Origin of the sequence: Flavobacterium sp. LS1R10 (genome assembly GCF_003968825.1) — a bacterium.
Lineage (GTDB): Bacteria > Bacteroidota > Bacteroidia > Flavobacteriales > Flavobacteriaceae > Flavobacterium.
Genome location: NZ_RYDH01000005.1, coordinates 1 through 57,671, shown reverse-complemented (window position 1 = coordinate 57,671; position 57,671 = coordinate 1). Strand labels below are relative to the sequence as shown.

The 57,671-nt window shown below is 35.4% G+C and carries 48 protein-coding genes and 3 pseudogenes (1 of these 51 running past the window's edge); 25 read left to right on the top strand and 26 right to left on the bottom strand.

The genetic code is table 11. The annotated features are described in order from the left end of the window. From ftsA to mraZ, 12 genes are all read right to left on the bottom strand, one after another. Positions 1–978: the 5' portion of a cell division protein FtsA gene (gene ftsA, locus EKL96_RS10160; RefSeq protein WP_126461738.1), read on the bottom strand. 411 nt of this gene lie to the left of the window's left edge; only the first 978 of its 1,389 coding nucleotides appear in the window; its start codon is at positions 976–978; its stop codon lies beyond the left edge, outside the window. Between the two features lie 6 nt (positions 979–984). Continuing rightward, on the bottom strand, positions 985–1,707 hold the full coding sequence (locus tag EKL96_RS10155) for a cell division protein FtsQ/DivIB (protein WP_126461735.1): 723 nt from the start codon (positions 1,705–1,707) through the stop codon (positions 985–987). After that, the gene (murC, locus tag EKL96_RS10150) at positions 1,694–3,043 is read right to left on the bottom strand and encodes a UDP-N-acetylmuramate--L-alanine ligase (RefSeq protein WP_126461732.1); all 1,350 of its coding nucleotides are present in this window, start codon (positions 3,041–3,043) and stop codon (positions 1,694–1,696) included. Before murC ends, EKL96_RS10155 begins: the two co-directional genes overlap by 14 nt. 51 nt (positions 3,044–3,094) lie before the next feature. Continuing rightward, the gene (gene murG, locus EKL96_RS10145) at positions 3,095–4,198 is read right to left on the bottom strand and encodes an undecaprenyldiphospho-muramoylpentapeptide beta-N-acetylglucosaminyltransferase (protein ID WP_126461729.1); all 1,104 of its coding nucleotides are present in this window, start codon (positions 4,196–4,198) and stop codon (positions 3,095–3,097) included. Between the two features lie 41 nt (positions 4,199–4,239). Beyond that, a complete protein-coding gene (locus EKL96_RS10140; protein WP_126461726.1) occupies positions 4,240–5,529 on the bottom strand; it encodes an FtsW/RodA/SpoVE family cell cycle protein in 1,290 nt (429 codons plus the stop codon). 72 nt (positions 5,530–5,601) lie between these two features. Beyond that, positions 5,602–6,933, bottom strand: coding sequence for a UDP-N-acetylmuramoyl-L-alanine--D-glutamate ligase (gene murD / locus EKL96_RS10135; protein ID WP_126461723.1), 1,332 nt, complete (start codon positions 6,931–6,933; stop codon positions 5,602–5,604). A gap of 1 nt (position 6,934) precedes the next feature. Continuing rightward, entirely contained in the window at positions 6,935–8,164 is a 1,230-nt protein-coding gene (gene mraY / locus EKL96_RS10130) for a phospho-N-acetylmuramoyl-pentapeptide-transferase (protein ID WP_126461720.1), read from the bottom strand. A gap of 98 nt (positions 8,165–8,262) precedes the next feature. After that, on the bottom strand, positions 8,263–9,726 hold the full coding sequence (locus EKL96_RS10125; protein ID WP_126461717.1) for a UDP-N-acetylmuramoyl-L-alanyl-D-glutamate--2,6-diaminopimelate ligase: 1,464 nt from the start codon (positions 9,724–9,726) through the stop codon (positions 8,263–8,265). After that, positions 9,723–11,726, bottom strand: coding sequence for a peptidoglycan D,D-transpeptidase FtsI family protein (locus tag EKL96_RS10120; protein WP_126461714.1), 2,004 nt, complete (start codon positions 11,724–11,726; stop codon positions 9,723–9,725). The genes EKL96_RS10125 and EKL96_RS10120 overlap by 4 nt, the downstream gene beginning before the upstream one ends. After that, complete coding sequence (locus EKL96_RS10115; protein WP_126452681.1) at positions 11,717–12,064, bottom strand: FtsL-like putative cell division protein; 348 nt, start codon at positions 12,062–12,064, stop codon at positions 11,717–11,719. The genes EKL96_RS10120 and EKL96_RS10115 overlap by 10 nt, the downstream gene beginning before the upstream one ends. 105 nt (positions 12,065–12,169) lie before the next feature. Then, positions 12,170–13,078, bottom strand: a complete 909-nt coding sequence (rsmH, locus tag EKL96_RS10110; RefSeq protein WP_199739603.1) for a 16S rRNA (cytosine(1402)-N(4))-methyltransferase RsmH — start codon at positions 13,076–13,078, stop codon at positions 12,170–12,172. Further along, the gene (gene mraZ / locus EKL96_RS10105) at positions 13,053–13,526 is read right to left on the bottom strand and encodes a division/cell wall cluster transcriptional repressor MraZ (RefSeq protein ID WP_126461708.1); all 474 of its coding nucleotides are present in this window, start codon (positions 13,524–13,526) and stop codon (positions 13,053–13,055) included. Before mraZ ends, rsmH begins: the two co-directional genes overlap by 26 nt. A 378-nt stretch (positions 13,527–13,904) precedes the next feature. Here mraZ and EKL96_RS10100 point away from each other — a divergent pair, with 378 nt between their 5' ends. Together EKL96_RS10100 and yihA are read left to right on the top strand one after the other, a co-directional pair. Next, entirely contained in the window at positions 13,905–14,684 is a 780-nt protein-coding gene (locus tag EKL96_RS10100) for an alpha/beta fold hydrolase (RefSeq protein WP_126461705.1), read from the top strand. Positions 14,685–14,709: 25 nt separating this feature from the next. Continuing rightward, positions 14,710–15,330, top strand: coding sequence for a ribosome biogenesis GTP-binding protein YihA/YsxC (gene yihA / locus EKL96_RS10095; protein ID WP_126461702.1), 621 nt, complete (start codon positions 14,710–14,712; stop codon positions 15,328–15,330). 80 nt (positions 15,331–15,410) lie between these two features. Here yihA and gldC read toward each other — a convergent pair whose 3' ends face one another. Both gldC and gldB read right to left on the bottom strand, forming a co-directional pair. After that, positions 15,411–15,746 (bottom strand): gliding motility protein GldC, encoded by a 336-nt coding sequence (gene gldC / locus EKL96_RS10090; protein ID WP_126452671.1) that lies wholly within the window; start codon positions 15,744–15,746, stop codon positions 15,411–15,413. Then, the gene (gene gldB, locus EKL96_RS10085) at positions 15,746–16,702 is read right to left on the bottom strand and encodes a gliding motility lipoprotein GldB (protein ID WP_126461699.1); all 957 of its coding nucleotides are present in this window, start codon (positions 16,700–16,702) and stop codon (positions 15,746–15,748) included. The genes gldC and gldB overlap by 1 nt, the downstream gene beginning before the upstream one ends. 100 nt (positions 16,703–16,802) lie before the next feature. Between gldB and nadE the strand changes: the two genes are divergently transcribed. Together nadE and EKL96_RS10075 are read left to right on the top strand one after the other, a co-directional pair. Beyond that, a complete protein-coding gene (nadE, locus tag EKL96_RS10080; protein WP_126461696.1) occupies positions 16,803–17,606 on the top strand; it encodes an NAD(+) synthase in 804 nt (267 codons plus the stop codon). 94 nt (positions 17,607–17,700) lie between these two features. Further along, the gene (locus EKL96_RS10075; protein ID WP_126461693.1) at positions 17,701–18,330 is read left to right on the top strand and encodes a response regulator transcription factor; all 630 of its coding nucleotides are present in this window, start codon (positions 17,701–17,703) and stop codon (positions 18,328–18,330) included. Positions 18,331–18,471: 141 nt separating this feature from the next. Here EKL96_RS10075 and dnaG read toward each other — a convergent pair whose 3' ends face one another. Then, on the bottom strand, positions 18,472–20,454 hold the full coding sequence (gene dnaG / locus EKL96_RS10070) for a DNA primase (RefSeq protein WP_126461690.1): 1,983 nt from the start codon (positions 20,452–20,454) through the stop codon (positions 18,472–18,474). A gap of 342 nt (positions 20,455–20,796) precedes the next feature. On the opposite strand from dnaG, the gene EKL96_RS10065 reads away from it, so the two are divergent. Both EKL96_RS10065 and EKL96_RS10060 read left to right on the top strand, forming a co-directional pair. Then, on the top strand, positions 20,797–22,440 hold the full coding sequence (locus EKL96_RS10065; protein ID WP_126461687.1) for a PAS domain S-box protein: 1,644 nt from the start codon (positions 20,797–20,799) through the stop codon (positions 22,438–22,440). After that, complete coding sequence (locus EKL96_RS10060; RefSeq protein WP_255416377.1) at positions 22,410–24,347, top strand: PAS domain S-box protein; 1,938 nt, start codon at positions 22,410–22,412, stop codon at positions 24,345–24,347. The genes EKL96_RS10065 and EKL96_RS10060 overlap by 31 nt, the downstream gene beginning before the upstream one ends. A gap of 71 nt (positions 24,348–24,418) precedes the next feature. Here EKL96_RS10060 and rsmG read toward each other — a convergent pair whose 3' ends face one another. Beyond that, positions 24,419–25,048, bottom strand: coding sequence for a 16S rRNA (guanine(527)-N(7))-methyltransferase RsmG (gene rsmG, locus EKL96_RS10055; RefSeq protein WP_126461679.1), 630 nt, complete (start codon positions 25,046–25,048; stop codon positions 24,419–24,421). Positions 25,049–25,154: 106 nt separating this feature from the next. Here rsmG and EKL96_RS10050 point away from each other — a divergent pair, with 106 nt between their 5' ends. The 5 genes from EKL96_RS10050 to EKL96_RS10030 all read left to right on the top strand — a co-directional run bounded on the left by EKL96_RS10050 (position 25,155) and on the right by EKL96_RS10030 (position 29,832). Continuing rightward, positions 25,155–26,249, top strand: a complete 1,095-nt coding sequence (locus EKL96_RS10050) for a fatty acid desaturase family protein (protein ID WP_126461676.1) — start codon at positions 25,155–25,157, stop codon at positions 26,247–26,249. 99 nt (positions 26,250–26,348) lie between these two features. Continuing rightward, a complete protein-coding gene (locus tag EKL96_RS10045; protein WP_126461673.1) occupies positions 26,349–27,551 on the top strand; it encodes a pyridoxal phosphate-dependent aminotransferase in 1,203 nt (400 codons plus the stop codon). 235 nt (positions 27,552–27,786) lie between these two features. After that, a complete protein-coding gene (purT, locus tag EKL96_RS10040) occupies positions 27,787–28,947 on the top strand; it encodes a formate-dependent phosphoribosylglycinamide formyltransferase (RefSeq protein ID WP_126461669.1) in 1,161 nt (386 codons plus the stop codon). A gap of 265 nt (positions 28,948–29,212) precedes the next feature. Then, positions 29,213–29,365, top strand: coding sequence for a hypothetical protein (locus EKL96_RS14455; protein ID WP_231507376.1), 153 nt, complete (start codon positions 29,213–29,215; stop codon positions 29,363–29,365). 143 nt (positions 29,366–29,508) lie between these two features. Next, complete coding sequence (locus EKL96_RS10030; protein WP_126461666.1) at positions 29,509–29,832, top strand: DUF6370 family protein; 324 nt, start codon at positions 29,509–29,511, stop codon at positions 29,830–29,832. 38 nt (positions 29,833–29,870) lie between these two features. Here EKL96_RS10030 and EKL96_RS10025 read toward each other — a convergent pair whose 3' ends face one another. After that, positions 29,871–31,514, bottom strand: coding sequence for a hypothetical protein (locus EKL96_RS10025; RefSeq protein ID WP_126461663.1), 1,644 nt, complete (start codon positions 31,512–31,514; stop codon positions 29,871–29,873). Between the two features lie 174 nt (positions 31,515–31,688). Here EKL96_RS10025 and fabD point away from each other — a divergent pair, with 174 nt between their 5' ends. The 3 genes from fabD (at position 31,689) to EKL96_RS14580 (ending at position 33,626) form a co-directional block, all read left to right on the top strand. Next, positions 31,689–32,564, top strand: coding sequence for an ACP S-malonyltransferase (gene fabD, locus EKL96_RS10020; protein WP_126456372.1), 876 nt, complete (start codon positions 31,689–31,691; stop codon positions 32,562–32,564). A gap of 117 nt (positions 32,565–32,681) precedes the next feature. Then, positions 32,682–32,933 carry a hypothetical protein gene (locus EKL96_RS10015; protein WP_197037213.1) on the top strand — a complete coding sequence of 84 codons (252 nt, stop codon included), beginning with the start codon at positions 32,682–32,684 and terminating at the stop codon, positions 32,931–32,933. 516 nt (positions 32,934–33,449) lie between these two features. Next, the gene (locus EKL96_RS14580) at positions 33,450–33,626 is read left to right on the top strand and encodes a chromate resistance protein ChrB domain-containing protein (RefSeq protein ID WP_126461656.1); all 177 of its coding nucleotides are present in this window, start codon (positions 33,450–33,452) and stop codon (positions 33,624–33,626) included. A gap of 28 nt (positions 33,627–33,654) precedes the next feature. Here EKL96_RS14580 and EKL96_RS10005 read toward each other — a convergent pair whose 3' ends face one another. Next, positions 33,655–34,410 carry an NUDIX hydrolase gene (locus EKL96_RS10005; RefSeq protein WP_126461653.1) on the bottom strand — a complete coding sequence of 252 codons (756 nt, stop codon included), beginning with the start codon at positions 34,408–34,410 and terminating at the stop codon, positions 33,655–33,657. A gap of 303 nt (positions 34,411–34,713) precedes the next feature. Between EKL96_RS10005 and EKL96_RS14310 the strand changes: the two genes are divergently transcribed. Together EKL96_RS14310 and EKL96_RS14305 are read left to right on the top strand one after the other, a co-directional pair. Further along, entirely contained in the window at positions 34,714–34,923 is a 210-nt protein-coding gene (locus EKL96_RS14310) for a hypothetical protein (protein ID WP_199739600.1), read from the top strand. A gap of 51 nt (positions 34,924–34,974) precedes the next feature. After that, a pseudogene (locus tag EKL96_RS14305) lies at positions 34,975–35,238 on the top strand (glycoside hydrolase family 3 N-terminal domain-containing protein); the annotation flags it as partial. A gap of 31 nt (positions 35,239–35,269) precedes the next feature. Here EKL96_RS14305 and EKL96_RS09995 read toward each other — a convergent pair. Together EKL96_RS09995 and gldJ are read right to left on the bottom strand one after the other, a co-directional pair. Beyond that, entirely contained in the window at positions 35,270–36,553 is a 1,284-nt protein-coding gene (locus EKL96_RS09995) for a UDP-N-acetylmuramoyl-tripeptide--D-alanyl-D-alanine ligase (protein ID WP_126461650.1), read from the bottom strand. A gap of 63 nt (positions 36,554–36,616) precedes the next feature. Further along, positions 36,617–38,305, bottom strand: coding sequence for a gliding motility lipoprotein GldJ (gldJ, locus tag EKL96_RS09990; protein WP_126461647.1), 1,689 nt, complete (start codon positions 38,303–38,305; stop codon positions 36,617–36,619). 208 nt (positions 38,306–38,513) lie between these two features. Here gldJ and porU point away from each other — a divergent pair, with 208 nt between their 5' ends. The 5 genes from porU (at position 38,514) to EKL96_RS09965 (ending at position 46,943) form a co-directional block, all read left to right on the top strand. Continuing rightward, entirely contained in the window at positions 38,514–42,341 is a 3,828-nt protein-coding gene (gene porU / locus EKL96_RS09985; protein ID WP_126461644.1) for a type IX secretion system sortase PorU, read from the top strand. A gap of 37 nt (positions 42,342–42,378) precedes the next feature. Continuing rightward, positions 42,379–43,551 (top strand): type IX secretion system outer membrane channel protein PorV, encoded by a 1,173-nt coding sequence (porV, locus tag EKL96_RS09980; protein WP_126461641.1) that lies wholly within the window; start codon positions 42,379–42,381, stop codon positions 43,549–43,551. Between the two features lie 85 nt (positions 43,552–43,636). Then, complete coding sequence (gene cdd, locus EKL96_RS09975) at positions 43,637–44,119, top strand: cytidine deaminase (protein ID WP_126461638.1); 483 nt, start codon at positions 43,637–43,639, stop codon at positions 44,117–44,119. A gap of 156 nt (positions 44,120–44,275) precedes the next feature. After that, positions 44,276–45,274 (top strand): pyruvate dehydrogenase (acetyl-transferring) E1 component subunit alpha, encoded by a 999-nt coding sequence (pdhA, locus tag EKL96_RS09970; protein WP_126461635.1) that lies wholly within the window; start codon positions 44,276–44,278, stop codon positions 45,272–45,274. 7 nt (positions 45,275–45,281) lie between these two features. Continuing rightward, entirely contained in the window at positions 45,282–46,943 is a 1,662-nt protein-coding gene (locus EKL96_RS09965; protein WP_126461632.1) for a pyruvate dehydrogenase complex dihydrolipoamide acetyltransferase, read from the top strand. A 56-nt stretch (positions 46,944–46,999) separates the two neighbouring features. Here EKL96_RS09965 and EKL96_RS09960 read toward each other — a convergent pair whose 3' ends face one another. Next, a complete protein-coding gene (locus EKL96_RS09960) occupies positions 47,000–48,241 on the bottom strand; it encodes a glycosyltransferase (RefSeq protein WP_126461629.1) in 1,242 nt (413 codons plus the stop codon). Between the two features lie 110 nt (positions 48,242–48,351). Here EKL96_RS09960 and EKL96_RS09955 point away from each other — a divergent pair, with 110 nt between their 5' ends. Next, entirely contained in the window at positions 48,352–48,933 is a 582-nt protein-coding gene (locus EKL96_RS09955; protein WP_126461626.1) for a tRNA-(ms[2]io[6]A)-hydroxylase, read from the top strand. 79 nt (positions 48,934–49,012) lie between these two features. Here the strand turns inward: EKL96_RS09955 and EKL96_RS09950 are convergent. Beyond that, a pseudogene (locus EKL96_RS09950) lies at positions 49,013–49,198 on the bottom strand (OmpA family protein); the annotation flags it as partial. A 248-nt stretch (positions 49,199–49,446) separates the two neighbouring features. Continuing rightward, positions 49,447–50,610 carry a helix-turn-helix domain-containing protein gene (locus EKL96_RS09945; RefSeq protein ID WP_126461623.1) on the bottom strand — a complete coding sequence of 388 codons (1,164 nt, stop codon included), beginning with the start codon at positions 50,608–50,610 and terminating at the stop codon, positions 49,447–49,449. 313 nt (positions 50,611–50,923) lie between these two features. Here EKL96_RS09945 and EKL96_RS09940 point away from each other — a divergent pair, with 313 nt between their 5' ends. The 3 genes from EKL96_RS09940 to EKL96_RS09930 are packed head-to-tail and all read left to right on the top strand — an operon-like array spanning position 50,924 to position 54,710. Next, complete coding sequence (locus EKL96_RS09940) at positions 50,924–51,406, top strand: T9SS type A sorting domain-containing protein (protein ID WP_126461620.1); 483 nt, start codon at positions 50,924–50,926, stop codon at positions 51,404–51,406. After that, on the top strand, positions 51,403–52,026 hold the full coding sequence (locus EKL96_RS09935; RefSeq protein WP_126461617.1) for a hypothetical protein: 624 nt from the start codon (positions 51,403–51,405) through the stop codon (positions 52,024–52,026). Before EKL96_RS09940 ends, EKL96_RS09935 begins: the two co-directional genes overlap by 4 nt. 8 nt (positions 52,027–52,034) lie before the next feature. Further along, a complete protein-coding gene (locus tag EKL96_RS09930) occupies positions 52,035–54,710 on the top strand; it encodes a beta strand repeat-containing protein (RefSeq protein WP_126461614.1) in 2,676 nt (891 codons plus the stop codon). Between the two features lie 592 nt (positions 54,711–55,302). Here the strand turns inward: EKL96_RS09930 and EKL96_RS09925 are convergent. The 3 genes and pseudogenes from EKL96_RS09925 to EKL96_RS09915 all read right to left on the bottom strand — a co-directional run bounded on the left by EKL96_RS09925 (position 55,303) and on the right by EKL96_RS09915 (position 57,449). Beyond that, a complete protein-coding gene (locus EKL96_RS09925) occupies positions 55,303–56,751 on the bottom strand; it encodes an IS1182 family transposase (RefSeq protein WP_126461611.1) in 1,449 nt (482 codons plus the stop codon). 200 nt (positions 56,752–56,951) lie between these two features. Further along, positions 56,952–57,160 (bottom strand): annotated as a pseudogene (locus tag EKL96_RS14690) (anti-sigma factor); the annotation flags it as partial. Then, positions 57,159–57,449 carry a hypothetical protein gene (locus tag EKL96_RS09915; RefSeq protein ID WP_126461608.1) on the bottom strand — a complete coding sequence of 97 codons (291 nt, stop codon included), beginning with the start codon at positions 57,447–57,449 and terminating at the stop codon, positions 57,159–57,161. The gene EKL96_RS09915 and the pseudogene EKL96_RS14690, both read right to left, overlap by 2 nt. Positions 57,450–57,671: the final 222 nt, after the last annotated feature.

Sequence of the window (57,671 nt, the reverse complement as noted above, 5' to 3'; positions counted from 1 at the left end):
CCCTGCAATTAGCTTTTTGCGAGGATCTTCATGACCGTATGCTTTTACCTCTGTAAATACTTGATCTACGATCTCAACAACACGCGCATGAATTATTTTGGAAAGATTCTTTAACGAAATTTCTTTTGGTTCTCTGCCTCTTAATCCCGGAATGGAAACAATTTCGTTGTCTCTATTTTCTCCTGGCCAAGCAGAACCAAATTTAACTTTCAACAATTCAGCTTGTTTTTCAATAATCGAGCATCCTTCTTTGATATCTTCCGTAATGACATTACCACCAAAAGGAATTACCGCTGTGTGACGAATAATACCATCTTTAAAAATAGCCAAATCTGTTGTTCCTCCACCAATATCGATCAATGCAACTCCAGCTTCTTTTTCTTCCTGACTCAAAACGGCATCTGCTGAAGCCAATGGTTCTAATGTTAAACCTGATAATTCGATTCCGGAACTTTGAATGCATCTGCCTACATTACGTATCGATGAAGCTTGCCCCACTACAACATGAAAACTAGACTCTAATCGTCCGCCATACATTCCTATAGGCTCTTTGATTTCGGATTGTCCGTCAATTTTAAATTCTTGCGGCAAAACATGTATGATTTCTTCCCCTGGCAACATGGCCAATTTATTTACTTGATCAATCAAAAGCTGAATGTCATTCCCTCCAATTACTTCTTCGGGATTGCTTCTACTGATATAATCAGTATGCTGAATACTGCGGATGTGTTGTCCCGCGATTCCTACCACTACATCTTTTATTTTATAACCTGAATTATTTTCGGCTTCTTGAATCGCTTGCTGTATTGACTGTATGGTTTGAGTAATATTATTTACCACGCCTCTTGCTACACCTAAACTTTTAGATTTTCCTACACCTAAAATTTCTAGTTTGCCATATTCATTCTTCTTGCCTATCATGGCAACTATTTTAGTTGTCCCAATATCTAGACCTACTGCAATATTCTCTTTTTCCATTATCTATTATTTAGTGCAAACTACTTGTTCCGTAAATCGGAGGTCAATTTTCTTATATTTATACAACGAACTGTCTAAAACCGCTTTTTGAAAAAAAGCTTTATAATTTTTAAATTTATGCGCTACATGTATCAATTTACCAAAATCTATTTGATAGTCAAAATTTCTGTTTAACATTTTTAAGCTTCCATTTGGCATAATTTGAACTCCAATGATGTTTTTTTTCAAAAAATCATCTTCATAAATCATGCGAAGTAAACTAGTTAAATCTTCGTTGTTGTTTTTATTTATTCTCCCTGAAACAAGCGGAACTCTTGCTGTAAAATTAGTTGATAACGGCATTCTATTCCCTTCGTAATCAATGTAAAAAGAACCTTCATCACCAAAAACTCTAGCAATAGGTTTTTTTTGTTTGACTACTGCTTTTAACACCCCGTCAATGGTTACAAATACGTGTGATTTTTCAATCATCGCATGTGCATCGAGAGTGGATTCCAACTTATTCAAATCTAAATTAACTTTTTGAATGCTTGATGCCTCTTTTTTATTTTCTATTAACAATTTATCAACCGTTTCTTGCCGCACAAAAGGAGCGTTATCCCCTACAAAAACAACGACAGATTTAGACAGTTTTCTATTTTTATTTCGATCTGATGTAAACGAAAAAAGAAAAATCACTACCACAACCATGAGCAATAATCTAATATTGGTCCAATTAAATACTTTCATGTATCGCTTTTTTTATGATTGGTACTAATTCTCCAATATCTCCTGCTCCAATTGTTACTATTACAGTAGCATTGCTTGCTAAAATTGTTGGAATTAAATCCTCTTTAGAAACTATTTTTTTATGGTTATTAGTCATTTTACTCATCAACCATTGTGCGTTAACACCCTCCATTGGCAATTCACGAGCCGGATAAATATCTAATAAAACAACCTCATCAAAGGCGGATAAACTTTTAGCAAAATCATCCACAAAATCTCTGGTTCTACTAAACAAATGAGGTTGAAAAACAGCCAATACTTTTTGATTTGGATACAATTCGCTGACTGCCTGATGCACGGCATTTATCTCTGTAGGATGATGCGCATAATCATCTATATATACTTTTCTATCCGTTTTTATTTGGTACGAAAACCTTCTTTTTATTCCTTTGAATGATGCAATGCCTTTTGCAATGGCATCGGTTGGGGTGCCGAATAAGTTAGCCATTGCAATAGCCATTAATGCATTCATTAAATTATGTCTTCCCGGTAAACCAAAATGTAAATCTCTAATTATTTCGGTAGGCGTTTGCACATCAAAAACGTAACTGCCGTTTCCTACTCTAACATTAAATGCCTTGTAAACAGCCGCTTCGTTTACTGCACAAGTGATGCCTTCTAATGGCAATTCTTTTGTTATGAAAAGATTGTTTTTATCTTCTATTTTAGAAGCAAATTCAATGAAAGAAGCTTCTATTGCTTCACTGGTTCCATAAATATCTAAATGATCCGCATCCATTGAGGTAATACATGCAATATTAGGATGCAAATGCAAAAAGGAACGGTCAAATTCATCCGCTTCAACTACAGTCACGGTTGAACCGCTTCCTATTAAATTTGAATTATAATTTTCGACTATTCCACCAATAAACGCGGTAACATCAGCACCACTTTCGTACAAAAGATGGCCTAAAATCCCTGATGTAGTTGTTTTACCATGTGTTCCGGCAACCGCAAAACAAAAGGTGTCTTTTGTAATTAACCCTAAAACTTCGGCTCTTTTTTTGATTTGGTAATTTCTTTCTACAAAAAAATTCCACTCAGAATGCGTCTTAGGAACAGCCGGAGTAATAATTACCAGTGTATTGTCTAGATAAAAATCTTTTGGAATCAAATCAATACTGTCTTCGAAATGAATTGAAATTCCACTTTCAATTAACTCCGTAGTAAGAACAGAAGGCGTTTTATCATAACCCGAAACTTGCTTTCCCAAATTGCGAAAATAACGAGCCAGATTACTCATCCCGATTCCTCCAATCCCTATAAAATAGACGTTATGTATTTGATTTAAGTTCATTTTTTTATGTCTTAAAGTCTTAAAGCCTTAAAGTTTTAAAGTCATTTGACTTTATGCCTTTCGGATTTGGACTAATTTAATTATTTCATCTACAATTTGTTTTGTTGCTTCTGGCAGAGCCAACTGTTTTATGTTTTCACTAAGTTCTTTCTGTTTTTCCGGATCATTGACCAAGGACTCAAAAACAACACTAAATTGTGTGTCCAGTTGATTTTCTTTAAGCAGAATTGCTCCATTTTTATCTACTACAGCTTGCGCATTTTTAGTTTGATGGTCCTCTGCAACATTAGGCGAAGGGATAAAAATCACCGGTTTACCAACAATGCATAATTCCGAAACAGAAGATGCTCCTGCCCGGGAAATCACAAAATCTGCTGCTGCATATACTAAATCCATCCGGTCAATAAAAGAATGAATTTGTATGTTTTCATTTTCTTGACAATATTTATACTCCTCAAAATACAATTTCCCACATTGCCAGATCACTTGTACATTATGGGCTGAAAAAGTTAGAATTTCTTTAGCAATCAACTGATTTACTCTTCTTGCACCAAGACTTCCTCCTAATACCAAAAGCGTTTTTTTATTGGGATCTAAATCAAAATAGCGAATTGCCTCCGCTCTTTTACTGTCAATATCAATTAAATCCTGACGCACTGGATTTCCAGTCAAAATCATTTTTTCTTTCGGAAAAAATCGCTGTAAATTCTCGTAAGCCACACAAATCTTATTGGCTCTTTTGCTTAACAATTTATTGGTAATTCCTGGAAAGGAATTTTGTTCCTGAATCAGTGTTGGAATTCCGCAAAGCGCTGCTATCTGTAACAACGGTCCACTGGCAAAACCACCTGTTCCTATTACTACATCTGGTTTAAATTGTTTGATTATAGTACGTGATTTCAATAAACTACTAATCAGTTTTATCGGAAAAAGAGTGTTATCAAAGGTGAATCGCCTTTGTAATCCTGCAATCCATAACCCTATTATTTTGTAGCCTGCCTGAGGTACTTTTTGCATTTCCATTTTATCTTTGGCCCCTACAAAAAGGAAATCAGCGTCCGGAAAACGAGTTTTCAATTCATTAGCAATAGCAATTGCCGGATAGATATGCCCACCCGTTCCACCTCCACTTAATATGAATTTATACTGTTTCATTTTCAATCAATTACTGCGTTATTGTGTTTTTATAAAACAACTTATTTATTTAAAACTGCCTGCAATGGATTTTTCGCTTTATCTTCAATAGAATAGGATTCCTCAACCACTGTTTCTTCTTCTAGTTCCCTATCGATTAATTTCTGAAGTGCTTCTTCCCTTTTGGCTGCTTCTTTCAATTCTTGTACGATCTCTTCTTCTTTTTTGGTCACACTAATAATGATTCCAAGGGCAAAACACGTCATCCAGATAGAACTTCCTCCGCTGCTAATCAAGGGTAATGTTTGTCCAGTGACCGGCAATAATTCTACAGCAACAGCCATGTTGACCATGGCCTGGAATATCATTGGGAAACCCAAACCTATGACGACTAATTTCCCAAAGAGCGTGGTGGCTTTGTGTGAGGCAATAACAAATCGGAACAACAACAATAAGTATAGTGTAAGCACGCCTAAACCTCCAATGAGCCCATATTCTTCTACAATAATTGCAAAAATAAAATCAGAAGAAGATTGTGGCAAAAAGTTCTTTTGAATGCTTTTCCCCGGACCTAATCCGTATATTTTTCCGGATGCAATTGCAATTTTCGCTTTTTCAATTTGGTAATCGTCTTCCTCTGGTTTATCTGTGGTAAAACTTTCAATTCTGTTTCCCCAAGTTCCTACCCTACTAAAAAATTTCGAATCAGGGAACGCTTTTGAAAGCAGAATAAAAAAGGCCAGAAATACAATTCCTGAACCCAGAATGACTGCAATGTATTTGATAGGATATTTTCCAATAAAAACCAACATCAATACCATCGAAAAAATCAATGCCGTTGTTGAGAAATTAGCTGGCAAAATAAACATTAAGGTAATGAATACCGGCGTCCAAAGCTCCCAAATAGAAGACTTAAAAGTAATAGGGACTTCCCTGGTTTTAGACAAGTACCGCGCTACAAAAATAAACAACACTATTGAGGCCAATGTTGACGTTTGGAACGTGACCCCAATAAACGGAACCTGAATCCATCGACTGGCATTAGCGCCGGCAATAACTGTTCCTTTGATTAATGTGTAGGCCAATAAAACCCAAACAACGGGCAATCCTACTTTAGAAATAGCCCGAAAATAATGATACGGTACTTTATGAACCCAGTAAATAATTAAAAAACCAATACAAATATGAGCCAAATGTTTGACTAAATAGCCCAATGTATTTCCGGTTCCCCGACCAAGATAGGCCAAGTTACTACTCGCACTAAAAACAGGCATAAAGGAAAACAAAGCCAATAAAGCCACGAATGACCAAATTACTCTATCTCCTTTCAAATTGTTTATTAGTTGCTTCATTTTTGGTTTTGGCTTTTTTTGGTTTTGGATTTTGGCGCTAAAACCTAGCACCTAGAACCTAAAACCTTTTTTCTATAAATTTCTAACGGCTAGTTTAAACTGATTTCCTCTGTCCTCATAATTTTCAAATAAATCAAAACTGGCACATGCCGGGGACAATAACACTACGTCTCCTTTTTCTGATACTCGTTGTGCCATTCTCACCGCATCATCCATACTGGACACTTCAATCATCATGTCAACCACATTCCCAAAAACATCAATTATCTTTTTATTATCCACACCAAGGCAGATAATCGCTTTAACTTTTTCACGCACTAAGGACATCAATTCATTGTAATCATTTCCTTTATCAACCCCGCCCACAATCCATACCGTAGGAGCATTCATACTGTCTAATGCAAAAAAAGTAGCGTTCACATTCGTTGCTTTAGAATCATTAATATACTGCACGTTTTGGATTTTAAAAACTTTTTCTAAACGGTGTTCTACTCCTTGAAAATTAGAAAGACTCTCCCGAATTGTAGCTTTTCTTATTTGCATTAATTTTGCCACAGAAGTTGCTGCCATTGCGTTTTTCATGTTATGTTTCCCTTCTAAAGCAATGTGTTCGGTGTCCATTGTAAACTCTTCCTGATTAATCTTTATTTCCATTTTGTTGTTTTGTATATAAGCTCCTTCGTTGAATGTTTTAGTCAATGAAAAAGGAATTAATTTCGCCTTTGTTGTGTGTGTTTTGAACCATTCATTGATGGCTTCGTCATCCGCATCATAAATGAGGTAATCCTCCTGAGTCTGATTCATCGTAATCCTGAATTTTGCGTCAATATAATTTTCATATTTATAATTATATCGATCCAGATGATCCGGGCTTATATTGGTAATTATGGCAATATGCGGTTTGAAATTTTCAATCCCGTCCAGCTGAAAACTACTCAATTCAAGCACATACAAATCATATTTATTATCAGCAACTTGCCAGGCAAAACTCTTTCCTATATTGCCCCCCAATCCTACATTTAGCCCCGCTGCTTTTAGCAAATGATGTGTCAGCATTGTAGTGGTGGTCTTTCCGTTACTCCCAGTTATCCCTATAATGGTAGCCTCAGTGTAAGGAGCAGCAAACTCAATTTCAGAAATTACCGAGATTCCTTTCTCCTTTAATTTTTTTACAATTGGAGAATTATCCGAAATTCCGGGACTTTTCATCACCACATCAGCATTCAAAATCAATTCTTCCGTATGCAGCTGCTCTTCCCAGGTTATTTCATTAATAAGAAGAACCTCTTTGTAATTCTCTTTTATCTTTCCAAAATCAGACACAAAAACATCATATCCTTTTTTCTTACCCAGAATAGCAGTGCCAACACCGCTTTCGCCTCCACCTAAAATTACTAGCCTCATGTTATCTTAATTTTAAAGTAACGATTGACAAAATGGCCAGCATGATGGCAACAATCCAAAACCGGGTCACAATTTTACTTTCGTGATAGCCCTTTTTCTGATAATGGTGATGCAAAGGCGACATTAAAAATATTCTTCGGCCTTCGCCAAAGCGTTTCTTGGTATACTTGAAATAACTGACCTGAAGAATCACAGATAAATTTTCGACAAGAAAAATTCCGCACAATAAAGGAATCAGCATTTCTTTGCGGACTGCAATTGCCAGAACTGCAATAATTCCGCCTATTGTTAAACTTCCTGTATCACCCATAAAAACAGATGCCGGATACGAATTGTACCAAAGAAACCCGATTAACGATCCAACAAAAGCCGCAATAAAGACTGTCATTTCCCCTGAATTAGGGATATACATGATGTTCAGATAATTAGAGAAAATAATGTTTCCCGAAACAAACGTAAATATTCCCAGTGCCAATACTGAAATCGCGGATGTTCCTGCTGCCAAACCATCTATTCCATCAGTCAAATTAGCTCCATTAGAAACAGCGGTGATAATAAAAATAACAACCGGAATAAAAATCAACCAAGCCCATTTTTCATATCCTTCCCCAGTCCATGCTAATAGTTCCGCATAATCGAATTCATTATTTTTAAAAAAAGGAATCGTTGTTGCAGTTGATTTTTCTTCGAGCGGCGCTTGAAAAACTACATTTTCAGTAGAAGCCTTGAAAACATTGGCTTTACCAATATCCGTTCTCACTGTAACCCCGGCATGAAAATACAAGACGGTTCCCACAATGAGACCTAAACCCACTTGACCAACAACCTTAAATATTCCTTTTAATCCTTGTTTGTCTCTTTTGAAAATTTTAATATAATCATCTATAAAACCAATAGTCCCCATCCAAAGCGTGGTAACAATCAATAACACAATGTAGATATTATGCAATTTTGCAAATAATAATACCGGTACCAGCGTAGCAAAAATAATGATTAATCCACCCATGGTCGGCGTTCCCGCTTTTTCGTTCTGACCAGCTAAACCAAGCTCTCGCACGGTTTCACCCACTTGCTGTCTTTGCAAAAAGCGAATTATAATTTTTCCGTAAATTGTTGATAACAACAACGAAAGCATCAATGCTAATGCAGATCTAAAAGTGATGTACTGAAAAACACCGGTTCCCGGAACGTCAAGTGTTTTGTCTAAATATTCAAATAAATAGTATAGCATATCTCTTTGTTTATTTGGTTTATCTTTTTTTGGTTATTTGGTTAATCGGTTATTTGGATATTCCCATAAACAAATAAACAGTTACTCCGGTTAAACTTTTATTTTCCCAGTTGGCCTAGTGTTTTTTTAACTATTTCCATGTCATCAAAATCAAGGCGAATTCCATTTATTTCCTGATACGTCTCATGCCCTTTCCCAGCAATTAAAATAATATCGTTGGGCTGTGCCAATTGACATGCGGTTTTTATGGCTTGCTTTCTATCGGTTATTGACAGCACTTTTTTATAGTTTTGAGCGGCTACACCGTGTTCCATTTCGGTGATAATCACTTCCGGATTTTCATTTCTTGGATTATCCGAAGTGAAAATTGCTGTATCACTCCATTCAGCGGCAATTCCGGCCATAATAGGGCGCTTGCTTTTGTCTCTATTACCACCGCACCCCACAACGGTGATCAACTGTTCATTTTTGGCGCGAATGTCATTGATGGTTTTTAGTACATTTTCTAAAGCATCCGGCGTATGGGCATAATCTACAATAGCGGTAATATTTGAAGCAGAAACAATAAATTGGAAACGTCCCGAAACACTTTCTAAATCCGACAATAAACGAAGTACTTCCAGACTTTCCATTCCTAATTCGACTGCCGCTCCATAAATAGCTACTAAATTATACGCATTAAATGTTCCTATCAGCTTAACCCAAACTTCATTTCCGTTTATTTTCAACAACAAACCGGACAATTGATTTTCCAGGATTTTCGCTTTATAATCCGCATACGATTTTAAGGCATACGTACATTTTTTGGCTGTTGTATTTTGTAACATTACTTGCCCATTTTTATCATCAATATTCGATAATGCGAAGGCAGTTTTAGGCAAATTATCAAAGAAGGCCTTTTTTACATCTCTGTATTCTGCAAACGTTGGATGATAATCCAAATGATCATGAGACAAATTAGTAAAAATACCCCCTACAAAATGCAAGGCTTCGGTTCTTTTTTGGTGAATACCATGAGAACTGACTTCCATAAAACAATAGTCGACTCCATTTTTGACCATTTCATTCAAATAGTAATTTATAGTAATCGAATCCGGAGTCGTGTGTGTGGCTTTATATTCAATATCATCAACTAAAATTTTAACTGTTGAGAGCAATCCCACTTTAAACCCTGCCTTTTTAAACAATTGATACAACAAAGAAGCAATTGTGGTTTTCCCGTTTGTTCCTGTAATTCCAACCAATTTCAGGTTCTTAGAAGGATCCCCAAAATAATTAGAGGCCATAAATGCCAAGGCTGAATTCGTATCTTTTACCTGAACGTACGTAATTCCTTTTTCAATAATTTCCGGAAATGTGTCACAAATCACCGCAACTGCTCCTAATGCGATTGCTTTTCCTATAAAATCATGACCGTCTGATATTGACCCACGAATTGCTACAAAAACATCGTTAGACTCAATTTTTCTAGAATCGAAATCTATTTTGTTTACAGCAATATCCGTCGAACCCATTACGGCTTCAATGGCTACTTTGTATAATATGTCTTTTAGTATACTCATGATAATTCCAATAGTATCGTTGTGTTTTTTAGAATATTTTGACCTGCTTCAAGCGACTGTTTTTTCACTTTTCCAACTCCTACGACCTTTACTTTGACTCCCAAATTTCCTAATAAAGCAACAGCATCCATTCCTGGCATTCCTTTTACATTGGGTATAAACTGTTGTTTGTTCTGAGATTTCACAAAATAAGAATCATAATTATTTTCTTGTTTTGGTATCTTTCTATCTAAATTTTTAATTTCATTTGTCGAAGGGGCATCGGTAAATATTTTTTGTGCGATTCTCTTAAAAACGGGCCCAGCCACATCCGCACCGTAATAATTATTTAGCGCTGTACTTGGTTTATGCACCACAACTATACAAGAATACATTGGTTTGTCTGCCGGGAAGTAGCCCACAAAAGACGACGCATAATATTTTCCAGTTCCTCCAGCCTTTCCGTAATTCACCGCCGCTGTTCCTGTTTTTCCTGCCATCGAAAAATCTTTTGAATATAATTTAGAAGCCGTTCCTTTTTTGACAACATTTGCCAGAACTGCCCTTAATTTGGAAATAGTTTGTGGGGAACAAATTCTTGGATTCAAAACTTCTTTCTCATATTTTTTGATGGTTCTGTTCCATTCTTTTATTTCAGAAACAAATTGAGGCTTTACCATTTCCCCATCATTGGCAACCGCATTATAAAATGCCAGTGTCTGCATGGGAGTTATGTGGACTCCATATCCAAAAGCCATCCAAGGAAGCGAAATGTTTGACCAGTTTTTATCGCCTGGCTGAGGGATATAAGGCACGCCCTCCCCTTTGATGGAGAGCCCTAAAGTTTTGTTTAATCCAAAATCATTAAGATGATTGACAAATTGCGACGGGTTATTTTTGTACGCTTCATACACCGCCTGAACCATGATGGTATTAGACGAAAGTTCAAAACCTCTTGCTAAAGAAATTTTTCCATAACCGCCTTTGTGGGAATCACGCACTTTTTTACCTGAATATACAACGACTCCTCCTTTGCTGTCATAAACAGAACTGGTATCCGCTTTTTTATCTTCCAGAAGTGCCATCAAATCCGCTAATTTATAGGTAGAACCCGGTTCATGAGACTCCGCTACTGCGTAATTAGTGGTTTCGTAGTACGTTCCGTCTTTTGCTCTTCCTAAATTAGAAATTGCTTTCACATGACCCGTTTTAGTTTCCATAACCACTACAGAACCATGATCTGCCTGATACAATTCCAACTGTTTAAGCAAAGCATGATGTGCGATATCCTGAATATAAACATCAATTGTTGATATAACATCATAGCCGTCCTGAGGGTCTACTTCATTAACATCACGTATGGGTTTCCACTGTCCCTTGGCTATTTTCTGTTTTAATATTTTACCGTCTTTACCATTTAGATAGTTCCTAAAAGCCCATTCGATTCCTTTTCCATCCAGCGATTGCCCGTTTGATGTTCGCTCATACCCTACAGTACGTTCTGCAATTTTCCCAATAGGATGCTCTCTTATGGTTTCCTGTTCTACAATAATTCCTCCTTTATAAGCACCAAGATTAAATAAAGGAAACCCTTTGATTCTAACATATTCTGTATAACTTAAATCTCGGGCCACTAAATAATATCTGTTTTTATTGCCCCGGGCTTTTCTTAATTCATTTTCAAAATAATTTGCTGATTTCCCTAACAATAGAGCCAAAGAGTCTGATAATGGTTTCACATTCTTCTCAAATAATTCTGTTTTTGAAGCAAGTGCATCAAAGCGTATTTCATAATTTGGAATTGATGTAGCCAAAAGACTTCCATCAGCAGAATAAATATTCCCCTTATTGGCCGGAATAATAAAATTTTTAACGGTTCTTTGTTTGGCTAATTTTCTATAATAATCACCCTCTACCCATTGAATATTTGTTAATTTTACGGCTATCGCGATCGCCATCAGGAAAATTCCAAATGCGACCAGATAAATTCTGTAGGATATGTATTTATCTTCTACTGCCATAATTTTTTAAAGAAGCTTTTATCTTCCTCTTTTTTAACTTTTATTTTAATTGGCGGAACTGTTGAAGGAAAGATTTCTTTTTCTATCATTTTTTCAGAAACCGTTGATTCCATTTTTAATTTCATTAACTCAGACCGCCGATCTACAAATTCGGAACGCAACTCTTTAACCCGTCCGGTGAGCTCCGTAATTTTAAATACTTTTTGCTCAAATCGCTGAGTATTTGCAATCATAACAATAGCTAACAAAAGGATAAAAACAATGAACCGCCAGTTTTTGACAGCATCATCATCAATAAGAAACTTCGCTTTCAATATGCTATACACTCCGTTTTTCATTTGTCCTCTCCCCGACCCCCTCCAAAGGAGAGGGAGCCGAGATATTAAAAGTTAATATTTATTTTTCCTGTTTGGCTCCTCCCTTTTGGGGAGGCCGGGTGGGGATTATATTTTTTCAGCAATTCTTAATTTTGCACTTCGCGCTCTGTTATTTGCTTTTATTTCTTCGGCATTCGGAACTGTTAGTTTACCAATGGTTTTAAAAGGAACAGAAAAGTTACCAAAAAAATCTCTTTCCGGCTCTCCTTCGAACATTCCGTTTTTGATAAATCTTTTTACCAATCTATCTTCTAAGGAATGATAGGATATTACACTTAATCTCCCTGCTGGATTTAATATTTCCAGAGATTGCTCTAAAAACTCTTTCAAAACATCCATTTCCTGATTTACCTCAATTCGAATGGCCTGATATATTTGGGCTAATATTTTATTTCGAACTCTTTCCGGTAAATATCGCGCCAAAACGGCTTTCAACTCATCTGTTGTTTTGATTGGTTGCAGCTCTCTCGCCTCAACAATTGTTCTTGCCAAAGCAGGAGCATTTTTCAATTCGCCATAATCCAAAAACACTCTTTTTAGATTTGCTTCATCATATTCATTGACCACTTTATAGGCATTCAAATCATTTTTTTGACTCATTCGCATATCCAGATCGGCATCAAAACGAGTCGAAAACCCTCTTTCCGGAACATCAAACTGATGCGATGAAACACCTAAATCTGCTAAGATACCATCCACACTTTTCACACCGTAAAAACGCAAGAACCGCTTTACAAAACGAAAATTCTCGTTAATCAGCGTAAATCTTTCGTCCGGCAAAGCATTTGCTAATGCATCTTCGTCCTGATCAAAAGCAAACAACTTTCCATCCGGCCCTAGCCTTTTCAAAATTTCTTTTGAATGACCGCCACCCCCAAAAGTGACATCAACATAAATGCCATCTGGCTTAATATTTAAACCATCTACTGATGCCTGAAGCAAAACCGGATTATGATATTCCATCGTCGTTGTCATTTATATTTCCCATTACTTCCTCTGCTAAATCTGCAAAATCAACATCTTCCCCATTTATTGATTTTTCATACCATTCTTTATCCCAAATTTCCACAATGTTTACGGCTGACGAAAACACCACCTCTTTTGTAATACTGGCAAAAACTACTAAATCTTTAGGCACCAATAATCGTCCTAATGCATCGATCTCAACCACTTTTACGCCTGCAGTAAACCTGCGGATGAAGTCATTGTTTTTCTTTACAAATCGATTGAGTTTATTGATTTTTCGCATCATTACATTCCACTCCTCCATGGGATATAACTCCAGACAGGGCTGAAAAACGGAACGCTTCAAAACAAATCCGTTTTGAAGTGAAGGTGCCAATTGCTTTTTCAAAGGCGCCGGCAACAGCACCCTTCCTTTAGCATCAACTTTACATTCATATGTTCCAATAATTGTATCCAAGAAAAAATATTAAATGATGTTGAGCAAAAATATAAAAAATATTACCACTATCTACCACTATACCCCACTTTGTTAATAAGTTTAACCACTTTCAAACAAAAACCCTTACTTTTTGGACAATCAGGCCATTAACCCATTCTGCTTAATTTGTAAGAAAGAGATCGTTATAGAAAAAAGACTGCCAAAACCAATGAAATTTGATTTTTTTAATGTAAAAATAAAAGGCATTTACATAGAAATTTGTTGCTAAATCCTAAAAAAAAACAACTAAATTTTATCTAAAGTGGGATAATTTTACAATTAAAAATTGTTCTAAAAATCCATTTTTATTTATTAAATCCTATATTTGTCAAAATTGAAAATCCGCATTTACAAAAAATGGAAAAACACTACAAAAAAGAAGGCAGATACAGCTATTATGAAGCTGGTGAAGGAACTCCAATCGTAATCTTACACGGACTTATGGGGGGACTTAGCAACTTTGATACCGTTGCCAGCTACTTTTCTACAAGAGGATATAAAATAATTATTCCAGATTTACCGATATATACTCAAAATATTTTAAAAACTAACGTGAAAAGTTTTGCGAAATATGTCAAGGATTTCATCACTTTTAAAGGATTAGATCGTGTTATCCTTTTAGGAAATTCACTTGGTGGCCATATTGCATTGTACCACACTAAAATGTATCCTGAAAAAGTAGCCGGTCTTGTAATAACCGGAAGTTCAGGTCTTTATGAAAGTGCCATGGGCGATAGCTACCCAAAAAGGGGGGACTATGAATACATTAAGAAAAAAGCAGAAGATGTATTTTATGATCCAAAAGTTGCGACTAAAGAACTTATAGACGAAGTGTACGAGTCTGTTAACGACCGCATGAAATTGATCAAAACACTGACTATTGCAAAAAGTGCCATTCGCCATAATATGGCAAAAGATTTACCTAAAATGCATGTTCAAACCTGTCTTATTTGGGGGAAAAATGACAAAGTCACCCCTCCAGATGTAGCAGAAGAGTTCAATAAATTATTACCTAATTCTACTTTATATTGGATCGATAACTGCGGTCATGCGGCCATGATGGAACATCCGGAGGAATTCAATCGCTTACTTGAGGAGTGGCTTACAAACACTCATTTATCCGTACACAAATCGTAAAAGGAGAATTTTATACCTAGCAAAAATGAAAATTAATACCGCCGAATTTGTTATTAGCAACTCTGATGTGGCAAAATGTCCAAAAGACTTTTTACCGGAATATGCTTTTATAGGTCGATCAAATGTAGGAAAATCCTCTTTGATAAATATGCTGACCAACCAAAAAAAATTAGCTAAAACATCCGGCAGACCAGGAAAAACCCAATTGATTAATCATTTTTTAATTAACAGCAATTGGTTTCTTGTCGATCTACCCGGTTATGGATATGCTAAAGTTTCTAAAAAAACAAAATCTATTTTTCAAGAATTCATCACTGATTATTTTGAGACCAGAGAGCAACTTGTTTGTGCTTTTGTTTTGATTGATATTCGTCACGAAGCACAAACTATCGACATTGAATTCATGTCGTATATGGGTGAAAGCGAAATTCCTTTTTGTATAGTTTTCACGAAAGCGGACAAAATCAGCAAGGTAAAAATAGACTCTCACGTAGCCGCTTATAAAAAGAAAATGTTTGCGAATAACTGGGCCGAAATGCCGCATTACTTTGTCACATCAGCGACTGAATCTACCGGAAAAGAGGACGTATTAAATTACATTGAAGAAGTAAATCAGGAAGTTTTTAAAAACAACAGCCAGTTTTAGAAAACAATCTAAGAGCATTGCAATAAAATCCCAAAACTACACTTTAGTTTTGGGATTTTTTTGCAAAACAACACAAAAATTTACTTTGTGAGTTCCAATTTTTCAGCAAAATAATCGCAAAAATCTTTCATCGTATCCGCCATTTTTTCATCATCAGTAGCACGCTTGAAAGTTTCAGACATTGCTACTAAAGTCTGGTGAAAGAAAATTTTCATTTCATCTACCGGCATTTCCTTCGTCCACAAATCAATGCGCATACTTTCTTTTGCTTTGCTATCCCAAATAGACAACATTATTGCTTTGGCTTCCTCCAGCTCTACTCCGCCATCTTTAGCGGTCCACATTAATTTTTCCGGAACCTTATTTTCATCTAATTCGATTAGAAACTTAATTTCTGAGGTGTGTGTATTTGACATTACTTTTTAGGTTTGTATTTTGATTGTTTAAATATTTCTTTCGCATCTTTTTTTAACAGATCTGCAATACCTGCATCCTTATTATTCATATAGGATCGCACTATTTGCCAACCGATCCAGGCACCAACCCGACCTGGAGATTCATTGTCTATTTCCAGATAAAACTTAGAAAATGGTGCTGGATTTATAAATCGTGGAATTAACTTTTGATCATTACTGTAAAGTAATTCTTTCTCAATAAAATAACGCCACATGTAACTTTCATTTTCTTGACACCATAATAATTGCTCTGGCGTATACCCTATTTTTTCGGCTTCTGTATACTTTGGCAAAAGCAAGTCTTTTAAATACAATTGTTTTCCACAATAAATCATCTGACTCAGCAAATCCTTATCTAAAACAGGAGGAATTTTACGTGTTGAAAAACTCGAAACTACATCTGGTGCAATCTGTCTTTGTTCAAAATTTTGTTTTAAATAATTGGGAAACTGATAAAATTTATGGTCTTTCCCTAAATACAATTCAAGTGAGATAATAACCAGACTGTCTGCATAAATGGCTTTATTATTATAGTCCATCTCAGCAATTACGGTAATCACTTTTGGTATTTTTGTTTCAGGAAAATAGTATTTAATATGCTTAAGCACACCTTCTAATTCTTCTTTTACCGGTTCAATATCAGCATATTTTTTTTGTACTTCCGTATATAATTCTCTCCAGATTGGATCCTGCATTTTATTCAGCCAAACGCTGTTGTCATTTCCTGGAGGAAAAAAGAAAGGAAACTCTTTTTTTATTTTCTCTAAGTCTTTTGGTGGCGTTTCAAAAAATATTATATCAAATCGTTCTAATTTTACTTGTACAGGAATTGCAGCAATAGTATTCTCTACTTTACTTTTCTTATCACATGACAAAAAAAAGAGGCAAAAGACGAGGGACAACAGATCTATTTTCATAATTATTAATTAAATTTGTTACCACAGAATTTAAGGAAACCCATCTGCAACTAATTTAGTGTGCAAATATACATTCCTACTTTTTAAAACGTAAACTATTATGACTAAAAAAAGGGCACTACCCGTCGAAAAAATAAATACTCTTATTGTAAATTGGTTAAAAACATATGCTGAAAATGCTAAAGTGAACGGATTTGTTATTGGGATTTCAGGGGGAGTTGATTCAGCGGTAACCTCTACACTATGCGCCCAGACCGGACTGCAGGTTTTATGTATTGAAATGCCCATCCATCAAGCGCAAAGCCATGTAACAAGAGGCCGGGAACATATCGAACAATTAAAAAAAAGATTCCCTAACGTAACTAGCGTGGAAGCTGATTTGACATCTGTTTTTGAGAGTTTCAAAAAAATAGTGCCCGGTAATCATTCAGATATTTCTAAAGTAAACCTATCCCTGGCTAACACCCGAGCTCGCTTAAGAATGACCACATTGTATTATTTTGCAGGCATTCATTGTTTATTAGTTGCCGGAACGGGAAATAAAGTAGAGGATTTTGGCGTTGGTTTTTATACTAAATATGGCGATGGAGGTGTTGATTTAAGCCCTATTGCCGACTTAATGAAGTCAGAAGTCTATCTTTTAGGCAACTATTTAAAAATTCCAGATTCTATTTTGAAAGCACCGCCCACCGACGGATTATTTGGAGATGAAAGAACCGATGAAGATCAATTAGGCGCCAGCTATAATGAGCTAGAGTGGGCAATGGCAGAAGATCACGCTGGAAAATCAATCGAAAATTTTACCGGAAGAGACAAAATTGTTTTTGAAATCTACAAACGATTAAACACTAATAATCAACATAAAATGACCGCAATACCAGTTTGTTTTATCCCAAAAGATTAAAGAAATGATATTTTATATTGATTTACAATTAATTACAGAATTTATTTATTAATTTTACATTTCCAATAATAAATAATTCTAAAAAACTAAAATCATGATTAAAGTATGTATAGCCGATAATTACCCCGTTGTGCATTTTGGAGTAAAATCTTACTTTAAAGACAATGCCGAGATATCAATAGTAGCCAATGTTGGTAACTTTTTGATGGTACGGGATATACTTTTAACAAAAGACATTGATGTATTGATATTAGACTTGGAACTGGAAGGTCTTTCCAGTATTTTTGAAGTGAAAGCACTTTTGAAAAATTTTCCAAAAACTAAAATCATTATCTTCAGTGGTCTTTCAGAACAGATTTATGCGCCAAATGCCATTAAAGCCGGAGTATCTGGCTTTGTGCACAAATCTGAAAAACTAGAAACCTTAGGTCAGTCGATTGTTAAAGTCCACCAAGGAAAAATAATCATGAATGAGACTGTAAAGAAAAATTTAGCCTTAATTGCAAAACAAAGCAAGAGTGAAAGATTGTATCGTAAGCTTTCCAACCGGGAAGTGGAGGTTTTGCGTTATCTAAGTGATGGAAAGAAAAACCACGAGATCGCGACTATTCTTAAACTAAATGAAAAAACGATTAGTACGTACAAATTGCGATTGTTAACAAAACTAAATGTTACTAATCTAGTAGATTTAGTAAACAAAGCAAAAACGTTAGAAATCGTTTAATACCATTGAGGCCTAACCACGTCTAGGCAATTTAAAAAAAAGAATGGATTACATGTGATTCATTACAATTAATAAAAGCGCTGTATCTCTGTATCAAATTTCAGAGATACAGCGCTTTTTGATTTATAGATTGTGTAGCCTTTAATGGTATCGTACCACAACTCGCCCTAATTTTTTTGAAAACTTACCTCGCAACTCTATATAACTCATTGCTAAAGACAATGACTCCATATTATCTGATTCCGGATCGTTAGAAACGGAGTTTTTCAACTCTTCAATAATCTCACTAAGCAGAAACCATCGTAAAGTAAGCAATGTGTCCGAAACATCCTGATTTAACATTTCTTCTTTACTTTTAGGGAAAATATTTTGACCAGTCCAATTGTGCAAAACATTTTTTTCCTCTTCCATTATAATATTAGTTACTTCATCAGGAACACCTGACTGGTAGTGATTTATATATTTATCAAGCCCAGAGTCCTCATTTTGCAAATAATAATCGATTAAATTTTTGTATATATCTCTAAATATAGGACTTGCAAATTCTACTTCATCATCTTGTAAACTCAAATATATTTTCTGAAAAACTTTTAATTCTTTTATTTCGGTAACGTCCACAATTTCTCCGTCGCTATTTGACTTTAATAAAACTTCTTCAAATTTTTCCGTCTTGTTACCATAAAGCAATAGGATTTCAATTATTTTACGTTCAAATCGATACAGTGAATCTACTTTGTCAGTCTGGACAGTATCGTCATTTTTAACATAGTCAAAGGCATTCTGCAATTGCTTTTGTTTGTGTTTTTTTTCAATTTCGATACCGTCTTTTTGGACTAATTGCGCCAAAGTGCTTAGTAAAACCTGCTCTGAAATATCCATTATTCTGGAACATTCCTGGATATAAATTTCTCGTTGAATCCTGTCCGGAATTTTCGAAATGCTGACGACCATGTCCCGTATAAGATCTGCTTTTTTGACGGGATCATTCTTCGCTTCATTCATCAAAAGAGAGGCTTTGAACTGAATAAAATCTTTTGCGTTATTCTCTAAGTATAAAACTAACGCTTCATAAGATGTTTTTTTTGCAAAACTGTCCGGATCTTCCCCATCAGGAAACGTACACACTTTTACATTCATTCCTTCCTCTAAAATTAGATCAATTCCACGCACAGAAGCCCGTAAACCTGCGGCATCACCATCAAAAAGCACTGTGATATTTTTTGTCAATCTGTTTATTAAACGGATTTGATCTGGTGTAAGCGCCGTGCCTGAGGAAGCAACCACATTTTCAATTCCGGATTGGTTGAACTGAATTACATCAGTATATCCTTCGACTAAATAACAATTATTTAATTTGGCTATTGATTGTTTGGCCTGAAAAATACCATACAGCACTTTACTTTTATGGTAAATTTCACTTTCCGGTGAATTCAAGTATTTTGCCGCTTTTTTATCGTTGGTAAGAATTCTGCCTCCAAAACCAAGTACTCGACCTGACATACTTTCTATAGGAAACATAACGCGACCTTTGAACCTGTCAAAAGGCCTGTCATCTCTGGGAATTGTGAGTCCGGTATTTTCTAGAAACTCTAATTTATAACCTTTCCCTAAGGCTTCTTTGGTAAAGGCATCCCAACTTTCAGGGGAATATCCCAAACTAAATTTCTTAATTGTATCCGCAGTAAATCCTCTTTCTTTAAAATAAGAATACCCTATTGCTTTGCCTTCTTCAGAATTGAACAGGGTGTTATGAAAATAACTTTTTGCAAACTCCGATACCAAATACATACTTTCCCGTACATCCGTAATGGCTTTTTCTTGATCCGTTTGCTCGGTTTCCTCAATTTCTATATTGTATTTTTTGGCTAAATACCGTATGGCTTCCGGGTAAGTGAAATGGGAGTGTTCCATTAAGAAAGCAACTGAATTCCCTCCTTTTCCAGAACTAAAATCTTTCCAGATTCCCTTTGCTGGGGAAACCATAAACGATGGAGAACGCTCTTCCGAAAAAGGACTAAGCCCTTTGAAGTTACTCCCTGCGCGTTTTAATTGCACAAAATCACCGATAACCTCCTCTACCCGAGCAGTTTCGAAAACAGTATCTATAGTAGCTTTTGTGATCAAATCTATTATTTTTTGAAATCCAAAGTTACAAAGTTTAACCTGAAAAATTATTGTTAGTACAAATAAAATCAACTCCTAGTTAAACTCATAAATCATTCCATTTGATAATTTAAGAAGTTATTAATGTTTTACAAATCAAAGAAACGCGCTAAATCATCATTTTAAATCAGTTAAAAAAGTTATTAGTTTTTAACATTCTTTTATATTTAATAAATTAGACGTTATTTTGTAATTGATCCCCCCAATCTACATTACAACTTATTGATAAAGAAACAATTACTTTAAAAAACCTATATCTATGATGCAAAATAATTGTTAATTAATCAATTACACCAAGAACCTATGCCTGTATTTGACAAGAAAAAAATAAGCGAATTATTTGAAAACAGAACTATTCAAGAGGAATTCAATACGGTTTTATTATTTGCATCCGAGGTATGCGAGATGCCTCTTGCATTTATTTCATTAACAGACTCTATTAGTCCCATAATAGTTACAAAAATAGGTTTTGATTATATTCCCATCTCTCCTACTATTATTGCACTTAATGAGAATACCATCCAGCAAAATAAAATTAAAATTATCTCAGACATTAATAAAGACATTGATGCTCCTCCCGAAAATTTAAATTTAATAGCTTTTTTTGCGGGTTTCCCTATATGTTTTAATGAAAATCTAGTCATTGGAACTCTTTGTATTATGGATACTAGCCCTAGAGAGCTTTCTGTAATGCAGTTAAAACATCTAAAATATACTGTGCTACAAATCCAATCTTTATTAAAATTACATATTGAAAACCAGAGCTTACAAAAAACAATCAAAGAACAGGACACTCAATTTCAATTATTTATTGACAATTCAAAAGAAATTACTTACGAGCTTAACCTAGAAGGAATAATCACCTATGCTTCAGACAACTGGACTAAATACCTAGGCTATGAGAATAAAGATATTTTAGACAAAAGCAATACTTCTTTTTTACATCCTGACGATTTAGAAAATTGTAAAACTTATTTAAGTGAAGCAATTGAAACCGGAAAAAACGAAAGTGAATTTACCTATAGAATTCTTCATCAAGAAGGTTATTATGTTTGGCATTCCACACGTTTAAAATTATCTCAAAAAAATGGTCTGCCAATTTTTATAGGAAACTGTAGAGACATTACGGAGTATATTGAAATTCAACAAAAGCTAGTATTACAAAAAGAATTTTATGAAAAAATATTGGACAGGCTCCCAACGGATGTCGCCGTTTTTGACAGCAGTCATACCTACACGTATTTAAATCCAGCCGCTATAAAAAAAGAGGAGCTACGAAAATTCATTATAGGAAAAAACGATTTTGAATATGCAAAACATACTGGCAGAGATGATACCTTTGCAAAAACAAGACGCATCCATTTTCTAGAAGCCATAGAATCCAGGAATACAATTGAGTGGGAGGATACTATAGAACATCTTGATGGCACAAAAACCTATCATACCCGAAAACTAACTCCTGTTTTTCATGAAGATGAAACCCTAGAAATGATGATAGGATTTGGTGTAGATATCACTGAAAGTAAAAAAACCCAGCAAGAAATTATTAAAAGCAGACAGCTTACTAAAAGTATAATCTACAATATAGCTGTGGGAATTATAGTCCAAGGCCCTGACTCAGAAATATTAGAAAACAACAAAGCAGCCTGCGAAATGCTAGGACTCACAGAAGACCAATTACTTGGAAAAACATCCTACGACGAGCACTGGAAGACAATTCATCTTGACGGTACTTTATTTAAAGTGGAGGATCATGCAGTCCCTCAAGCAATCCAGACACTAAAGCCAATAAACAATGTCATTATGGGAGTCTATAATCCCACACTTAAAAATTTAGTATGGTTGTTGGTTGATGCCGTACCCGTACTTGGAAAACACAATGAATTACTTTTCGTAATATGTTCCTTTATTGACATATCGGCACAGAAAAAGCAGAAGATGCTTTAAAAGAAAGTAACGAGCGCTTTTCTTATTTTAGCAAGGCTACTTTTGATGCCATTTGGGATTGGGATTTGACCACTGACAAAATTTATGTCGGAGATGGGTTTAAAACGCTTTTTGGTTATACATTTAAGAAAAATGTACTAGCAGCTAGTTTGCTTAATAATTTTTTACATCCGGATGAGAAAAAAGCTGTTTTTGAAAGTCTAGATGTGGCTGTTAAAAGTCAAAATAATGTATGGTCCCATGAGTATCGTTATAAAAAAACAGATACTTCCTATGGATTCGTAAATGACAAGGCCATAATCATTCGAAACAATGAAGGTAAAGCCATACGGATGATTGGTGCAATGCAAGAGATCACTAAGGAGAAGATACTCAAAGATGAATTACAACAAAGCCAAGAACAGTTTAAAGATGCTTTTGAATATTCGGCAGCAGGAATGGCGTTAATAGACATTGATGATAATTTTGTAGAAGTCAATGAAAAACTTTGTGAAATATTAGGCTATTCTAAAAAGGAATTTGCGTCCTTAACCTCTCAAGAAATAACTTATCCAAAAGATTTAAAAAATGATTTTATTTTGAAAGAGCAATTAAATTCCGGAAAAATCTCTAATTTCAATTTAGAAAAAAGATTTATTCATAAAAATAAATCTGTCATTTGGATGTATATATCTGCTTCAATAATTAAAAGCAGTCGAAACAAAACGAAGCGTCATATTTTCCAGATGATCAATATAACAGATCGGAAAAGGATTGAAAAACAAAACAAAATATTATCCGAAGAAAATAACAGGATCAAAACCATTCAGCTCAACAAAGCTAAAAATTTATACCGTCTTTTAGCTGATAACACCGTTGATTTAGTTTGCTTGCATAATACAGACACCTCTTTCAAATACGTTTCTCCTTCTATTGAAAAACTATTAGGATACACCCCACAATCTTTAATAGGGAAATTTCCTGTAGATTATGCCCATCCTGACGATATTGAGGAACTTCAAAGTCACATCATAGGCTTTCTAACAGAAATGGAAGACATAGCAATTCAGATCCGATTTAGAAACATAAGCGGCGATTATATTTGGTTTGAAATTAAGGCCAATTTAGTTAAAGAAAATGGTGTTACAATTAGCTTTCATTCCTCAAACAGAGAAATTACCACCCAAAAAGAAGCCGAAGAAAAAATTGAAAAAGCATTACTGAAAGAACGCGATTTAAATGATCTTCGCACGAATTTAGTATCCACAATTTCACATGAGTTCAGAACGCCTATGACAACCATCAGAACTAGTGCTGAACTAATAAGTCTTTACTTAGAACATGAAAAAATAGAAAATGCTCCCCGTTTGCAAAAAAGAATTGATTGTATTATTGAAGAAATTGATCGCATTGTTCAATTGATGAATGCCGTGCTAACGATCTCAAAAGAGGACTCCGGAAAAACGAATTTCGATCCTACCGAATTTGATTTAAAACAAATTTGCCTAGATGTGATCGAAATAAGTTATCCCGATCAATTAATTGGAAGAAAAGTTCAAACCTCCATCAAAGGCGATAATTTTCGAGTTATGGCAGATCAAAAACTGATGGAATATACTATTTTCAACTTATTAAACAATGCCTTTAAATATTCAGAAGGCTTTGGTGATATTGAGCTAAATTTATGTGTCATCGAAAAAACTATTTGTTTAGAGATTATTGATTTAGGTATTGGAATTCCAGCCGAAGATCAACCAAAATTATTCAATACTTTTTTTAGGGCCAGTAATACCGATGGAATCCAAGGAACTGGATTAGGCCTCTATATCGTAAAAACATTTACAGAAAAAAACTCAGGAACAATTCAACTTGAAAGTAAATTAGGAAAAGGAACTAAGGTAACCCTTGAATTTCCAGTACACAATTAGAAGGAATCTCAACCAGCAGAGATTCCTATTTCCTGAAAAAAAGCCGTTTGAGACAAAATTATTCTATGTTTCTAAACCACAAACTTCAACGGCACGTGGACTACTTTCTTTGTTTCAAAGAATTCATCTTCAAAAAAATCAGCTAAATTATATTCCGTCGCTTTAGGAAAATCTTTTAATTCTTCAGTTAAATCGCCTCCTTTTAAGTACAAAATTCCGTTTTTCAATTCGTGTTTGTTGTTCTTTTTGATTTTGGTTTTCACCCAAGAAACAAAATCCGGCATATTGGTCACGGCACGACTCACAATAAAATCAAAATCTCCTTTTACATTCTCTGCTCGCATTTGCTCAGCTTTAACATTTTTTAATTCCAATCCCTCGGCAACAGCCTGAACCACTTTTATTTTTTTTGCAATAATATCTATCAAATAAAAACGCGTTTCCGGAAAAAGAATCGCCAATGGAATTCCAGGGAATCCACCTCCTGTTCCCACATCAAGGACATACGTTCCCGGTTCAAATTGTATGATTTTGGCAATCCCCAACGAATGCAAGATATGTTTGGTGTATAAGGCATCAATATCTTTTCTGGAAATAACATTTATTTTTTCGTTCCAATCATGGTATAAAAAATCCAATTTTTCAAACTGTTCTTTTTGAATATCCGTTAAATTAGGAAAATGCTTCAGAATCTCATTCATCTTTTAATTTTTTAACAAAAGTAATACTTTAGAGTTAAAATATTTATCTCAATTTTGTATATCCAAAAATTTATAATAATTACCTTTGACCTTTATTGATTTTTTTATGACAGATACGCTACCAACATTTGCAAAACAAGATAGCCTGAAATTTTTCAGAACACTTAACTCACGGGTAAATACTTACTTTAAAGAAAACAACATCCAAAAGACTGGAAACTGGAAACTTTATTTAAAAACTATCATTTTGATTACGGTTTTCCTGGCGCCTTATTTTTTAATTCTGACATTAGGTATGCCTTTTTGGGCACATCTTCTATTAACAATTGTTATGGGAATTGGAATGGCTGGAGTGGGAATGAATGTCATGCATGATGGAAATCATGGCTCCTATTCCAATAAACACTGGGTCAATAAATTTATGGGAGGAACTATTTATGTTCTGGCAGGAAATGTCTACAACTGGCAAGTTCAACATAATGTTTTGCACCATACGTACACAAACATTCCAGGTCACGATGAGGATTTAGATGCCGGGCGAGTAATCCGTTTTACAAAAGAAGCAACATGGTATAATTTTCACCGTTTTCAGCAATATTATTCGGTATTTTTATATGGATTATTAACGTTCAACTGGGCTATTACAACTGATTTCAAGCAGATGAAAAGCTATTTAAAGCGAAAATTATCTTACGGAGAAGCAAAAAGCCCAAAAATACTTTGGACCACTTTAATTATCACTAAAATAATTTACGTTTCTATTTGGATCGTGTTACCAATCGTTATTGGAATCACATGGTGGAAAGTTCTTATTGGATTCTTCCTCATGCATTATACCGCAGGACTCATATTAAGTGTTGTATTCCAATTAGCACACGTTGTCGAAGAAACGACCAATCCTTCTCCTAATGAATTAGGAGAAATGGATAACACTTGGGCGATTCACCAATTGTTTACCACCACCAATTTTGCACCAAAAAATGCCATTGTCAACTGGTACACCGGTGGATTAAACCACCAAATAGAGCACCATATTTTCCCAAATATCAGTCACGTGCATTATGGGAAAATTGCGAGTATCGTAAAGCAAACCGCCCAAGAATGCAACTTGCCGTATTACGAATACAAAACGATGCGAAGTGCTGTTATTGCTCATTTTAAGCATTTGAAAGAATTGGGAATGAAACCAGAACTTACATAATCATTCAAAATCACAACATCTAGAGATGCTCTGCAGTGCATCTCTACATTGCATCTTTACAGTGTATATATACTAATAAACTAACTACAACCTATTACAATGAATCCATTATCCGATAGAATAAACAATTTATCTACATCTCAAACATTAGCAATGGCAGCTTTGGCCAGAGAATTAAAAGCACAAGGAAGAGACATTATCAGTTTAAGCTTAGGCGAACCAGATTTCAATACGCCAGACTTCATCAAAGAAGCGGCGAAAAAAGCGATTGACGAAAATTACAGCACCTACTCTCCAGTAGAAGGATATGCTGAATTAAAAGAAGCCATTTGCAGAAAATTCAAAAGAGACAATAATTTAGAGTACAAACCCTCTCAAATTGTAGTGTCAACCGGAGCAAAACAATCCTTATACAACATTGCTCAAGTAATGCTAAACGACGGTGACGAAGTAATTTTACCGGCTCCTTACTGGGTTTCGTATTTCGAAATCGTAAAATTATCAGGCGGAATTCCTGTAGAAGTACCCACTTCTGTAGATACGGATTTCAAAATCACACCAGAACAATTAGAAGCAGCAATTACACCAAAAACAAAAATGATGTGGTTTAGTTCCCCTTGTAACCCAAGCGGATCGGTGTACAACAGAGACGAATTAACGGCTCTTGCCAAAGTGTTGGAAAAACACCCACATGTATATGTTGTTGCTGACGAAATCTACGAGCACATTAATTTCTCCGGAACTTTTTGCAGCATCGCATCCATCCCGGGAATGCTAGAACGAACAATTACCGTAAATGGAGTAGCCAAAGCTTTCGCCATGACAGGTTGGAGAATTGGATATATTGGCGCACCAGAATTCATTGCAAAAGCGTGTACAAAAATTCAAGGTCAAGTAACAAGCGGTGCGAATAGTATTGCACAACGTGCTACTATTACCGCAGTAGATGCTGATCCAAGTGTTCTAAAACACATGGTGGACGCTTTCCATAGCCGTAGAGATTTAGTCGTTGGATTATTAAAAGACATTCCAGGAGTAAAAATCAACGTTCCCGAAGGTGCTTTTTATGTATTCCCAGACGTTTCTTCTTTTTTCGGAAAAACATTAAAAGGAACGTTTATCAAAGACGCCAATGATTTCTCTATGTACCTTTTGGGCGAAGCAAATGTAGCAACCGTAACCGGTGACGCTTTTGGAAACCCAAACTGTATCCGTTTTTCTTACGCAACAAGCGAAGAATTACTAATTGAAGCCTTACGCCGAATCAAAGAAGCTGTAGCTCTTACTGAGGTTCCTGCATAATATAAAATTTGTTTCAAGTTTAAAATAGTTTAAGGTTTAAAGTTTTAACGCTTTAAATTTTAAACTATTTTTTTTTGAGGCATGCCCCGCAGAAAAGGCGGGTCGGGCTATCCGTTGCAATCTTTTTTATTACCTTCGCTATCGCTGCGGGAATACAAAGGATTTCCACTACTATCCCTCATGCAGTAAGAACAGCTCGCGAGATGTCCCTAGCTATACCTAACACAATAAAAACATGAAAATACTACTTCTCGGCTCAGGCGAATTAGGAAAAGAATTTACAATCGCTGCACAACGCATAGGGCAAATCGTAATTGCGGTGGACAGTTACGAAAATGCACCCGCCATGCAAGTTGCCCATGATTTTGAAGTCATCAATATGCTCGACGGAGAAGCCCTAGACCGCGTCGTCGCCAAACATAAACCTGATTTTATTGTTCCAGAAATAGAAGCTATCAGAACCGAGCGTTTTTATGACTATGAAAACCAAGGAATTACCGTAGTTCCTTCTGCGAAAGCGGCAAACTTCACGATGAACCGTAAAGCGATTCGAGATTTAGCATCTAAAGAATTAGGATTAAAAACCGCAAACTACCGCTACGCCACTACTGCCGAGGAATTACAAAAAGGCGTTGAAGCCGTTGGAATGCCGTGTGTCGTCAAACCATTAATGTCTTCGTCCGGAAAAGGACAATCCACCATAAAAACCGAAGCCGATATTGAAAAAGCATGGAAGTATGCCGTGGAAGGTTCCCGTGGCGATGTCGTAGAAGTGATTGTAGAAGCATTTGTCAAATTCAATTCGGAGATTACTTTATTAACGGTGGTACAAAACAATAATCCGACACTTTTTTGTGCGCCAATTGGCCATAGACAAGAACGTGGCGATTATCAGGAAAGCTGGCAACCCGCCAGAATTTCCGACAAGGATTTGTACGAAGCGCAAGACATGGCCGAAAAAGTAACCGAAGCTTTGGGCGGCGCAGGACTTTTTGGAGTCGAATTTTTCTTGACTGATGACGGCGTTTATTTCTCAGAATTATCGCCTCGTCCGCATGATACCGGAATGGTAACATTAGCTGGAACACAAAACTTCAATGAATTTGAATTGCATTTACGCGCTATTTTAAGTTTGCCTATTTTTGAAATCACATTAGAAAAAGCGGGAGCCAGTGCAGTCATTTTAGCTTCGGAAAACTCTACAAACCCAACGTACTCCGGTATCGAAAAAATTGCGGCTTTACCTAAAACGGATTTCAGAATATTTCGTAAACCAACTTCAAGACCCTACCGCAGAATGGCAGTGGCTTTAGTAAATGATACCGTAGAAACTCCAATTGAAGAAGTGGTAGAAAAAGCAAAAAATGCAGCAAGGTTGATTACCGTGCATTCGTAATTACATTTAATAAACTTCCAATATTATACCGAAAACAAGATGAAAAAAAATTCGCTAAATCAGTGTTATCAGCGTTCCTTTTTATCATCTTGTGAATTATCACCTAACCATTCGAAAGTTCTTCTGGAACCTTTAAATACCTTTGATAAAAAAATACCGATGTCTAATTCTATCGTAGACATCCTGAATAATGATTACCCACACTGCCTTCAAGGGAAAGTTTTCAAAGAAAAAAAATATTTGCTTACACATAGGGTTTCCAAAAATGAATGAATATTGCCTCCATGGTCACAATAAATTCGAGAAAGAACCGGGTTATTTTCATGGTGCAATGTATGTTAATTATGGTCTGACGGTAGCACAAGGTATTGCCACATTTGGCCTTGCTCAATTCTTTTTTGCCGAAAGTTTTGATTGACGAATCATTCCAATTATTGCAGTTGTCATTATTGAAATGGCTTCTATTAACATTCCTCTTTCCAGATTAATATGAATTTACATGTTTAAAAATTATTCGATGTAAAAAACGAGTATCTTAGCTAAAGCAAAAAATAATCAATTATGAAAAAGTTATTATACTTAACCCTTTTGTTCGTTGTAACATTAGCAAGTGCTCAGGATAAAGATAAAAAAGAAGAACCAAAACCACAAATTGTTGAGGCTGCTTGTGGTCAATGCCAGTTTGGAATGGAAGGACACGGTTGTGAATTAGCCGTTCGTGTGGATGGAAAATCTTATTTTGTTGACGGTAGTTCAATCGATTCGCACGGAGATGCACACGCCAATGACGGTTTTTGTACAACAATACGAAAAGCCGAAATTGTTGGTAAAATTGTAGATAATCGGTTCAAAGTAACTTCTTTTAAATTACTGCCAAAAAAATAAAAAAAGGGCTAAAAGAAAATTCTTTAGCCCTTTTTTTATTACTTCGATTTCATACTCGCTTCCAAATTGATATTCTCAAAACTTGAAACATCAATAACTTCTTCCATGTCTACATCAAAAGAAATTTTCACACTGTCACCCACAATTGTTACTGGCAATTGATTGGATATTTGTGACGAACCCACAAAAATATTAGGGTAATCTTTCACCTTAAAATAATAAAAGCTATTCCCGTTTTTCACATCATTCTGAATTCTCGTTACTACTGATTTTACTGATTTTTTATTAGAAACACTATTTGGGTTTATTTTATTATCCGACATATTGTAGACATTTTTAAACGAAGTCAAGGTTTCTCGCATTGTATTGCCGACGCCCACAATCGTATAATCTGAAATGGCCACCATCGCAAACATTTTAACTAATCCGCCGTTATCTTTGAGCGTCATCGCATACGTGGGAATGTTATTGATATTATACGGAATAGGCAAAGATGCTTTATATCCTTTTTCCTGAACTTTCCCTTGTGCCGAACTTTGAGCCGCATATTCCGTCGCGCCACTTTGTTTGTAAAAAGTAGTTTCTTTGGTTCTGGTATCTACCAATACAAAACCTACAGCAGATTCTTCTTTCCCGACCGAAGTTAATCCGGTGTACCAATAGGATTTATTGTCTTTTCCATATACCAATGTCATTCCTTCTGTAATTTGCAGTTTATCCTGATTAGAAAAATTCCAATAGCCGTGAACATATTCACCCCAATCATTCAACTGATTTTCTATAAAATCCAAAGGCTGAATTCGATCCACCCATTTTGGCGTTTTAGCAATTGAATATTCATTTATTGCTCCAGATTGTGCATCAACCACAATAACTCCCGTAGCTTCTTTTCCTGAAAAACCAATTTTTTTCACATATTTAGTGACAATCCAAAACGGATTTCCAGCATCATCAATTTCAAAACTAAAATCAGCCAGACCAACAGTAGCATTTCCATTAAAATAAACGTGTCTGTGAATGTCACTTTGGAAGTAAGCGCCTTGCTGGTATTTAATCTTAATGTTCTTCCCTCCTACACTCTGAACTAATTTCACATCACGTTCATTGGTTGCAGAAACCATAACATATCCCGCAGTTCCCTCTTGGTTGTTAAACCATTTCAAAAAACCAGAATGTAATAATGGAGCAACCCAGTACAAGTTATTGTTCACCTTTTGGATACAAAAATCCCCCAATTCTACCTGACTTCCCAAAGCGGGTTGAGAACCTAGAATTTTCTCTCCCAGAAGATGGGCTAGTTCCTCATCGACCACACGGATTTTATCAATAGAAATTGGAGCAATGTGATTGGTTATTTTTTGGCCGTTTTTAACCTCGCCTATTAATTTTTGATACGAATCGCTTCGGAACATTTTTAGGCTGGTTATAAAAGGAAGCGCAACACAATACGCTAAAAGCAATCCTACCAAAACAAACAAAATCTTGTTAGGTTTGGAAACAATCTTGACTTGCTTTGTTTGCTGAGAAATAGTCAAACCAACAGAAAATAAGATCCCTATTACTAACAACAGTAATAAAATAAAAGCAAAACCAGTAAATCCATAATTGATTACCGGAAGGTTGCCATAAAACAATAAAAAACCAAAAAGGAGTAAGAAAGCTATTGATAAAATCTTTTTCATAAAACTAAGTTTTAAATATTAGTCTTTAATACTCCTAAATGTTACACTAATAAAAGTGTCAATTTTAAAGAAAACAATAACCCTATTTACAATACCGCAAAAAACAGTATTTTTGCATTCTGATTGGAATTCATTTTTCAGTCTTTAATTTTTTTCAATCTTTAAAATAAAAACATGAAAGCATACGTATTTCCAGGTCAAGGCGCGCAATTCACAGGAATGGGTAAAGACTTGTATGAAAATTCTGCTCTCGCAAAAGAATTATTCGAAAAAGCCAATGCAATTTTAGGTTTCCGCATCACAGACATCATGTTTGAAGGAACAGCCGAGGAATTGAAAGAAACCAAAGTGACACAACCAGCCGTTTTCCTGCATTCGGTGATTTTAGCAAAAACATTAGGAGAGGATTTCAAACCAGAAATGGTAGCGGGACATTCATTGGGTGAGTTTTCAGCTTTAGTAGCTAATGGTACTTTATCTTTTGAAGACGGCTTGAAACTGGTTTCTCAAAGAGCTTTAGCTATGCAAAAAGCCTGCGAAATAAAACCATCGACTATGGCGGCCGTTTTAGGATTGGCTGACAACATTGTAGAAGAAGTTTGTGCTTCGATTGACGGAATTGTAGTCCCTGCAAATTACAACTGCCCAGGACAATTAGTGATTTCAGGAGAAACATCAGCAGTGGAAAAAGCGTGTGAAGCGATGAAAGGCGCTGGTGCAAAACGTGCATTATTGTTGCCTGTTGGAGGTGCTTTTCACTCTCCAATGATGGAACCGGCTCGTGAAGAACTGGCCGCAGCTATTGAAGCAACAACGTTCTCAACTCCTATTTGTCCGGTATATCAAAATACAACAGCCAGTGCAGTATCAGACCCCGCAGAAATTAAGAAAAACCTAATCATTCAATTGACAGCTCCCGTAAAGTGGACACAATCAGTACAGCAAATGATCCAAGACGGAGCAACCTCATTTACTGAGGTAGGCCCTGGAAAAGTATTAGCAGGATTGATCGGGAAAATTGACAGAGACGCTGTTACCGCTAATGTATAAAATAGTGGTAATTGGTGTCCAATAAACGAAATTTCCCCAAACTTATGTTTGTAGCGATTTTGTTTATCTTTATACGATGAATGTACTCAATTATCAATTTTTTAAAATGAAAATATAATGAAAAAAGCACTTTTAGGATTAGTATTTGTTGCCACTTTAATGACTTCTTGTAAAGAAGAAACAAAAGAGGAAGTGAAAGAAGCTAGAGAGGCCATTAGTAATGAAATGGAAGGAGCTATCGATACTGCAGCGGTAAAAGTTGATGCTGCCGCTGATTCTACCAGAATAAAAGCAGGAGAAATTCTTAAAAAAGGAGCTGACAAGATAAATCAGGCTGCTGAAAAACTGAAGGAATCCGGAAAAGAATAATTCAAAAACAAGGCTGCCCAGAAAGTAATTCCCAGACAGCCTTGTTTCTAAATTGAGTATACAACCCGTCATCGAGTGGCATACTGTAAATTAATAAAGAGGTACAACGTTAAATCTTGGAAAATCGGGTTAAAATTCAAGAATTAATTTCAAATAAAAATAAGCTCAAATGGTTCATAACATTACGATTCTACCCGAAGTTATCGGGAGTTCAAATCCTCTATCGCGCACAAAATTCAAATAACCAAGTCATTTAATTTTAGAGGTTAGTTTGGTTATACAATTGATAACCCCTAAATTTATTAAGATTATTGATTCGAATATCCTAAAGTCATATTAAAGAGACTGATATTTATTTGTTTTATCTTTTTTTGTATAAAGATCCATTGTCGAAATAATCAATCTCTAATCTTAGCTCTTGAACAATTGATTCGTAAGTGTTTTTTTGAAACCTAGATAAATAAATGTAGATTAGCTTACTATTTAAGGAGCAAAATTTCCTTTATATTATTTCAAATGAAATGGATTACTAGAGAACGCCCTAAAATTGATAGAATAGCCAGTCCTTGGTTGATCAAAACTTTTATAGACAAAAACGCTGAAATAATTTATAAATTGTTATTTCTTCAAATCCTGCATAAAATGGTTAGAAAACAGTTCCTAATCGCCCACAAAAAACTTCATTATTTCTAATGAAGTTTTTTTATGCCTTTTCTTTAATTTACCACCCCTGCGTCAACCCGTTTTTAACAACCTCTTCGTATTTTTCTTTATCAAAACGGTATAAATTAGGGGCTTTGTGGGCTACATTACTTTTCTTCTCGTCCAGCTTATTTAATATCCCAATTGCCATTATCTTACGTAAAAAATTTCTACGGTCGAGTTTTCTGCCTAAGATGGTTTCATATAATTTCTGCAACTCAGGAATCGTGAATTTTTCGGGTAATAAATTATAGCCTACCGGCATTAAATTCAATTCCATGCGGAGTGTTTCTAATGCTTTATCTAAAATTTCCTTGTGATCTAAAACTAATTCCGGCACCGCATTATGGTCAATCCATTCCACCGTTTCATTGTTACCCTCGGGTTGCGGAATCGTTTTTAAAAAATCAACCAAGGCATAATACCCAACGGTTACAAAACGACTGGCAAACCATTTGCCTTCCGCTAAAGGTATTCCGTAAAAATCTAAAACAGTATTACTGACATCAACATTACACCTTCTGGCTGCTCCAAAAGTTGAAAATTGTCTCAGAAAAATCCCCCTTAGTCCCGTTCTACTATTCAAAACAGTGACAGCAGCCTGATCAATATCCTCATTTATAGGCACAAAACCACCGGGCAAAGCCCATTTATCACTGTACTTTGTTTTTATCAATAACACTTTTAGCTGATTGTCATGAAATCCAAAAATCACACAATCTATTGATAAACCGGGCTGATAGTTTTCCTTATTGTCTAAAATATTTTTTAACATGTACTTATTTTCTGATAATTAAAATATAATTTATTAGTGTTGCAATTTAGCTCATTTTTATAAGAAAATTAAAGAACATCACTTTTTCAAAACTCTCAATGCAGTGTTTTTCTATTGAAAAGAAAAAACACTGCAATAATAGTACAAATCGATTGTGTAAAAACACATCTGTACTAAAAATAGTCTAAAAAAATTATACAAAATGCATTACGAATCAAATAAATATGCGCAATGCGTCAAAATAATAAATTTAATTAACGAACTCAATAATTCAAAAACAACCCAGTAAAAGACGAAAAAAAAATGTTTTTATTACTTTTTGGACTGATATCAATCTCCCAATCGCATGCTCAAGATGTAGATTATCGAGCTAAGGCAAAAAAACTAGTAGCTCAAATGAGTTTAGAAGAAAAGCTTTTTTATGTTCCGGCGAAACCGATTAGTCCACAAAAGCTGTTCAATACTGGATATTCCTACTATTTTTATGACGGATGGACCGTTTGGTTTGCGTAAAGCAGAAGGTTTCGACTTTACTAATAGTGTCCCTTCCATTGTTTTCCGACTGCATCGGCACTTGCTTCGTCCTGGAATCCAGCATTGGTACAAAAAATGGGTGAAACCCTAGAAATCGAATCTCAGACTAACGATCTTCAAATAGTATTAGACCCCGGAGTAAATATGAAGCGATCGCCTCTTCTCGGAAGAAACTTCGAATATTTTTCTGAAGATCCAGTTTTAGCCGGAAAAGTTGCTGTTAGTTTTATCAATGGTCTTCAAAGTCAAGGCGTGGGAACTTCCATGAAAAATGCCATCATAACTTTAATATGATGGCATTTTTATTAAAAAAAATATTTTTTAATTACAAAAAATCTAACGTTCGTTCCAATGCCATTCCTCTCGATCCTTTTATCAAAATAGTACTATTGTTGAATGTTATCATTGGTAAATCATTAGAAAATTCCTCAAATGTACTATAGAACCAAAAGTTACTTTTCTCCTGTTTATTGGTATAAAATGCTGCACCTATAAAATAACATTTCACTTTATCTTCGTTCAAAAGAAGGTCAACTATTGCTTTATGTTCTTGCTGACTTTCCTGTCCCAACTCAAACATATCGCCCAAAATCATAACCTTATTTAAATCCTCTAGCTGTAGAAAATTCTCAATAGCTACAGCCATACTACTCGGATTTGCATTATAGGCATCTAGAATTACTTGATTAGTTCCTTTTGTCAACAACTGTGATCTGTTGTTTTCAGGCACATAGCTTTCTAAAGCTTCTTTTATTGCGATATCATCGATACTAAAATACTTACCAATAGTGAGCGCTGCATTGATGTTATTGGCATTATACAACCCAATTAGGTGGGATTTTATTTCCAATCCGAAATAACATATTTCTACAAAAGGATTTGCCTTAATCGAAGTAATATTAACATCCGCATTTGTTTTATTTATACCAAAAGTAAATGAGTGTAACCTTTTTGATTTTTCAACTTGAATTGTATCTTCCAAATTAACAAAAGCAAGCTTGTCTTTTTTTGAAAGGTATTGATACATTTCGCTTTTGCCTTCAATAACGCCCTCTACACCACCAAAACCTTCTAAATGGGCTTTGCCAAAATTAGTGATATACCCATAATCCGGTGTTGCTAATTCACATAGAAATTCAATTTCTTTTTTGTGATTTGCTCCCATTTCAACTATTCCTATTTCAGTTTCTGAAGTAAAAGAAAGCAGTGTCAATGGAACCCCAATATGGTTGTTTAAATTGCCAACGGTTGCTTTGGTTTTAAATTTTTTCGAAAGTACAACCTGAATAAGTTCCTTAGTGGTTGTTTTTCCATTACTTCCCGTAAGCGCAATTATAGGTAATTTTAAATATTCACGATGGTATTTTGCTAATTCCTGCAGCGCGACCAGACTATCTTCAACTAAGATAGTCCTTTGATCAATAAAATAAGATTCATCATCAATTATAACATACGCAGCTGCTTTTTCTAATGCTTCTTTTGCAAAAGTGTTAGCATCAAAACGCTCTCCTTTTATGGCAACAAATAAGGAGTTTGGCTCAATCTTGCGGGTGTCAATTGAAACTGAGTTGCATTGCAAAAACAAACTATGAATGTAATTAATATCCATTTGAAACGATTTAAAAAAACAAAAGCCCTAATCAAAGGGCTTTTGTTTGTATTTATATAAAAATTAATTTCTGGCTGATCTTTTTTTATCTGCTTTTGCTCCTACTCTAGACATCGCACATCTAAAGCCAATGTAATCTGTGGCCATGTCCTGAGGAAAATACCTTCTTTGAGCCGGATCTAACCAATAGGCTCTATCCCTCCAGGATCCTCCTTTGTAAACTCTGACATTGTCATTTATCAAAGTTGTTCTTTTGCTTGATTTATCATATTTCCTAACCATGTTCCCTAAACTGTCCGTAGTCACATTGTGTATTGGGGAGTTATACATGTTTTTTTCTTCTTTCGTTTTCTCGTCATCTGATTCTGAATCTCCAAAATTATAATATCTAGTAGATTGTTTATCTCCATCTCTGTAGTTAATATTATCACTTTTATTAAAATTTTGTCTCAGATAAGTCTCTTGTTCGTCAACGGGTACCTGAGCGATTTGACCTGGAAAGTTTCTGGCAATGATTCTTCCGTTGCTTAAAGTGTCAAATTTCATATTGTCTTTAGTGACAATTTCTACTTTGCCATCTTCACCAATTTTATTTTTAGTGTATTGATTCCCTCTGAAATAATTAAAGTCATTTGCTTCATTATCGATAATAGGTCGGTAAACATCTTGAACCCATTCAGCTACGTTTCCGGCCATATCGTACAATCCAAAATCATTTGCAGGGTATTTTTTTACTTCATTTGTAATATCAGCCCCATCATCAGACCAACCTGCGATTCCACCGTAATCACCATTTCCTTGCTTAAAATTAGCCAATTGATCCCCTTTACTTTGTCTTTTGCCGGAACGCGTGTACCCGCCTGACCAAGGATATTTTTTTTGCCCTTTGTATATGTTATATTCTCTTTGTCCCACATCGGCTGCAGCTGCATATTCCCATTCCGCCTCTGTAGGAAGCCTGTATTCCGGAAGAAGAATTCCGGAAGAACGCTGCGCATAAACATTCTTTGGTTCTACAACCGTCCCGTTTTTTCCAGCTTTAGGAGTTTTTCTGGCTCCTTTTCTTCCTTTTAACACAATATCTTCATTTCCTCCATAAGCCAAGGTCGGTGAATTTAAATAGGTTTCAGTATCAAAATTGCTGTCTGCAGTCACATCTAGTGTTTTTGCATTCTTTTTAAGGTATCCGTTTTTTTCCAGAAGCGCTTCATTTACACGTTGGGTTCTCCAATTGCTAAATTCGACTGCTTGAATCCAATTTACACCTACTACAGGATATTCTGCATAAGAAGGGTGTCTTAAGTAATTATTGGTCATTGTTTCATTATAGCCCAATCGATTTCTCCAAACTAAAGTGTCTGGCGAGGCACCTTCATATATATTTTTATAATTTTCTTCCGTTGGTGGATACACATTTTTCAACCAGTCTAAATAATCCAAATACATTGAATTCGTTACCTCCGTTTCATCCATATAAAAAGATTGAACATGTTGTTGTGTTGGGGTGTTATTCCAGTCATGCATAACATCATCCTGCACTTTACCCATGGTAAATGTACCTCCTTCCACAAAAACCAATCCCGGACCTGCTACTTGTTTCTTATTATTTGAACCTGCCTTTTTACTGTCCATATTCCAACCAGTCGCTCTTGAAGTATTCTTTGAGCTAGATTTTTTACTGCAACTGGAAAAACCAATAATAAACAGGATTGATATTAACAATCGTAAGCTCATAATTCTGTTTGCTTTCATACTCTTTAGTGGGTAATAATTTTAGTGGCGCAATATAATAATTATCAATTAATCAACATCGATCTTTCTTACTATTTTCAAAAAACCAATTTTAACAACAAATTATATATACGAACGCAAATTTATAATATTTATTATTTACTATAACATGAAATGATTTATTTTTACTGATTAATAATAACTGTCTATTAATCCCGTTAAAAAAATAATGAGAAAAATTATTTTGGCTTATTTAGTCCTATTTCCGTTCATTTCTTTTGCCCAAATCAAAGGCGATGCAACCATCGATTGGTTAGAAAAAAAAGAAATGTCCTATGGTGATTTCAAAGTTACGATCCCTTTTTTTTTAGGAAATAGTTTCCATTATAATGCTACTGCCAAAACGCTCCTTTTTACTTTAAAAATAAATGAACCAGTCTCTTTTGACGAAGGGAAAATTCAAGTTACAAATATAATTTACGAATCGATTACTGCTGCTGAACTCGGAGATTTAGATATTGCAAACCTTCCTAAAACAGTAAGTTCGTCTTTGCAAATACGTAATTCCAGAGAGCTAAAGAATGCCTTTATTGAGCTTACACCAATAATTAAAGATAATTTCGGATTCAAACGAATCAAATCCTTTTCGTATGAAATAGAGCGTAACGCTTCTAGAATTTCACCCTCCGAAAAAACGTTTAATGGCATTTCTAATTCGGTTTTATCGAGCGGTACTTGGTTTCGATTTTATATTGAAAAATCGGGCGTGTATAAAATCTCTAAAAGCTTTCTGCAACAACTCGGACTTGATGTTACCGCTGACCCCCGAAAAATAAAAATATACGGCAATGGTGGACGAATGGCACCACTGTCCAACAACATTTACTATCCAAATGACTTGATCGAAAATGCAATTCAAATAAATGGCGAAGGGGACGGCATTTTCAACAATGAAGATTACATTCTTTTTTATGGTGAAGGCGTTGATACTTGGAATGAGGAAAGCAAAACACACCTTAACTTATATGACACAAAATCGTATTACTACATTACAACGCAAGGTGCTGACGGGAAAAGAATGGCTCCTTTAAGTCAACCTGCCGGAAACAGCACGTTGACTTTAACCTCCTTTGATGATCACCAACACCATGAAGTAGATCTGGCAAACATTGCCCGATTGGGCCGTCAATGGCTTGGCGAATCATTTGAGGTTAAAAACGAACAGGAATTTGACTTTACCTTTCCTAATTTTGACGCCACATCACCCGTTAAAATCATGCTGACAGCAGCCTCAGCCGCCTTTACACCTACTTCATTTACTGTGACTGCAAACGGAATTTCAGTTGGAAACATCTCGTTTCCTGCGCTGAATAAAAATTCAGAAACTGAATTTGTTTTGGGATTTTTACCCATTAACGCCTCATTCAATGGGGCCGAAACGGTCAAAATAAAGCTCAAATACAACAACAATGGCGTTCCGGGCTCTAAAGGCTTTCTGGATAATATTAGGCTAATTGCCAAGAGAAAACTTCAAGGATACGGAAAACAGTTTCATTTTCAATACGATCAATCCGGCGCAAAGACCGGAATTGTCAATTATCTTATTTCAAATGCAGCGGGAATCTCTCAAATATGGGATGTTACGGATAGCTACAATACAACTAAAATCGAAAATGTAGATCAAAATACAGTCAATTTCAAAGCAGGTTTGGGAGAACTCAGAAAGTACATTGCAGTAGAGGCCTTGGATTATTATACTCCTTTAAAAGAAAGCAGATCAACGGTCCAGAATCAAAACCTAAAAGGAACCTTATTCAAAAATAGTCTGGGTCAATTTCAAGATATCGATTATGTAATTATTTCGCCTTCATTTTTAGTTTCTCAAGCTGAAAAACTAGCCGGTTTTCACCGCAATTATTCTAATTTGAATGTAAAAGTAATCCCTTTAGAATCGATATATCAAGAATTTTCTTCGGGCAAACAGGATGTCGCTGCTATAAGAAACTGCATTAAATACATCTATAAAAATGCTTCAACACCACAAAAAAGAATACAATTCATTAACCTTTTTGGCGATGCTTCCTACGATTTCAAAAACAGAATCATCAACAATACCAATGTTGTCCCTATTTATCACTCTTTAAATAGCAATACATCGGGAGAATCCTCTTTTGCCTCTGATGATTTTTTTGGACTAATGGATCCTTCAGAAGGAAATGTTATTTCCTATTTTGGGGGAATCGATATTGCAGTAGGCCGAATGCTGGTGAACGACTCCAAACAGGCGGATGAAATGGTGAATAAAGTAATTGAATATCACGACATAAAATCTTACGGAAGCTGGAGAAATAATTTTGTTTTAATTTCTGATGATTCAGATATTGCCTCCGATGCCACTTTGCAAAAAAGACAAAATACGCTTGCAAATACCATTGCTACCGAAAAACCTTTTTTGAATGTCAATAAAATCCTCTTGGATTCCTACATTCAGGAAGCCGCTGCAGGAGGATCCAGATACCCTAAAGCACGAGCCGATTTCTTTAATGCTTTCGAAAAAGGCGCTTTAGTATTTAATTATTTAGGTCATGGTGGCGAAGACGGTTTATCAAGCGAGCGGATTTGGGAAAAATCAGACGGACAAAATTTAAGCAATCAATTCAAATATCCATTATTCATCACTATTACCTGTGAATTTTCCCGCTTTGACAATCCCTTTAGACCTACAGCTGGGGAATATACGTACTGGAACCCAAAAGGCGGGGCAATAGCCATGATTACAACGATTCGTTCCATTGGTCAGTTTAGTGCCGAAAACTTTAATGATGTTTTTACTAAAAATTTATTATCATACGGCTCAAACCAATATTTATCTATTGCAGAAGCACTGAGAATTTCGAAAAACAGCAATCCCAATTCAGCGACCAATGTCGTCTTTTACATTGGCGACCCTGCATTAATGCTCGCTGTCCCCAGACCAAAAATTAGATTAACAAAAGTGAATGACATAGCCGTTACCCAAAGTATTGAGGACTTCAAATCACTCTCTAAAATCAAGTTGACCGGCGAAGTTACGGATGAGAACAACAATCCTTTGACCAACTATAATGGTGAAGTTTCCACTACTATTTTTGACAAAACCATTTCAAGAGCAACCTATAATAATGACGGAAATAGTCCAGTCATGAATTTTAATGTTTTAGGAGAAACCATATTCCGGGGAAATGCATCGGTTACAAACGGTGAATTTGAATTTAGCTTTGTTGTACCCCGAGACATCAGAATCCCTTTGGCAAACGGAAGAATTAGCTTTTATGCCAAAAAAAATGAAGTATTACAAAACGAAACCGGATATGATGCTACCATAAAAATAGGCGGAATAAACGAAAATGCCGCAACAGACAATATTAGCCCAACAGTGAAGTTATACATGAATGACGAGACTTTTGTTTCTGGCGGAATAACAAATGAATCCCCGTTTCTTGTTGCGTTACTTGAAGATGAAAACGGCATAAATACAGCCAGCGGAATAGGCCATGATATTGTTGCCATTTTAGATGGAGATGTAAGCAATCCCTTTGTATTAAATGACTATTATCAAACAAAACTGGATGATTTCACCAGTGGAACGCTTCGGTTTCCGTTGCGCAATTTAGCTCCCGGGTTGCATACAATCGCATTCAAAGCTTGGGATGTGTACAACAATCCCGTAACCACAGAAATTCAGTTTATTGTAGTGGGTGATGATGCCATAACATTGACACATGTGCTAAATTACCCCAATCCATTTGTCAGCTATACGGAGTTTTGGTTTACGCACAACAGACCATTTGAACCATTAGACGTTCAGGTTCAAGTAATGACAATAACAGGGAAAATAGTTTGGACAAGGAATCAAATCGTCACGACAGACGGTTTTTTATCCAAAGAAATCACTTGGGACGGCAAAGATGATTTTGGAGACCGAATAGGGAAGGGAGTCTATATCTATAAACTCACTGTAAAATCAAGCCTAACCAACAAGAAATCCGAAAAATATGAGAAACTTGTAATCCTTTAATTAAATACTATATTTGTTTAACAAACCTTCTGAAATAATGAAAAAAACAATACTGATTTTTACCCTTTTATTTATGGTTTCCTTTGCAAAAGCTCAGGATAATAGGGTCATAAACCCTGGAGTTCCATTTTTATTAGTCGCTGCCGATGCAAGAGCTGCAGGTATGGGAGATATAGGGGTTGCCACATCAGCCGATGCTTTTTCTCAGCAATGGAATCCGGCAAAATATGCATTTGCCACAGATGCGCAAGGGTTTTCAATAAGTTACACGCCATACCTTACTGATCTGGTAAATGATATCGCATTAGCACAACTGACCTATTATCAAAAACTGAATGACCGAAGTGCTTTTGCAGGAAGCATTCGTTATTTTGGATGGGGCGATATTGAATTACGCAGAACTGGCGAACCTACAGAAACCTTTCCAACCGTATCGCCTAATGAATTTGCTATTGACGGCTCCTACTCCTTAAAACTAAGCGAGAAATTCTCGATGGCGATTGCAGGACGATTTATAAATTCTAATTTAAAAATTGCTTCCGAAAATAACGACGCCACATCTGCCAGTTCATTTGCTGTTGATGTAGCCGGTTTTTACCAATCCGAAGAACTGGCGTACAATGAATTCAACGGAAGATGGAGAGCTGGGTTTAACATTCAAAATCTAGGTCCAAAGATTAGTTATGACAATGATGATTTTAATAATAATTTTTTACCCGCTAATTTAAAAATTGGAACTGGTTTTGATTTTATATTAGACGATTATAATAAGGTTGCTTTAAATGTTGAATTTAATAAATTATTAGTTCCAACTCCTCAAAATCCAGATTTGAATGGAGATGGCACAGTGGCTCCCGAAGAACGCAATCAAAACAATGACAATTACCGTTCAATAGGCTGGGCATCTGGTGTTTTTAAATCATTTGGTGATGCGCCTGATGGATTTGGAGAAGAGGTAAAAGAAGTAACTTATGCGGTAGGTGCTGAATATTTGTACCAAGATTCCTTTGCCATGCGCTTGGGATATTTTCATGAAAGTCCGTTGAAAGGGGCTAGACAATTTTTATCCCTTGGAGCAGGTTTTAAATACAATGTTGTCAAAGTAGATGTTTCGTATTTATTCTCGGCATCAAAAGTAAAAAACCCTTTAGAAAACACCCTTCGTTTTTCACTTACCTTCAATTTTGGAGATAAATACGAAGAATATTAAACATAAATAAAATTTACCAATAATAATCCAAATTTCAGCCCGAACGCTTCGGAATGAAGTTTGGATTTTTTTTCCTCAAATTAGTATGAAAGAAATAATAATTACTACACAATTCAAAGCATTTGATGCCATTGAAGATTTGCCAAATGACATTCAGAATTTAATGGGACAAGCTGTTGAAATTAGAAAAAAAGCGTATGCCCCGTATTCAAAATTCAGAGTTGGCGCAGCCCTTCTTTTAGATAACGGCAAGATCGTTTTAGGTTCAAACCAAGAAAATGCGGCTTATCCATCCGGGCTTTGTGCGGAGCGGGTGGCTATTTTTCATGCAGGCGCAGTCTATCCAGAGGCTAAAATTTTGAAAATGGCTATCACAGCGGCTTCAGATACTAATACGACTTCGACCCCAATACCGCCTTGTGGTTCTTGCAGACAATCCATAGCCGAATATGAAATTCGGCAAGAGACCCCTATTGAAATCTATTTCATGGGAGAGATTGGTACAATTTACAAATCCGAATCCCTAAAAAACCTGCTCCCTTTTATGTTTGACAAAAAATACTTGTAAAAAATCCAAAAACTACCTATTAAATTTTAGTTCTAAGTTGGAATGTCTTATTTTTGCATCCCGACCCTTCGGGGCGCAAATTTGTGGGAGGAAACTATTTTGCGTTATAGGTACACATTGATAATACAATAACACTTTAGCAAAAGAAAAATTCAGATGAAAGAAGTTACAAAAGAAGTATATTTAAAGTGGTATGAAGACATGCTGCTTTGGCGAAAGTTTGAGGACAAACTTGCCGCATTATACATCCAACAAAAAGTTAGAGGTTTTCTACATTTATACAACGGTCAAGAAGCAGTACTAGCCGGTGCATTGCACGCCATGGACTTGACAAAAGACAAAATGATTACCGCGTACAGAAATCACGTTCAGCCAATAGGAATGGGAGTTGATCCCAGACGTGTGATGGCGGAACTTTTAGGAAAAGTTACCGGAACTTCAAAAGGAATGGGTGGTTCTATGCATATTTTTTCAAAAGAACACCGTTTTTATGGTGGACACGGAATTGTGGGCGGACAAATACCTGTAGGTGCAGGATTGGCTTTTGCAGACAAGTATTTTGAAACTGGGGGTGTTACTATGACCTATTTTGGTGATGGCGCCGCACGTCAAGGATCCTTACACGAAGCCTTCAACATGGCAATGTTATGGAAACTTCCTGTCGTATTTATTGTTGAAAACAATGGATATGCCATGGGAACATCTGTAGAAAGAACAGCGAATCATACTGATATCTGGAAACTAGGTCTAGGATATGAAATGCCTTGCGGACCAGTAGATGGAATGAATCCTGTAAAAGTTGCTGAAGCTATGACAGAAGCAATTGACAGAGCACGTCGTGGTGACGGACCTACTTTTCTTGAAATGAAAACGTACCGTTACAGAGGACACTCAATGTCAGACGCGCAATTGTATCGTTCGAAAGAAGAAGTTGAAGAGTACAAAAAAATCGATCCAATTACACAGGTTTTAGATATAATTAAAGAAAAAGAATATGCTACCGATGAAGAAATTGGAGCAATCGATAAGAGAGTGAAAAGTTTAGTTGAAGAATGTGTGAAATTTGCTGAAGAATCTGAATACCCACCTATTCAACAACTTTACGATGTAGTATACGAACAAGATAACTATCCATTTTTACCTCATAAACTATAAATCAATTATGGCAACAATAATTACAATGCCTCGTTTGAGCGATACGATGACGGAAGGAACGGTAGCGACTTGGCTAAAAAAAGTAGGGGACAAAATCAGCGAAGGCGATATCCTTGCCGAAATTGAAACAGACAAAGCAACAATGGAATTCGAATCCTTCAATGAAGGAACTCTTTTATATATAGGTATTCCGGAAGGAGAAACCGCAGCTGTAGATTCTTTGTTAGCAATTATTGGAGATGAAGGCGAAGATGTTTCTGACTTAATCGCTGGAAAAACAGCTGATGTGGCTCCAGTTAAAGAAGAAGGAAAAGCAACTCCCGATGCTATAAAAGAAGAAACAAAACCTACTACCACTGCTTTACCAGAGGGAGTTATAGTTATTACTATGCCACGTTTAAGTGACACCATGACCGAAGGAACTGTTGCTACTTGGTTAAAAAAAGTAGGCGATACAGTTGCCGAAGGAGACATTCTTGCTGAAATCGAGACAGACAAAGCAACAATGGAATTCGAATCCTTCAACGAAGGATCTTTATTGTATATTGGAATTGAAGAAGGAAATTCAGCACCAGTAGACAGCCTTTTAGCAATCATTGGACCAGCAGGAACGGATATTTCCGGAATTGCAGAAAATCATAAAACTGGCGGAGCACCACAAGCAGCGCCCGTAGCTGAAAAAGAGATAGAAAAAGAAGTTGCTTCGACAGAAAAAACTTCAGAGCCAGTGACTCAAGAACCACTTGCTCAAGAAGCATCAACTGACGGGCAACGAATTTTAGCATCCCCATTAGCAAAGAAAATTGCAAGTGATAAAGGAATTCAATTGACACAAGTAAAAGGTTCTGGTGAAAACGGACGTATTGTAAAAAGCGATATTGAAAACTTCACGCCACAAACTGCCGCTCCAGCGCAGACAAATGTAGCGGCTGCACCAGCCAAAACAGAAACTGCAGCTGCGCCTAAAGTATTTGTTCCAGCAGGAGAAATTTTTACAGAAGAAATCAAAAATTCGCAAATGCGAAAAATCATTGCGAAACGTTTAGCAGAATCTTTATTCACCGCGCCACATTACAACTTAGTGATAGAGGTAGCAATGGATGAAGCAATGCAATCAAGAGTAATCATTAACAGTGTTCCGGACACAAAAGTATCGTTTAACGATATGGTGATAAAAGCGTGTGCAATGGCTTTAAAAAAACACCCAAAAGTGAATTCACAATGGAGAGAAGATTCAATTCTTATAAACCATCACGTGAATATAGGAGTTGCTGTAGCGGTTGAAGACGGATTAGTAGTTCCTGTATTGCGTTTTACAGATGCTATGAGTTTATCTCAAATTGGCGGAAGCGTAAGAGATCTTGCAGGAAGAGCTAAAAACAAAAAATTATTACCTACAGAAATGGAAGGAAGTACTTTTACCGTTTCTAATCTTGGAATGTTTGGTATTACTGAGTTCAACTCAATCATTAACCAACCCAATTCTGCTATTCTATCCGTAGGAGCTATTGTAGAAAAACCGGTAGTAAAAAATGGTCAGATTGTGGTAGGAAACACAATGATGTTATCTTTAGCTTGCGACCACAGAACAATTGATGGCGCAACTGGAGCTCAATTTTTACAAACATTGAAACAATTTATAGAAAACCCAGTTACGATGCTTGCGTAATAACTCCGTTTTTAAAATACAAATCCCGTCTTGTTTCAAAAACTTGACGGGATTTTTTATTTATTCTTCTCTTCAATCCAGCGCGACATATATTTTGTGCTTTTTAAAGTATGGTGTTGCAACATGGCTCCCATAAAATTACGTAGTCGATGTTCCTTCAAATTAGCACATAAAAATTCTATTTTAGTTCTAAAGTTATTTTCGAACAAATATTTTACATATCGCTGATTAATAATTTTTAGTCCATTTTGTTGGGCTTGAAGCCAAATTGTTTTGTCTTGATATAATTGTACTGCCACATCCGCAAAATCAACAACATCATCCGTGATGTTACCGTTCCAAGACAAATCACCATGCATGGATTCTGAACCAATAGTAGTTGTTACGCTTGGCGTTCCGCATTGCATGGCTTCTAATAATTTCCCTTTAATACCCGCACCAAAACGCAAAGGAGCCAAAACCACTCGTGCTTCCTTCACAACTTCTTTCGCATCAATGGTACGTCCCATGATTAAGAAGCCTTCTTTCTTATTATGCAATTGCAGTACTTTTTGAGAAGGATAAGCACCATAAATATTCAAAACTGTTTCTGGCAAACGCATCTTAATTAAGGGCCAAATCGTTTCTTTTAAATACTGAACCGCATTCCAATTGGGCTCATGAAGAAAATTCCCGATAAAAACAAAGTCTTTTCGTTTTTCAAAGAAAGGTAGCTTGTCTATTTCGGCAACAACAATTGGTTCCAATAAAAAAGGCAAATAATACAATAAGGCTTTCTCAATTTTAAATGTAGATTCCAAAAGTTCCACTTCAAATTCAGAAATCATCAAAGACAAATCACAACGTAAAATACTGGCTATTTCACGTTTGGCTACCTCTTCAACAAATAAATCAGTAGTCTTAAAGGAACGATTTTCTTTGAATGCTTTCTGACGAGCCAATCTTAGGCAATGTAAATCTTCGGTATCTAGCAACCGTAACGCATCCGGACAATTTTCGGCAACACGCCAACCAAATTGCTCTTCCATCATAAAACGATCAAACAAAACCACACCAGGATTCAGTTCTTTTATAATAACATCAAAACTGGAATTATTAAGTTCTATTGCTATTTTCTCCACTTCGTACTCTTGTAAATCAACCATGTAATCACTGTTTTGTGCAGGACTGGCAAACGTAATGCTAAAACCTTGCGCTTTAAAGAGTGAAATCAATTCCATCATCCTTCCTCCCGCTGCAGACGAATTGGGTTCCGGCCAAACAAAACCAATAATTAAAAGCTTTTGAACTTGATTCATAGTATTATAAAATTTCAATTGCAAAATAATGCTATTTTGAGTTCAATCTGGTCATTTGAATCAAAAATAGATTATAAAACACTAATTTTGCACAAATAAATTTCATCAGTATGTTAGGATTAAAATTAGCCACAGACCCGCGTTGGGTAAATATAGTTGAATCAAATATAGAAGAAATTCTAACGGATCATGCGTGGTGCGAGCAAAAGGCTGCTTCAAATGCCATCAGTATTGTTACCTACAACTCGGAAATAGAAGAACTAGTAACCGAAATGTTAATAATTGCAAGAGAAGAGTTAGAACATCTGCAAATGGTACATGACTTAATAAAAAGCAAAGGATTGACTTTAGGCAGAGAAAGAAAAGACCATTATGTAAATGAACTTTTCAAATTCATGAAAAAAGATGGCAGCCGAAAAGATGCATTGTGTGACCGATTATTATTTTCAGCAATGATTGAAGCAAGAAGCTGTGAACGATTTAAAGTTTTATCAGAAAACATAAAAGATGTTGAACTGGCTACTTTTTACAGAGATTTAATGATTAGTGAAGCGGGACATTACACCACATTTTTGAGATTTGCACGGAAATATGCTGATAATGTAGATGTTGACAAAAGATGGGCAGCATGGATAGAATTTGAAGGATCAATTATCACTAATTACGGAAAACAGGAAACGATTCATGGATAATTAAACAGACAATCTAATAGTAAATAAAAACAGGATGCTTTACGGTATCCTGTTTTTGTTTACTTAAAATTCTAGTCTATTATTTAACGATCATAAACTCCGAACGTCTGTTTAAGGCATGCTCCTCATCGGTACAATTCTCTTGACAATCCACTTTAAATTCTGATTCGCCAAACCCTTCTCCTGTTATTTTATCAACACTAATTCCTTTTGAAACAATGTAAGCTACCGCAGCATTTGCTCTTCTCTCAGAAAGATCCAAGTTAAATTCCTCTGTTCCTCAGGAATCCGTATGTGCCTTTACATTAATTTTTAATTGATCATTTTGAGCCATCACATAAACCAATTTATTAAGTTCTGTCGCGCCATTTTTTGTTATATTACTTTTGTTGTAATCGAAATAAATAGGATTCAAAATATAGAAAATACTATAGTAAAAATAAGGACTAGAAATAGGATTTAATCTAATAAAAAAAAGCTCCCAATCTATAAAATTGGAAGCTTTTTTGTTTTTTAAAAATCATTTTTTTTGATAATATATTTTTGTGGAGAAATTCCAGTAACATTTTTAAAACTGGTAAAAAAGGGATTATATGAGGCAAATCCCACTTCTTTTGCTAGTGAATCCATTGTATTTGTTTTTAAATAATTCGATTCAATCAATAGAATTGAACGATAAATTCGGATTTTCTTTTTATAATCTAAAAACGAGATTTTAGAATGATACTTAAAAAGATAATTTAAATGGCTATTGGGAATATTTAATTTTATTGCTAAGTCAACTATTGAAAATTTTGAATCTTGAAACAATTCAAATTTTCTAGAAATTTCCTCAATTTCATTAATATACCGTATAATATATTTATCAATTTTTTCTTGTAATTTACTATCTTGATCTTTTTTTTGCTCTTTGTTAAATTCAACAATCCAATCTGTATCCAATAACAGATTGACCTTTTTTGTTTCCTTCATGATATCAAAAATTGGGTAGCCATAAAGTAATTCTGGAGATATTAATACTCTAAAAAAAGTTATTATCCAAATTATTGCACCTATCCACTGAAAACGATCGGCTACAACAAAACCACTGCGATAATCGTTAACTAAAAAGAGCGTCGCAAAAAGTTTAAGCGAAATAATTAATACTATGATGAACAAAAAAAGGTTCCATTTTTTAATCAATATACTATGTTTACTATTACTTTCTCCATTTTTTTTTGCCCAAACATTCTTGTTTAATATCTGGTAAGCCAAAAAAAAGTATGTTATGGTGTACAATATTAAGACTAAAAAGAAGGAAAAATAAAAAGAGGGTGGCAAGAAATAATTTGTACTTACGACAGATAAATTTATCGCCAAAAATGCAAGAGGGAAAATATAATGGACAAGATCAGCCTTCATAAATAGCTTCTGATCGGCAATTAAATTTTTAAAATACAAATATAAACTAGGAATGATTAGTATTAAAAATTTACAGTAATTAATATAATGTTCTTTTAAATAAACTAAATAACCAAAAGAGAAAAATCCGCTTAATAGAAAACGAATAGAAATTAGAGTAAAAATCAATATTAAATAAAAATTGATCGTTTTATTTCTTCTAAAGCTTGCTAGGATTATTATTAAGGTTAAAAAGCCTAAAAAACCAGTGATAATGAAAAGTAAATTTATAATCAAAATTTATATATTTTAAATAAAACTAAAAATTTGTTTTTACTGAAATAGACGCTGCGACACAAAGACAAATATATATTATTAATTCAATTTTTCGGTAGCAAAAAAATTCAAAAACAAGTAATATGTTTTTAAATTAACATTGAAACAATTCTTTTTTGATTTCAGAATTACTTTTTATTGTATCATTTTTTGAATTTATTATTTACTAAAAACTCAAAAACTCTTACTATTTTGATTAATTTGTGTAGTTCGTCGGATTTATGATGTTTGATAGCTTTTTTTTTGTCTTATCATTACATCAAAATCCGTTTATATGAAATATTTACTTTTACTTTTCAGTACAGCTTTTTATGCACAGGTACTACACCATGAAATGCTTTCTTCTCAAGGGATATCAACAAAAACATATAATGGTTTGATAGTAGTACAAACTATTGGTCAGCAAAGTATGACAGGAACTTCCACGAATAAAGATTATACCGTAATGCAAGGATTTCAGCAAAGCCTTTGGGGGAAATATATTACTTCCAATAAAATAGATGTGATTGAAGGTATTAAAACCATAACCTATCCCAATCCATTTACTGAAACTGTCAATTTTCAATTCTCAGAATCGATTACTGATCTAATTACCATTTCTATTTTTGATATTTTGGGACGTTTGATATTTGAACAAAAAAAAGTATCCGTCAACACAATTTTGACTATTAATTTGGCACAGTTGCCAAGTTCAGAATACCTAGTACGACTAAATTCCACCAACCTCAATTATTATACTAAAATTATAAAACGATGATGAAAAATTACCTACTATTTGTTATTTTAATTACTTCCTGTCAATTATTTTCACAAGAAATTTTTTTAAATACAGGAAAGAATTTTACAAAGTATGATTATAAGAATGGCTTTGGGCAATCAGATCCAGATCTTCAAAGCGGAACGGGTAATTTTTATGAAATTGGGTTTAATAAACCGATACTAAATAAGCATATACTTTATTCATATGGACTTTCTCTTAATGAATATAATGCCCTAGGCGGGAATGTTGCAAATTCCTATAGTTGGGAAACTAAATACCTGGGCATTAAAACAGGATTAGGATTTTCTTTGTTCCCTATGGACGATTTTCATAAATTAAATTTTTTACTGCAAGTGGGTATTTTAGGCGAAACCATCATTTATGGAAAACAAAAAATAGATGGCGCTTATTATGATTTAGTGCACCAAAAGGAATTTACGGGACTAGTAGTGGAATCATCCATCGGTTTTCAAGTCAAGTATCGTGTTCCTTCCCTGGGTTTTTTAAGTATTGGCTATAATTATGGTCAAACTTTAAACATATCCAATTCGACAACTGAAAAAATATCATTCATGACCCATCAACTACAATTAGGTGTTAATTTCCCAATTAAATAAATTAAATTATGAAAAAAATAATTCTACTTATTTTCCTTTTTATTGGCGCCAAAAATTTTGCGCAAACTAATGGGATAACCTATCAGGCCGTAATTTTGAATCCAAAAGGAGAAAAAATACCAGGAGTAAATAATTCAAATGCTTTTTTAGTAAGTAAAGACATTTGCATGAAGTTTGAATTTGTTGACGAATATTCTAATGTAGAATATCAGGAAGTGATTCAAACTAAAACAGATAAATTTGGAATGGTCAATCTGATCATTGGATCAGGATCACAAACAGGCGGGTATGCTTCCTCTTTTCAGGAAATCGTATGGAATTCTATCAGTAAAAAATTGATAGTGGCTATTAACACAAATGGCAGTTGCAACTCTTTTACTGAAATAAGCAATCAGCACTTTAATTCGGTTCCTTTTGCGTTTTTTACTAAAAATGCAGAAAATGTTACTGGTATGGTGGCTATTGAAAATGGAGGTACCGGAGCGATTACGATGAGTGGTTTAAAAACAAACTTCGGAATGGAGAATATGGATAATACGAGCGATTTGAATAAACCAATAAGTGCCGCTGCTCAATTAGTATTCAGTTTAAAAGAAAATGTAACAAACAAAAGCACTAGTATTGCAACTGATGCTGCATCAGATACTAAATATCCAACGGTAAAATCGGTTAAGACTTATGTAGATAGTCAAGTACCTACAACAGGACCCCAAGGAATTCAAGGGGATACTGGCGCAGCAGGAGTAGCCGGTGCAACAGGAGCAGCTGGTTTAACCACTTCAGTTAACGGAGTTACACAGGTAAACGGAGCAATAACACTAAATAAAACCGATATAGGTTTAGGCAATGTAAATAACACAGCAGATGCAGATAAACCTGTTTCCTCTGCCATACAAACCGCATTAGATGCAAAAGCGAGTTTAGTTGCGCTGGCAGTTAAAGCGGATCAAAGTGCGGTAGACCTGAAAGCACCATTAGCTTCTCCTACTTTTACCGGAACTGTATCTGGAGTAACAGCAACGATGGTCGGTTTAGGCAATGTAAATAATACAAGCGATGCAGCAAAGCCGATATCAACTGCCATACAAACCGCATTAGACTTAAAGGCGAGTCTAGCTGCGCTGGCAGCTAAATCAGATCAAAGTGCGGTAGACCTGAAAGCACCATTAGCTTCTCCCACTTTTACCGGAACGGTAGCAGGAATTACCTCAACAATGGTGGGCTTAGGTAATGTAGATAATACCAGCGATGTTAATAAACCTGTTTCAACATTAACCGCAACTGCATTAGGATCCAAAGTAGATAAAGTAACAGGAGAAAGACTTATCAACGCAACAGAAATCACAAAACTTGGCAATCAATCGGGCACTAACTCAGGGGATCAAGATTTGAGCGGCTTAACAACAATCGCCGCTACAAATACCGCATTAGCCTTAAAAGCTAATATAGCTTCTCCAACTTTTACCGGCGCACCTATATTGCCAACCGGAACTATTGGCGTAACTCAAGCGGTTGGAAATAATACGACCGCCTTAGCCACAACCGCATTTGTAAATGCGGCAACTTCTGCTGGAGGTTCTTTTGTAGATTTAACAACTGCGCAAACTGTTGCGGGCGTAAAAACTTTTAGCACTGATGCGAAATTCAATGAAATTACTGTAGGGCGTGGTACAGGCAATTCATTCTATAGTACAGCGGTAGGCTATGAGGCATTAAAGGTCAATACCACAGGTAGCGTTAACACCGCCAATGGCGCTCTAGCCCTTAGAAACAACACCACAGGTAGCGAAAATACTGCTATCGGTGTTAATGCTCTTCACATTAACGCAATCGGCAGTAACAATACTGGTATTGGTTCTAATGCCCTTTACTACACCTCAGGTCGCGGCAACACTGCTATAGGTAAGGATGCGATGTACGAAAACACAACAGGCAACAACAATACTGCTATCGGTTACAATACAGGTGTAAGTGCAGGTTCCGGTACAGGATCTGGCAACACCATACTAGGGGCTAATGTAACAGGTTTAGCCACAACGCTTACCAACAACATCATTTTAGCCAACGGTACAGGAGCCATTAAAGCACAAAATAATGGTACGAACTGGACATTAACTGGAGGTTTAACCGCTGGTGGTATTACTTATCCTGCTATAAATGGCACCAACGGGCAAGTACTTACAACAAATGGAAGTGGTGTGGCTACTTGGGCAGCAGCATCGGGTGGTTTTACACATTACCTTGGCGAACTCTTTAATGGTGGCATAATTTATTATCTCTACAAAGGTAGCGATGGTTTAGAACACGGGCTTATCGTTGCGCTTACCGAAAGCACATATGCATGGCAAACAGCACCCACACTTACAGGTGCCAACCGTACCGAAGATGGTGCATTTAACACCAATTTAATGACAGGAAGCCCAACGAAAACTTATATTAACGGATTAGGCCCTGAGTGGTATTTGCCAAGTATTGATGAATTAATATTATTGTATTCCAATCGTTATAGTGCACAAAAGGCTTTGCGAGCAGGTAACAACACACTGCTTTCAATATCAGCTAACTATTGGAGCAGTACCGAAAATACAAACTCTATGGCGTATAACTTCAGTTTCTTACTTGGTTACGTCATAATCGATCTTAAGACCACCGCGGTTTCCGTACGTGGAGTTAGGGCTTTTTAACTCCCGATAGCTATCGGGATTAACCATTTTTTCATTACCGCATAAGCGGTCTAATTTAAAAAATAGCACTTATTATGATTTATACCCTTGGATAAAGATTTTTTCAAAAAAATAAATGAATGTTTGTAATTATCCAAGGGGGGGGTAAAAGGGATGCATTGAAATTGGTAAGGAGTATATTCAGGGCTAAAGAAAGAATACCTCGATGGATAGCATAGACAAAGTTTTTGCTTTTTGTAACAAAGGATGGTTGTGGTAATATTTTAATAAGAGTAGATTTTGCGAAGTGATATTTCACGTAAAATTTAAAAATGACCTTGAGCCAATGATGCAAATTAGCGATAATTTTTATAGTTATTGTTATTTTAGATTTTTATATAAAAAAGGTTCAGCTTTACGGAGGGCACTGAAAAACTTCACTTATTTTGATTAGAGTCGTTTTTTAGACAATAAAAAAACGCTTATAACAGGATTTTAAAGATCCTTTATGAGCGTTTTAATTTTTACAACTGTTTTTTATTATAGGTTATATGAGTCGATTTTTGACTTTTATAGGCTCATTGAGTGTACTGCGCATGTAGCTTTGATTTTCCTACATTAATTTGAGTATTCTTTTTAAGTTGACTGCGAAAATTGCTATTGCACCTTGCATTTGCATATTGGTAATGCCATATGATATTGCTCTATCATAACCATGTACATTTTTCAACTCACTATTTTTCGCTTCTATTTTATATCGGCGTTTTGCTTTTTCTTTGTAATAGTCAGTTTCTTGAAAGCTGATTTGTTCTTGGTGTAAGTCCGATTTTATCGACACCGAATATGTTTTTGTCTTGGTTCCTTCTTTATAACAACCCTCTTTTAAAGAGCAGGTCTTACATTTTTCCACATCAAAATAGTAGGTTTGTATTTGATTGGTTCCAACATTTTTTTTGCCTTGGCAAGCCTTTCGTATAGCCATGTGACCAGCAGGACAAACAAATCTATCGGCATCTTTATTGTAATCAAATTTATCTTCGTCTTTTCTAGCCCCTTGTGCTATTGTAACATTTAGTCTTGCTACCACTTTAATATTTTGCCCACTTGTGAGTTTGAGATTTTTTTTTCCTGTATAGGCTCCATCGCCAATAATTATATCAACATCGATTCCGTTTTCCTGACTAATTTCTAAAAGTTTAGGTAACTCCGGGCCATCTCCTTTTTCGCCTGATGTGACTACAGCTGCTGTAATGATGCGCTCTTCGGTCATCGCTAAATGAGTCTTATAACCGAAGAAGGAACTATCAGCGGATTTATGCCCCATTTTAGCATCTGGATCTTTTGATAACGTAAAATTTTCCTGAGTGTCTTCTATCGTTTCTTTAAGCAAGTTTAATTTTTCTTTCACCGCAAGTATAGAACTTAAAGATTGTTCTTTTTCTAGCCGTCTCTCCAACTCTTTACAATAGGCCAATTCCTTTTCTAATTCATTGGTATTGTTCTTCTCTGACATACGTTCTTTCCATTGGTCATCAAATAAATAAACCGTTTTTCGCAGTAGTTTTGAACGCTCATGCAATACTGCAATTGCCGAAAATGGATTTGATCTCGATAAAGTATGTGTGGCATCAACTATAATAGACTTAGGACGGATAATGCCCTTTTCAAGGGCTATAGTCACCGTTTTACTAATCAATAGATTTAATAAGTCGGTGTCCTTCAAACGTAGTTTTCTATATTTTGTTAACGTACTAGAATTGATAACATCTTCTTCTGGTGCCATTTCCAAAAAATACTTAAAGGACATATCAAAACGGGAACGCTCCACTACATCAATATCTGAAACGGTATAAATTGTTTTCAGAAGTAAATACTTGAACATACGCACAGGACTTTCTGCTGTGCGACCATTATTTGTACAGTATTTATTTAGCAACTCATCATAGATAAATGAAAAACCTATCAACTCATTGATTTTTCTTAGCATATTGTCCTTGGGAACGATTAAATCATATAACGAAGAGTACAGACTGAATTGAATTTTTTGTTGTTGAACTAACATCTAAAAGCCTTTTGGCTACCATTAAAAATACGAAAAAAGGAGCAAAAAACTATAGTTTTCTACTCCTTTTTATTAACAATTAATTCTTAAAAAGACTTTTTCAGTGCCCTCGCTTTACGGTTGAACCTTTTTTGTTAGTAATTAAGAAGAAGTACTATTTACACTTTTCCTAACGTATATAATTGTTCCATTGTAAGGGTTCAACTTCCTTCCTTAGGTTCTAAGGTTATCCCAAAAGCTTCTGCATCAATTGCGTTAGCTACAGCAAACATTTTTTGATCATTAACCTTGAAATTATCTAATAATCCAATGCTTGTAGGAGTTAATGGATTCAAATTTAATGCCCCTACTTGATATACAATTCTTCTGGAGGTTCCGGTAATACTGTAGCATCTACATAAACCATTCTATAAATCAATCCTCCCTAGTGTATCTGAATTCCTTCGTTTGTCCAACATTTTGAACATCAATGGAAATGCTACGTTTTTATAACTTACTCCCAACATCAGAATGTTACTGTTTTTAGTTCCGAACTTCCAATTGGTTCTATCTAGCACCAATACCAAATCGGATTTAGCTGATAATAAAATGAATATCAATGAAGAAACTATTTTCATGCGAAAATAAAATTCCTTCATGAATCTTTGCATTCTTCTATAAGAGCTGTTTTTAGTAGCAGTTATTTTGTTGAATTTCAATAATATATGTTTTTGTCATGTACTAATAAAATTAGTTTAAAACTTTGTCCAAATTTAAGTAAAAAAACATAATTTTTTAAAACAAAAACCCCTATTCCGATAGGAATAGGGGTTTTCAAAGAAAGGTGACGAACCGAGCCCGCAGGGCGAACACGTGGTATCTATAAACAAAAGAACCCCAGTCTTTTCAGACTGGGGTTCAAATAAAGAAAGGCGACGACA

Coding starts and splice junctions, on each gene's coding strand:
- EKL96_RS14580 (WP_126461656.1), top strand. CDS start 33,450: ATGAAATGGATTACTAGAGAACGCCCTAAAATTGATAGAATAGCCAGT.
- porV (WP_126461641.1), top strand. CDS start 42,379: ATGAAAAAAACAATACTGATTTTTACCCTTTTATTTATGGTTTCCTTT.
- pdhA (WP_126461635.1), top strand. CDS start 44,276: ATGAAAGAAGTTACAAAAGAAGTATATTTAAAGTGGTATGAAGACATG.
- nadE (WP_126461696.1), top strand. CDS start 16,803: ATGACTAAAAAAAGGGCACTACCCGTCGAAAAAATAAATACTCTTATT.
- gldJ (WP_126461647.1), bottom strand. CDS start 38,305: ATGAAAGCAAACAGAATTATGAGCTTACGATTGTTAATATCAATCCTG.
- gldB (WP_126461699.1), bottom strand. CDS start 16,702: ATGAAAATAGATCTGTTGTCCCTCGTCTTTTGCCTCTTTTTTTTGTCA.
- EKL96_RS09940 (WP_126461620.1), top strand. CDS start 50,924: ATGAAATATTTACTTTTACTTTTCAGTACAGCTTTTTATGCACAGGTA.
- rsmH (WP_199739603.1), bottom strand. CDS start 13,078: ATGACAACGACGATGGAATATCATAATCCGGTTTTGCTTCAGGCATCA.
- gldC (WP_126452671.1), bottom strand. CDS start 15,746: ATGTCAAATACACACACCTCAGAAATTAAGTTTCTAATCGAATTAGAT.
- EKL96_RS09995 (WP_126461650.1), bottom strand. CDS start 36,553: ATGGATATTAATTACATTCATAGTTTGTTTTTGCAATGCAACTCAGTT.
- EKL96_RS14455 (WP_231507376.1), top strand. CDS start 29,213: ATGAATGAATATTGCCTCCATGGTCACAATAAATTCGAGAAAGAACCG.
- EKL96_RS09930 (WP_126461614.1), top strand. CDS start 52,035: ATGAAAAAAATAATTCTACTTATTTTCCTTTTTATTGGCGCCAAAAAT.
- porU (WP_126461644.1), top strand. CDS start 38,514: ATGAGAAAAATTATTTTGGCTTATTTAGTCCTATTTCCGTTCATTTCT.
- EKL96_RS10155 (WP_126461735.1), bottom strand. CDS start 1,707: ATGAAAGTATTTAATTGGACCAATATTAGATTATTGCTCATGGTTGTG.
- EKL96_RS10120 (WP_126461714.1), bottom strand. CDS start 11,726: ATGGCAGTAGAAGATAAATACATATCCTACAGAATTTATCTGGTCGCA.
- EKL96_RS10140 (WP_126461726.1), bottom strand. CDS start 5,529: ATGAAGCAACTAATAAACAATTTGAAAGGAGATAGAGTAATTTGGTCA.
- EKL96_RS09955 (WP_126461626.1), top strand. CDS start 48,352: ATGTTAGGATTAAAATTAGCCACAGACCCGCGTTGGGTAAATATAGTT.
- EKL96_RS09935 (WP_126461617.1), top strand. CDS start 51,403: ATGATGAAAAATTACCTACTATTTGTTATTTTAATTACTTCCTGTCAA.
- purT (WP_126461669.1), top strand. CDS start 27,787: ATGAAAATACTACTTCTCGGCTCAGGCGAATTAGGAAAAGAATTTACA.
- rsmG (WP_126461679.1), bottom strand. CDS start 25,048: ATGAATGAGATTCTGAAGCATTTTCCTAATTTAACGGATATTCAAAAA.
- EKL96_RS10030 (WP_126461666.1), top strand. CDS start 29,509: ATGAAAAAGTTATTATACTTAACCCTTTTGTTCGTTGTAACATTAGCA.
- EKL96_RS10005 (WP_126461653.1), bottom strand. CDS start 34,410: ATGTTAAAAAATATTTTAGACAATAAGGAAAACTATCAGCCCGGTTTA.
- EKL96_RS10075 (WP_126461693.1), top strand. CDS start 17,701: ATGATTAAAGTATGTATAGCCGATAATTACCCCGTTGTGCATTTTGGA.
- fabD (WP_126456372.1), top strand. CDS start 31,689: ATGAAAGCATACGTATTTCCAGGTCAAGGCGCGCAATTCACAGGAATG.
- EKL96_RS10045 (WP_126461673.1), top strand. CDS start 26,349: ATGAATCCATTATCCGATAGAATAAACAATTTATCTACATCTCAAACA.
- murG (WP_126461729.1), bottom strand. CDS start 4,198: ATGAAACAGTATAAATTCATATTAAGTGGAGGTGGAACGGGTGGGCAT.
- EKL96_RS10015 (WP_197037213.1), top strand. CDS start 32,682: ATGAAAAAAGCACTTTTAGGATTAGTATTTGTTGCCACTTTAATGACT.
- EKL96_RS10115 (WP_126452681.1), bottom strand. CDS start 12,064: ATGAAAAACGGAGTGTATAGCATATTGAAAGCGAAGTTTCTTATTGAT.
- murD (WP_126461723.1), bottom strand. CDS start 6,933: ATGAGGCTAGTAATTTTAGGTGGAGGCGAAAGCGGTGTTGGCACTGCT.
- mraY (WP_126461720.1), bottom strand. CDS start 8,164: ATGCTATACTATTTATTTGAATATTTAGACAAAACACTTGACGTTCCG.
- EKL96_RS10100 (WP_126461705.1), top strand. CDS start 13,905: ATGGAAAAACACTACAAAAAAGAAGGCAGATACAGCTATTATGAAGCT.
- cdd (WP_126461638.1), top strand. CDS start 43,637: ATGAAAGAAATAATAATTACTACACAATTCAAAGCATTTGATGCCATT.
- EKL96_RS10025 (WP_126461663.1), bottom strand. CDS start 31,514: ATGAAAAAGATTTTATCAATAGCTTTCTTACTCCTTTTTGGTTTTTTA.
- EKL96_RS09925 (WP_126461611.1), bottom strand. CDS start 56,751: ATGTTAGTTCAACAACAAAAAATTCAATTCAGTCTGTACTCTTCGTTA.
- murC (WP_126461732.1), bottom strand. CDS start 3,043: ATGAACTTAAATCAAATACATAACGTCTATTTTATAGGGATTGGAGGA.
- EKL96_RS10125 (WP_126461717.1), bottom strand. CDS start 9,726: ATGAGTATACTAAAAGACATATTATACAAAGTAGCCATTGAAGCCGTA.
- EKL96_RS14310 (WP_199739600.1), top strand. CDS start 34,714: ATGTTTTTATTACTTTTTGGACTGATATCAATCTCCCAATCGCATGCT.
- EKL96_RS10065 (WP_126461687.1), top strand. CDS start 20,797: ATGCCTGTATTTGACAAGAAAAAAATAAGCGAATTATTTGAAAACAGA.
- yihA (WP_126461702.1), top strand. CDS start 14,710: ATGAAAATTAATACCGCCGAATTTGTTATTAGCAACTCTGATGTGGCA.
- EKL96_RS10050 (WP_126461676.1), top strand. CDS start 25,155: ATGACAGATACGCTACCAACATTTGCAAAACAAGATAGCCTGAAATTT.
- EKL96_RS09965 (WP_126461632.1), top strand. CDS start 45,282: ATGGCAACAATAATTACAATGCCTCGTTTGAGCGATACGATGACGGAA.
- EKL96_RS09960 (WP_126461629.1), bottom strand. CDS start 48,241: ATGAATCAAGTTCAAAAGCTTTTAATTATTGGTTTTGTTTGGCCGGAA.